Origin of the sequence: Pseudomonas sp. TH32 (assembly GCF_016650855.1) — a bacterium.
Classification (GTDB): Bacteria; Pseudomonadota; Gammaproteobacteria; order Pseudomonadales; family Pseudomonadaceae; genus Aquipseudomonas.
Genome location: NZ_JAEKFA010000002.1, coordinates 2,068,819 through 2,126,489, shown reverse-complemented (window position 1 = coordinate 2,126,489; position 57,671 = coordinate 2,068,819). Strand labels below are relative to the sequence as shown.

The 57,671-nt window shown below is 61.1% G+C and carries 44 protein-coding genes and 2 pseudogenes (1 of these 46 running past the window's edge); 21 read left to right on the top strand and 25 right to left on the bottom strand.

Going from position 1 to position 57,671, the window contains the following annotated elements:
* The 5 genes from JFV30_RS13230 to JFV30_RS13210 all read right to left on the bottom strand — a co-directional run.
* Positions 1-1,969: the 5' portion of a hypothetical protein gene (locus JFV30_RS13230; protein ID WP_201124211.1), read on the bottom strand. Its footprint begins 1,379 nt before the window's first position; 1,969 of the gene's 3,348 nt are visible here — the first part of the coding sequence; its start codon is at positions 1,967-1,969; its stop codon lies off the left edge, out of view.
* 94 nt (positions 1,970-2,063) lie between these two features.
* Positions 2,064-3,212 carry a MalY/PatB family protein gene (locus JFV30_RS13225; RefSeq protein ID WP_201124210.1) on the bottom strand — a complete coding sequence of 383 codons (1,149 nt, stop codon included), beginning with the start codon at positions 3,210-3,212 and terminating at the stop codon, positions 2,064-2,066.
* Between the two features lie 59 nt (positions 3,213-3,271).
* Entirely contained in the window at positions 3,272-3,895 is a 624-nt protein-coding gene (locus JFV30_RS13220) for an FMN-dependent NADH-azoreductase (protein ID WP_201124208.1), read from the bottom strand.
* Complete coding sequence (locus tag JFV30_RS13215) at positions 3,892-4,332, bottom strand: GNAT family N-acetyltransferase (protein WP_010171206.1); 441 nt, start codon at positions 4,330-4,332, stop codon at positions 3,892-3,894. The genes JFV30_RS13220 and JFV30_RS13215 overlap by 4 nt, the downstream gene beginning before the upstream one ends.
* Positions 4,325-4,801, bottom strand: coding sequence for a carboxymuconolactone decarboxylase family protein (locus JFV30_RS13210; RefSeq protein WP_010171203.1), 477 nt, complete (start codon positions 4,799-4,801; stop codon positions 4,325-4,327). The genes JFV30_RS13215 and JFV30_RS13210 overlap by 8 nt, the downstream gene beginning before the upstream one ends.
* Before the next feature lie 135 nt (positions 4,802-4,936).
* Between JFV30_RS13210 and pdxR the strand changes: the two genes are divergently transcribed.
* The 3 genes from pdxR to JFV30_RS13195 all read left to right on the top strand — a co-directional run bounded on the left by pdxR (position 4,937) and on the right by JFV30_RS13195 (position 9,237).
* Positions 4,937-6,310: a MocR-like pyridoxine biosynthesis transcription factor PdxR gene (pdxR, locus tag JFV30_RS13205; RefSeq protein WP_201124206.1), complete on the top strand. Its 1,374-nt coding sequence runs from the start codon at positions 4,937-4,939 to the stop codon at positions 6,308-6,310.
* A gap of 81 nt (positions 6,311-6,391) precedes the next feature.
* Positions 6,392-8,647, top strand: a complete 2,256-nt coding sequence (locus tag JFV30_RS13200; protein ID WP_169388550.1) for an Orn/Lys/Arg family decarboxylase — start codon at positions 6,392-6,394, stop codon at positions 8,645-8,647.
* A gap of 20 nt (positions 8,648-8,667) precedes the next feature.
* Positions 8,668-9,237: a GNAT family N-acetyltransferase gene (locus tag JFV30_RS13195; RefSeq protein WP_201126183.1), complete on the top strand. Its 570-nt coding sequence runs from the start codon at positions 8,668-8,670 to the stop codon at positions 9,235-9,237.
* 121 nt (positions 9,238-9,358) lie between these two features.
* Here JFV30_RS13195 and JFV30_RS13190 read toward each other — a convergent pair whose 3' ends face one another.
* A complete protein-coding gene (locus JFV30_RS13190; protein ID WP_201124204.1) occupies positions 9,359-10,261 on the bottom strand; it encodes a LysR substrate-binding domain-containing protein in 903 nt (300 codons plus the stop codon).
* Positions 10,262-10,435: 174 nt separating this feature from the next.
* Here JFV30_RS13190 and gspG point away from each other — a divergent pair, with 174 nt between their 5' ends.
* Positions 10,436-10,864 (top strand): type II secretion system major pseudopilin GspG, encoded by a 429-nt coding sequence (gspG, locus tag JFV30_RS13185; protein WP_201124202.1) that lies wholly within the window; start codon positions 10,436-10,438, stop codon positions 10,862-10,864.
* 4 nt (positions 10,865-10,868) lie between these two features.
* Here the strand turns inward: gspG and JFV30_RS13180 are convergent, their stop codons facing one another.
* Complete coding sequence (locus tag JFV30_RS13180) at positions 10,869-11,105, bottom strand: hypothetical protein (protein WP_010171188.1); 237 nt, start codon at positions 11,103-11,105, stop codon at positions 10,869-10,871.
* 227 nt (positions 11,106-11,332) lie between these two features.
* On the opposite strand from JFV30_RS13180, the gene JFV30_RS13175 reads away from it, so the two are divergent.
* Positions 11,333-11,890 carry an NADPH-dependent FMN reductase gene (locus JFV30_RS13175; RefSeq protein WP_010171186.1) on the top strand — a complete coding sequence of 186 codons (558 nt, stop codon included), beginning with the start codon at positions 11,333-11,335 and terminating at the stop codon, positions 11,888-11,890.
* Positions 11,891-11,962: 72 nt separating this feature from the next.
* On the opposite strand, the gene poxB is transcribed toward JFV30_RS13175, so the two are convergent.
* Together poxB and JFV30_RS13165 are read right to left on the bottom strand one after the other, a co-directional pair.
* Positions 11,963-13,687: a ubiquinone-dependent pyruvate dehydrogenase gene (gene poxB, locus JFV30_RS13170; RefSeq protein ID WP_201124199.1), complete on the bottom strand. Its 1,725-nt coding sequence runs from the start codon at positions 13,685-13,687 to the stop codon at positions 11,963-11,965.
* Between the two features lie 78 nt (positions 13,688-13,765).
* On the bottom strand, positions 13,766-14,998 hold the full coding sequence (locus JFV30_RS13165) for an NADH:flavin oxidoreductase/NADH oxidase family protein (protein WP_201124196.1): 1,233 nt from the start codon (positions 14,996-14,998) through the stop codon (positions 13,766-13,768).
* A 69-nt stretch (positions 14,999-15,067) separates the two neighbouring features.
* Between JFV30_RS13165 and JFV30_RS13160 the strand changes: the two genes are divergently transcribed.
* Positions 15,068-15,490, top strand: coding sequence for a MerR family transcriptional regulator (locus JFV30_RS13160; RefSeq protein WP_201124194.1), 423 nt, complete (start codon positions 15,068-15,070; stop codon positions 15,488-15,490).
* A gap of 33 nt (positions 15,491-15,523) precedes the next feature.
* Here JFV30_RS13160 and acnB read toward each other — a convergent pair whose 3' ends face one another.
* Positions 15,524-18,124: a bifunctional aconitate hydratase 2/2-methylisocitrate dehydratase gene (gene acnB / locus JFV30_RS13155; RefSeq protein ID WP_201126182.1), complete on the bottom strand. Its 2,601-nt coding sequence runs from the start codon at positions 18,122-18,124 to the stop codon at positions 15,524-15,526.
* Between the two features lie 394 nt (positions 18,125-18,518).
* On the opposite strand from acnB, the gene JFV30_RS13150 reads away from it, so the two are divergent.
* On the top strand, positions 18,519-18,983 hold the full coding sequence (locus JFV30_RS13150; protein ID WP_010171178.1) for a DUF1289 domain-containing protein: 465 nt from the start codon (positions 18,519-18,521) through the stop codon (positions 18,981-18,983).
* 773 nt (positions 18,984-19,756) lie between these two features.
* Here the strand turns inward: JFV30_RS13150 and JFV30_RS13145 are convergent.
* Positions 19,757-20,617, bottom strand: coding sequence for a universal stress protein (locus JFV30_RS13145; protein WP_010171159.1), 861 nt, complete (start codon positions 20,615-20,617; stop codon positions 19,757-19,759).
* Positions 20,618-20,767: 150 nt separating this feature from the next.
* Here JFV30_RS13145 and miaE point away from each other — a divergent pair, with 150 nt between their 5' ends.
* Positions 20,768-21,370 (top strand): tRNA-(ms[2]io[6]A)-hydroxylase, encoded by a 603-nt coding sequence (gene miaE, locus JFV30_RS13140; RefSeq protein WP_201124192.1) that lies wholly within the window; start codon positions 20,768-20,770, stop codon positions 21,368-21,370.
* On the opposite strand, the gene JFV30_RS13135 is transcribed toward miaE, so the two are convergent.
* Positions 21,326-22,525 (bottom strand): MFS transporter, encoded by a 1,200-nt coding sequence (locus JFV30_RS13135; protein ID WP_201124190.1) that lies wholly within the window; start codon positions 22,523-22,525, stop codon positions 21,326-21,328. The two genes, miaE and JFV30_RS13135, sit on opposite strands and share 45 nt — an antisense overlap.
* Before the next feature lie 154 nt (positions 22,526-22,679).
* On the opposite strand from JFV30_RS13135, the gene JFV30_RS13130 reads away from it, so the two are divergent.
* The gene (locus tag JFV30_RS13130) at positions 22,680-23,387 is read left to right on the top strand and encodes a winged helix-turn-helix domain-containing protein (protein ID WP_010171153.1); all 708 of its coding nucleotides are present in this window, start codon (positions 22,680-22,682) and stop codon (positions 23,385-23,387) included.
* Positions 23,388-24,665 (top strand): ATP-binding protein, encoded by a 1,278-nt coding sequence (locus JFV30_RS13125; RefSeq protein WP_010171151.1) that lies wholly within the window; start codon positions 23,388-23,390, stop codon positions 24,663-24,665.
* A gap of 132 nt (positions 24,666-24,797) precedes the next feature.
* Here JFV30_RS13125 and JFV30_RS13120 read toward each other — a convergent pair whose 3' ends face one another.
* Both JFV30_RS13120 and JFV30_RS13115 read right to left on the bottom strand, forming a co-directional pair.
* Positions 24,798-25,601, bottom strand: a complete 804-nt coding sequence (locus tag JFV30_RS13120) for a MipA/OmpV family protein (RefSeq protein WP_010171149.1) — start codon at positions 25,599-25,601, stop codon at positions 24,798-24,800.
* A 6-nt stretch (positions 25,602-25,607) separates the two neighbouring features.
* Positions 25,608-27,431 carry a serine hydrolase domain-containing protein gene (locus JFV30_RS13115; protein WP_201124188.1) on the bottom strand — a complete coding sequence of 608 codons (1,824 nt, stop codon included), beginning with the start codon at positions 27,429-27,431 and terminating at the stop codon, positions 25,608-25,610.
* A gap of 197 nt (positions 27,432-27,628) precedes the next feature.
* Here JFV30_RS13115 and JFV30_RS13110 point away from each other — a divergent pair, with 197 nt between their 5' ends.
* Positions 27,629-28,300, top strand: coding sequence for a DUF3313 domain-containing protein (locus JFV30_RS13110; RefSeq protein ID WP_201124186.1), 672 nt, complete (start codon positions 27,629-27,631; stop codon positions 28,298-28,300).
* A 30-nt stretch (positions 28,301-28,330) separates the two neighbouring features.
* Here the strand turns inward: JFV30_RS13110 and JFV30_RS13105 are convergent, their stop codons facing one another.
* Both JFV30_RS13105 and JFV30_RS13100 read right to left on the bottom strand, forming a co-directional pair.
* Positions 28,331-29,731, bottom strand: coding sequence for a DUF1254 domain-containing protein (locus tag JFV30_RS13105; protein ID WP_201124184.1), 1,401 nt, complete (start codon positions 29,729-29,731; stop codon positions 28,331-28,333).
* Positions 29,732-29,965: 234 nt separating this feature from the next.
* On the bottom strand, positions 29,966-30,325 hold the full coding sequence (locus JFV30_RS13100; protein WP_201124182.1) for a response regulator: 360 nt from the start codon (positions 30,323-30,325) through the stop codon (positions 29,966-29,968).
* Between the two features lie 323 nt (positions 30,326-30,648).
* On the opposite strand from JFV30_RS13100, the gene JFV30_RS13095 reads away from it, so the two are divergent.
* The 5 genes and pseudogenes from JFV30_RS13095 to JFV30_RS13075 all read left to right on the top strand — a co-directional run bounded on the left by JFV30_RS13095 (position 30,649) and on the right by JFV30_RS13075 (position 37,215).
* Entirely contained in the window at positions 30,649-34,146 is a 3,498-nt protein-coding gene (locus tag JFV30_RS13095) for a response regulator (protein ID WP_201124180.1), read from the top strand.
* Between the two features lie 15 nt (positions 34,147-34,161).
* Positions 34,162-34,976 (top strand): annotated as a pseudogene (locus tag JFV30_RS13090) (CheR family methyltransferase).
* Complete coding sequence (locus JFV30_RS13085) at positions 34,973-35,572, top strand: chemotaxis protein CheB (RefSeq protein ID WP_169388527.1); 600 nt, start codon at positions 34,973-34,975, stop codon at positions 35,570-35,572. Before JFV30_RS13090 ends, JFV30_RS13085 begins: the two are co-directional and overlap by 4 nt.
* Entirely contained in the window at positions 35,566-36,759 is a 1,194-nt protein-coding gene (locus JFV30_RS13080; RefSeq protein ID WP_010171104.1) for a hybrid sensor histidine kinase/response regulator, read from the top strand. Before JFV30_RS13085 ends, JFV30_RS13080 begins: the two co-directional genes overlap by 7 nt.
* 78 nt (positions 36,760-36,837) lie before the next feature.
* Positions 36,838-37,215, top strand: a complete 378-nt coding sequence (locus JFV30_RS13075; RefSeq protein ID WP_010171103.1) for a response regulator — start codon at positions 36,838-36,840, stop codon at positions 37,213-37,215.
* A 122-nt stretch (positions 37,216-37,337) separates the two neighbouring features.
* Here the strand turns inward: JFV30_RS13075 and JFV30_RS13070 are convergent, their stop codons facing one another.
* The 5 genes from JFV30_RS13070 to JFV30_RS13050 all read right to left on the bottom strand — a co-directional run bounded on the left by JFV30_RS13070 (position 37,338) and on the right by JFV30_RS13050 (position 47,525).
* Positions 37,338-42,080: a YopT-type cysteine protease domain-containing protein gene (locus tag JFV30_RS13070; protein ID WP_201124178.1), complete on the bottom strand. Its 4,743-nt coding sequence runs from the start codon at positions 42,078-42,080 to the stop codon at positions 37,338-37,340.
* 139 nt (positions 42,081-42,219) lie between these two features.
* Complete coding sequence (locus tag JFV30_RS13065; protein WP_201124176.1) at positions 42,220-43,890, bottom strand: response regulator; 1,671 nt, start codon at positions 43,888-43,890, stop codon at positions 42,220-42,222.
* Entirely contained in the window at positions 43,887-45,389 is a 1,503-nt protein-coding gene (locus JFV30_RS13060; protein WP_201124174.1) for an ATPase domain-containing protein, read from the bottom strand. The genes JFV30_RS13065 and JFV30_RS13060 overlap by 4 nt, the downstream gene beginning before the upstream one ends.
* Positions 45,390-45,500: 111 nt before the next feature.
* Positions 45,501-46,559, bottom strand: coding sequence for a tetratricopeptide repeat protein (locus JFV30_RS13055; RefSeq protein WP_201124172.1), 1,059 nt, complete (start codon positions 46,557-46,559; stop codon positions 45,501-45,503).
* Positions 46,560-46,634: 75 nt separating this feature from the next.
* On the bottom strand, positions 46,635-47,525 hold the full coding sequence (locus JFV30_RS13050; protein WP_201124170.1) for a bestrophin family protein: 891 nt from the start codon (positions 47,523-47,525) through the stop codon (positions 46,635-46,637).
* 1,063 nt (positions 47,526-48,588) lie between these two features.
* Here JFV30_RS13050 and JFV30_RS13045 point away from each other — a divergent pair.
* The 5 genes and pseudogenes from JFV30_RS13045 (at position 48,589) to JFV30_RS13025 (ending at position 54,142) form a co-directional block, all read left to right on the top strand.
* Positions 48,589-50,238: an AMP-binding protein gene (locus tag JFV30_RS13045; protein ID WP_201124168.1), complete on the top strand. Its 1,650-nt coding sequence runs from the start codon at positions 48,589-48,591 to the stop codon at positions 50,236-50,238.
* Between the two features lie 21 nt (positions 50,239-50,259).
* Complete coding sequence (locus JFV30_RS13040) at positions 50,260-51,027, top strand: SDR family NAD(P)-dependent oxidoreductase (protein WP_169388520.1); 768 nt, start codon at positions 50,260-50,262, stop codon at positions 51,025-51,027.
* 11 nt (positions 51,028-51,038) lie between these two features.
* Positions 51,039-52,223 carry an acetyl-CoA C-acyltransferase gene (locus tag JFV30_RS13035; protein WP_169388519.1) on the top strand — a complete coding sequence of 395 codons (1,185 nt, stop codon included), beginning with the start codon at positions 51,039-51,041 and terminating at the stop codon, positions 52,221-52,223.
* 9 nt (positions 52,224-52,232) lie between these two features.
* On the top strand, positions 52,233-53,360 hold the full coding sequence (locus tag JFV30_RS13030) for an acyl-CoA dehydrogenase (RefSeq protein ID WP_201124166.1): 1,128 nt from the start codon (positions 52,233-52,235) through the stop codon (positions 53,358-53,360).
* 9 nt (positions 53,361-53,369) lie between these two features.
* Positions 53,370-54,142, top strand: a pseudogene (locus JFV30_RS13025) (enoyl-CoA hydratase).
* Between the two features lie 51 nt (positions 54,143-54,193).
* Here JFV30_RS13025 and JFV30_RS13020 read toward each other — a convergent pair.
* The 4 genes from JFV30_RS13020 to JFV30_RS13005 all read right to left on the bottom strand — a co-directional run bounded on the left by JFV30_RS13020 (position 54,194) and on the right by JFV30_RS13005 (position 57,648).
* Positions 54,194-55,345 (bottom strand): acyl-CoA dehydrogenase family protein, encoded by a 1,152-nt coding sequence (locus tag JFV30_RS13020; RefSeq protein WP_201124164.1) that lies wholly within the window; start codon positions 55,343-55,345, stop codon positions 54,194-54,196.
* 3 nt (positions 55,346-55,348) lie between these two features.
* Positions 55,349-56,452 (bottom strand): enoyl-CoA hydratase/isomerase family protein, encoded by a 1,104-nt coding sequence (locus JFV30_RS13015; protein WP_201124162.1) that lies wholly within the window; start codon positions 56,450-56,452, stop codon positions 55,349-55,351.
* Between the two features lie 142 nt (positions 56,453-56,594).
* Positions 56,595-57,293, bottom strand: a complete 699-nt coding sequence (locus tag JFV30_RS13010) for an HPP family protein (RefSeq protein WP_201124159.1) — start codon at positions 57,291-57,293, stop codon at positions 56,595-56,597.
* A gap of 175 nt (positions 57,294-57,468) precedes the next feature.
* Positions 57,469-57,648 carry a type VI secretion system contractile sheath small subunit gene (locus JFV30_RS13005; RefSeq protein WP_272903156.1) on the bottom strand — a complete coding sequence of 60 codons (180 nt, stop codon included), beginning with the start codon at positions 57,646-57,648 and terminating at the stop codon, positions 57,469-57,471.
* Between the last annotated feature and the right edge of the window lie 23 nt (positions 57,649-57,671).

Genomic DNA, 57,671 nt, shown 5'->3' with positions numbered 1-57,671 from the left:
CCTTGAGCAGGCCGAACAGGTCCTTGGTGGCCAGTTCCTTGTTCTCGTCGGAGATCTTGCTCGGGTCCGACAGGATCTCATTGAGGTCGGTGGTGAGGCCATCGGCCTGGATATTCTGCGCGGCCTTGGTGGCGGCTTCCGGGTCGAACAGCGACAGCGAGGTGAGGGTGTTGCTCAGGTCCTGTTGGGCTTCGTGGCTCTTGCCCTGTTTTTGCAGGTCCTTGAGGTAGAGCACGTAGTCGGGGTTGTTGGTCAGGTCGAGGAGCTTCTGCTTGATCTCGTCCTTGTTGGGCAGGTGACTGATGGCGTCGTCCATCTTGGTCTTGTAGTCGGCCTGCACGGTCGGGTCTTTGAACAGTTCGCCGATCTGCTCCTGCACCGCCTTGCCGTCGATGATGTCGTGCATGTCGGCGGAAGTGAGTTCGGTCTGCTTGTCATCGAACTCGCGCCAGGTGGTGTTGAACGGGCGCTTGGATTCTTCGTAGCCGGTAATACCGTGGCCGTTCTGGTAGGCCGCCTGGGCTTCCAGGGCCCGGACCAGTTTGGCCCGCGGGTCGTCCTTGGGAATCGAGCCGTCCTTGACCCCGGCACGGTAGGTGTCGATCAGTTCGGTGGTGGCCAGTTCGCTGACGCTTTGGGTCGGCGATTTATCGTCGTCCTTGTCGGCGTGCACGCCGGTGTCGAGGTTGAGCACGTCCAGTTCGTCGTTGCTCGGCAGGTTGTACTTGGCGCGGGTTTCGTCGACGGTGCCGGCGCTCCAGGCTTCCCACTTGGCGACCACTTCGTCGTAAAGCTGCGGGCTGAGTTCCTTGGAAACGATGACCTTGCCTTCACTGGTTTCATAGCGGATCAGGCCGTCCCCCAGTTCATCGGGGGAGCCGAAAGTGATCTCGGTGTTTTTTAGGAAATCATTCGGCCCCGCCAGCTTGTAGCCGGCGTCTTCACTGGAGTGGATCTTGCTCCAGGTGTCCTGGGCGGTGGCCACGCTCTTGAACAGTTCCGGGCTGACGTCGGCCGACACCACGACTTTGGTGCCGTCGTGGGTTTCATAAGTCAGTACATTGCCTTGCTGGCCTTCGATCCAGCCGAAGCCCTTGTAGTCATTCAGTTCCGGCGGTTGGGTGTTGGCGTCCGCCAGGGTGGAACCGTCGTTGAGTGCGGACTCCACGGCGGCCTTTTTGTCCGGGTGGGTGTAGACCTCGTGCAGGCCCGCCAGGTAATCGAACAGCTTGGGGTTGTCGTCCCGGGCCACGACCATTTTCTGGCCGTTGCTTTCGAAGCGGATCAGGCCGGGACCGACTTCATCCTCGGGGCCGACGGTGGTGCCGGCGTAGGGCGGCCACACTTCGTTGTCGCTGGCACGCTTGTAGCCGGCGTCTTCGCTGCTGGCCAGGCCGGTGAAGCTTTCATAGGCTTCCTTGGCTTTCTGGAACGCTTCGGGGTTGTCGCGCTGGCTGATGACGAACTTGTTGCCGTCCTGGGTTTCGTAGCGGATCACACCCGGGCCGGTTTCGTCCGGTGGGCCTAGGGATTTGTAGTCGCCGAGCTTTTCCGGGGCCGTGGCGTCGCCGCCCAGGCGCTGGTAGCCGGCGGCTTCGCTGGCGTTGACGCCGGAGAGCGCCTTGAAGTCGGCGCTGACTTGCTTGAACAGGTCGGGGCTGTCCTTTTCGCTGACGATGACTTTCTTGCCGTCCTGGGTTTCATAACGAATCAGGCCGGGGCCGACTTCGTCCGCCGGGCCGATGGCCTTGTAGTCGCCCAGGGTGGTGGGCGGTGCGGCGTCCTTGGCGGCCAGCTCATAGCCTTGTTCCTTGCTGGCAGCGAGCCCTTGCGCGGTTTTGTCGCCGGCCTCGACCTTCTTGTTGTTGGCGCTGTTCTTGAGCAGCACATGGAACGCCGCGCCGGACTTGGGCGGTGTGAGGGGAAGGGCCTTGGGGTCGGTCGAGCGGTTGAGCGGCTGGGTCGTCATGCCATGGAACTCCTGCTGTTACCGGTGGGACGAATCGGCAAAAACAGTAACAGCAGGGGTTCGGTGGTCGTTGCGAAAAGTTGTGAATTGCGCCTTAACGGTGACGCAGGCTGCGTTCCATACGGGCAATGCCTTCTTCCAGCATCGCCCGTGGGCAGCCGAAGTTCAGGCGCACGAACTGCTGGCTGTCATCGCCGAATTCAATCCCGGCGCTCAAGCCGACCTTGGCCTGTTCCAGAAAGAACTGTTGCGGGTCATCCAGGCCCAGGGCGCTGCAATCCAGCCAGGCCAGATAGGTGCCTTGGGGCGCATGCATCACCACGCCGGGCAGGCGGGTTTGCACGGCGTTCAGCAGGTAGTCGCGGTTGGCTTGCAGGTAGGCCACCAGTGCTTCCAGCCAGTCGCCGCAGTCGCTATAGGCTGCACGGGTGGCTTCCAGGCCCAGGGGGCTGACGCTGTCGACCATGCCGCAACGGGCGTGGTTGAAACGCTCGCGAATCTCCGGGTTCTGGATCACCGCAAAGCAGGTCTTCAGCCCGGCGACGTTATACGCCTTGCTCGCCGACATCAGGGTAATAGTGCGCTGGGCGATCTCGGGGCTGAGGCTGGCGGTGGGAATATGCCGGCGGCCGTCAAAGCACAGCTCGGCGTGGATTTCATCGGAGACGATCAGCGCGCCCTGGTCGAGGCAGGCGGTGGCCACGGCCAGCAGTTCTTCGCGAGGGAAAACCTTGCCCATCGGGTTGTGCGGGTTGCTCAACAGCAGCGCACCGGCGCCGGTGAGGGCTTCACGCATGGCCGGCAACGGCGTGAGGTACTCGCCCTCGGCGCTCAGTTCAAACGGCACTTCGATTTTTGGCAGGTTCCAGTGGCCCGGCGCCAGGCGGATCGGGCGATAGTTGGGGGTTTGCAGCACCACCGGTTGGCCGGGCTGCACGAACGCATGCAGCGCCATGTTGAAACCCGGCTCGACCCCCGGCAGGAACAGCAGCTCATCCGGCTGCACGCGCCAGGCGTACTTGGCCCACAGGTCGGCGACGATCGCCTCGCGCACGCCATCGCAGGCCACGCTGTAGCCGAGGATTTGCTGGCCAAGGCGCTCGTGCAGCGCCTGAAGCACGGCCGGTGGCGCGGCGATGTCCATGTCGGCAATCCACATCGGCAGAACGTCTTGCGGGTAACGACTCCACTTGGTACTGCCGGTGCCGAGGCGGGAGTGGATCGTGTCGAAATTAAAGCTCATGGGTGGCTCAAGTCAGGGAGGCGGGCGAGGAAATGGCGCTGATTCTAGCGCCATTAATTTTACGCGCCAGCGCTGATTGTCGCGTGGCCTCCCGTCTGCCGGTCAAACGCCCCGGACAACTGTTCATGGGCCTGTGCCAAGCTGCGCTGGACGGCCGCTTCGCCCCGGACCATGGCGCCCAGATAGACGAAGCGCACGGTGTGAATACCCACGGTTGCGAGGATCGCCTGCAGGTACGGGCTCAGGAAGTCCGGCTCGCGGCTTTTTCGCGAGTTTCCGGAACTCACCAATACAAAAGTGCGCCGGTCCTTGAGCAGGCCGACTTTTTCAAACTGCGGGCTGACCGTGAAGCTGCGATGGATACGCACCACATGATCGATCCAGCACTTGAGCGCCGCCGGCAGGGTGAAGTTGTGCACCGGGGTGCAGATAATCAACAGGTCGCAGGCCTCCAGCTCGACGATCAGCTGTTCGGAGCGCTCCGTTGCCGGGCCACTGAGGCCGCCGGGCGTGGTCAGGGCGCTGGCGTATTCCCGGGTCAGCGGCGGCAGCGCCTGACCGCCGTAGTCACGCTCGGTCACCTGGGCCTCTGGCGCCTGTTCACGGAGCAGGGCGCGAGCCAGGCGGAAGGTCTGGGCGGCCTTGCCATGGGGGCTGAAGCTCAGCAGCAGGGCGCGGCTCATTGGCTGAGGTCCTGGGAAAAGTGCATCCCCCGCGGCAGCAGGCCCTGACGAAAGTAGAAGCGCTGGGCCAGGGCCATGTGCATGCCCGTGTCCAGCACCAGGTAGCGATAACCCAGGCTGCGGGTTTGCTGGCGTACCTGGTCCAGCAGTTGCTCACCCAGGCGCCGGCGTTGCAGAGAAGCGTCTACCACCAGGTCATCGACGTAGATGAAGCGGCCATACAGCAGGTTTTCGGTCAGGCGATAACCGGCCAGGCCCAGCACCTGGCCGTTTTCCCGGGCGGCCAGCAGGCGGTAGCCGTTGTCCCGCTGGCGCTGGATTTGCCGGGTAAAGGCTTGCGGGTCGCTGAGCATGGGCCGCAGTTGCTGCATGACGGCAAAGCAGGCCTGGCAGTCGGCGTCGGTTTCGATGTGCACGAACTCCACGTGATCATTCATGGTGGCCGTGCTCCAGGTGGGCTTTCACCGCTGCGGGTACTTTTCGAAAGCTGATGGCGACGCGGTTCAGGGCGTTCATCAGGGCGATGGCCAGGGTCAGGTCGGCGATTTCCTTGGCACTGAAGACCGCGGTGGCCTCGGCATAGTCCGCGTCCGGCACCTCGGTTTGCGCGACCCGGGTGACTGACTCGGCCCAGGCCAGGGCTGCGGATTCGCGGGCGGTGAACAGCGGCGAGGCTTCGCGCCAGGCGGCCAGCAGCATCAGTTTTTCCAGGCTCACGCCCTGTTTGAGCAGGTCGCGGGAATGGGAGTCGAGGCAATAGGCGCAGCCGTTGAGTTGCGAGACCCGCAGGTACACCAGGTCAATCAATTCCTTCTCCAGGCCGCAACCGTGGATATAGCTGTGCACCGAGCCAAGGGCTTTGTAGCCGACGGGCGCCGCCTGGGCGTAGTCGAGACGGTGTTGCATGGGGTGGCTCCTGACTGTCGTGAAGTGATGCCGCCAGTCTGGCGGCCGGGTCGCCGGCTCAATAGGGCCAAGAATGGACAAGCGGGTTGGGACAAGATCAGACTTCAGGGCTGATTGACTGTGAGCCGGATAACGATGTCGTCACTGCCCAAATACCAGGAGATTTACCGGCGCTTTCGCCAGGCCATCGACCAGGGCCAACTGCGCCCCGGCGAACGGGTGCCGTCGGTGCGCAGCCTGGCCCAGGAACTGAAGGTGGCCCGGGGCACCGTGGAGACGGCCTATCAGTTGCTGGTCAGCGAAGGCTTCTTCCTCGCGCGCGGCCAAGCGGGCACGGTGGTGGCCGAGGCACTGCCGCAGCGGTCGATCAAGACGCTGCCGGTGGCATCCGAACCCGTGGCACCGGCATCCAACCCGCGCCTGCTGCAACTGGGCTTGCCGGCGCTCGACAGTTTCCCGCGCAAGTTGTGGGCGCGGCTGGTCACCCGCCAGGTGCGGCGTATCGACGTGAACAGCCTGGCCATGGGCGACGTGCGTGGTGCCCGTTCGCTGCGTGTGGCGATTGCGCAATACCTGGCGCTGTATCGGGGCGTGGAGTGTTCGCCGGAGCAAGTGTTTGTGTGCGCCGGTTATTCGGCGTGCCTCGCGCTGGTGTGTGATGCGCTGCAGATGGCCGGCCAGGACTGCTGGTTCGAAGACCCGGGCTACCTGCATGCGCGGCAGTTATTACTCCACTTGGGCGTGAAGTTGGTAGCGGTGCCGGTGGACCGTGACGGGCTTGATGTGGAGGCGGGCGTACGGCGCGCTCCAAAGGCGCGGCTGGCGATTGTCACCCCGGCCCACCAAAGTCCGCTGGGGGTGGCCCTCAGTGCCTCCCGGCGGCTCGGTTTGCTCGATTGGGCGCAAGCCCATGGCGGCTGGGTGGTGGAAGATGACTACGACAGCGAGTTTCGCTACAAGGGCCAACCCCTGGCGGCGCTCAAGAGCCAGGACACCGCCGACCGGGTGATCTACTCGGGCAGCTTCAGCAAGATGCTGTTCCCGGGGTTGCGCCTGGGCTATCTGGTGGTGCCTCAGGCGTTGCGCCCGGCCTTTGAGGCCAGCGCCGGCGTCCTGCAAAACCGCAGCGCTGAATTGCTGCAAGCCACCACGGCCGACTTTCTTGAACAAGGCCATTTCACCCGGCACCTGAAAAAAATGCGCCAGCTCTACACCGTGCGGCGCGGTTTCCTGGTGGAAGCGTTGGCCAGTCATTGCGGGGAGTTTTTGCAGGTGGATGAGCAGTCGGGCGGGATCAACTTGTTGGTGCGGCTGCGGGTGGACGTTCCTGATCAGGCGATCGCGGCGGCCGCCGCTCGTGCGGGGCTGGGAATTCAGGCCGTGTCTGGCTGGAGCATCGAGCCCGGTCGCCAGCAAGGCCTGTTGATGGGCTTCACCAACCTGGCAACTCGCCAGCAGGCCATGGACGCGGCGTTGGTGTTGCGCGAGGTCATCGACGGCGCTTTATGAAGACCGGTTGAACATCTTCATTCGCCACATCGGCCCCAAGCTTCTACCCTGAAGGCATAGCCCTCAGGACGCCAAGCGCTCATGTACAAAGACCTGAAGTTCCCGGTTCTGATCGTACACCGCGACATCAAGGCCGACACCGTTGCCGGCGACCGCGTCCGGGGCATCGCCCGGGAGCTGGAACAGGAGGGCTTCAGTATCTTTTCGGCGGTGGACTACGCCGAGGGCCGCCTGGTGGCTTCCACCCATCACGGCCTGGCCTGCATGCTGATTGCCGCCGAAGGGGCCGGGGAAAATACCCACCTGATGCAAAACATGGTGGAGCTGATCCGCCTGGCGCGGGTACGGGCTCCGAACCTGCCGATCTTCGCCCTCGGTGAGCAAGTCACCCTGGAAAACGCCCCGGCCGACGCCATGAGCGAGCTCAACCAGCTGCGGGGCATTCTTTACCTGTTTGAAGACACCGTGCCGTTTCTCGCCCGGCAAGTGGCCCGGGCGGCGCGGGCTTACCTGGATGGCCTGTTGCCGCCATTCTTCAAGGCGTTGGTGCAGCACACGGCGGACTCCAATTACTCCTGGCACACCCCTGGCCACGGCGGTGGCGTGGCCTATCGCAAGAGCCCGGTGGGGCAGGCGTTTCATCAGTTCTTCGGGGAAAACACCCTGCGTTCGGACTTGTCCGTGTCGGTGCCGGAACTCGGCTCGCTGCTGGACCACACCGGGCCGCTGGCCGAGGCCGAAGCCCGGGCGGCACGTAACTTTGGCGCCGATCACACTTACTTCGTGATCAATGGTACGTCCACCGCCAACAAGATCGTCTGGCACTCCATGGTGGGCCGTGATGACCTGGTGCTGGTGGACCGCAACTGCCACAAGTCGGTGCTGCATTCGATCATCATGACCGGTGCGATCCCGCTGTACCTGTGCCCGGAGCGCAATGAACTGGGGATCATCGGGCCGATTCCCCTGAGCGAGTTCAGCCCGGACTCAATCCGCGCCAAGATCGACGCCAGCCCGCTGACCCGTGGCCGGCCGGCCAAGGTCAAGCTGGCGGTCGTCACCAACTCCACCTACGACGGCCTGTGCTACAACGCCGAGCTGATCAAGCAGCAACTGGGCAACAGCGTCGAGGTGCTGCACTTTGACGAAGCCTGGTACGCCTACGCGGCGTTTCACGAGTTCTTCGCCGGTCGCTACGGCATGGGCACCTCGCGCACGCCCGACAGCCCGCTGGTGTTCACTACCCATTCCACCCACAAGCTGCTGGCGGCATTCAGCCAGGCGTCGATGATCCATGTGCAGGATGGTGGGGTGCGCAAGCTGGACCGTGACCGCTTCAACGAAGCCTTCATGATGCATATTTCCACCTCGCCGCAGTACAGCATCATCGCCTCCCTGGACGTGGCGTCGGCCATGATGGAAGGCCCGGCGGGGCGTTCGTTGCTGCAAGAAATGTTTGATGAAGCCCTGAGCTTTCGTCGCGCCCTGGCCAACCTGCGCCAGCACATTGCCGCCGAAGACTGGTGGTTTTCCATCTGGCAGCCGCCACTGGTGGCGGGCATCGACCGGGTGGTGACGGCGGACTGGCTGCTGCAACCCGAGGCGGAGTGGCATGGCTTTGGCGATATCGCCGAAGACTACGTGTTGCTGGACCCGATAAAAGTCACCCTGGTGATGCCCGGCCTGAACGCCGGAGGGGCGCTGAGCGAGTGCGGAATCCCGGCGGCGGTGGTCAGTAAATTCCTCTGGGAACGTGGGCTGGTGGTGGAAAAGACCGGGCTGTATTCGTTCCTCGTGCTGTTTTCCATGGGTATCACCAAAGGCAAGTGGAGTACCCTGCTCACCGAATTACTGGAATTCAAGCGCAGTTATGACGCCAACGTGAGCCTCGCCAGCTGCTTGCCCTCGGTGTTTGCGCAGGGGCCGGCGCGGTATCAGGGCCTGGGCTTGAAGGATCTGTGCGATCAGTTGCACGGCTGCTACCGCAGTAATGCCACGGCCAAGCACCTGAAGCGGATGTACACCGTATTACCGGAAATCGCCATGAAACCGGCCGATGCCTACGACCTGCTGGTCAAGGGCGAAGTCGAGGCGGTGTCCATCGACGCTTTGCCAGGACGCGTTGCAGCGGTCATGCTGGTGCCTTATCCGCCGGGCATTCCATTGATCATGCCGGGGGAGCGTTTTACCGAATCGACTCGCTCGATCATTGATTACCTGGCATTTGCCAGGACGTTCGATAGCAGTTTCCCCGGCTTTGTCGCGGATGTGCATGGACTGCAACACGAAGACGACGGCACTGGTCGTTGTTACACCGTCGACTGCATCAAGGGTTAAGAATGTTTATGCAAGCTGTGATGAACCCGAAGTACCCGGGCCTCAGTGTCCGGGTGGCTGACGAAGGATTTGACGCGTATGTGTGGGGTAACGACTTCAGCTTTGAGGTCAACGCCTACGGCATGCCGGAGATGGGCAAGCGCGTCGGTCAGTGGGCGGTGGAGCGCATCGTGCCGTACCGCAAATGCTATGGCATCGACCCCGAGGAATTCGCCAGCTTCCGTGACGCGGCCGACAGTGCGGTGTTCATGGCGTACCTGGATGACCGGCCCGTGGGGCATATCGTGGTCAGCACCAACTGGAACGGCTTTGCCCATGTGGACGAACTGGCAGTGGTATTGCCCGCGCGGCGCCACGGGGTGGCCAAGGCGTTGCTCGACGTGGCGCAGTTCTGGAGCCGCAAGAAGAACCTGCCGGGGATGATGCTGGAGACCCAGAACAACAACCTCGGTGCCTGCCGGTTGTACGAGCGCTGTGGGTACGTGATGGGCGGAATCGACCACCTGCGCTATCGCGGGATTGATCCGCAGACGCGCGAGGTGGCGATTTTCTGGTATCGGGTGTTCAAATCGGAATTGGAGGCGGTCTGAAGCCGGGCGCTGATTCAGTGTGGGAGCTGGCTTGCCTGCGATAGCATCACCTCAGTGTTACTGATACACCGCAGTGTCCGCATCGCAGGCAAGCCAGCTCCCACATTTTTATCTCTGTTGGTCAGGAGAGTGTGTTTGTCAGCAGGCTTTCGGCCTTCTCGGTGACAATCTCCAGCAGCGCATTCAAGGCGGGCGACGCCTCACGGCCTTCCAGCGTCAACGCATACAAGGTCACCCCGATCGGGGGTGACAACGGGCAAGCATCCAGCCCGGCTTCCCGTGCACCGGTGGCGGTGAACGGGTCGACAATCGCCAGACCTTCCCCGGCTTCAACCATGCTGCGCATCATCTGGTAGGTCTGCACCCGTGTCTGCACCACTGGCAGCGGGCGCAGGGCTTGCAGCTTGCTGTCCAGCAGGCGGCTCAGCGGGTCCTGGCCTTCCAGCCCGATCATCGACTGCCCGGCCAACTCCTGCAGTGCAATGTACTTCTGCCGCGGTTTCAGCCAGCCATGGGGCGCGAGCAATTGCAGCTTGCCGTGGGCCAGTGGCGTGCTGTGGATTTGCGGGTGTTCTGGGTCGTGCAGGCTCAGGCCGACGTCCGCTTCGTGCAGCAGCAGGCTCTTGACGATATCCCGGGTGGAGTGGCTGGACAGGTTGCACGGCGTGTCTTGAAAGCGTCGGCGCAGCACGGCGATCGCCTGGGGCAACAATTGATTGGCCAGGGGCGGGGTGCACAGCGCGCGCAAGGGCGGGGCATGATGGTGCTTCAGGCTGCTGGCCAGGCGCTGCACCGGCTCAAGGGCGGCGTAGAGGTGGGCGATCTGGCCCTGCAGTTCGAGGGTTTCCCGGGTGGCCTGCAAGCGTCCGCGCACGCTGGCGAACAGCATGAAGCCCAGTTGCAGCTCGGCATCCTTGAGCGTCGCCTCCACATCGGCCACGGGGAGTTGCAACCATTCGGCGGCGGTGCCGAGGTGTCCGGTCTGCAAAATCGCTTGAATGACTTCGATATGACGTAAACGCATGGCCGGAGTCTATGTTCAGTGCGACGTGGATTCAATGGCTTGGGCCCGGGCGTGGAAAAAGACCCGGCGCGGGAACGACCCAACTAGACTTGCACGATCAAGCCCCTGGCGCCTGCAACCAACAGGTCATACAAAGGGCGTATCAACCCAAGGACTCAAGGGGGAGCCTTATCGATGCTCGGTAAAACAGACACGCGCGGGTTTTCGTTGTGGGACCTGCTGGTGGTGGTGCTGGTGGTCGGCGTGCTGGCGATTGCGGTGGGGCCGCGGCTCTTTGGCGACGTGACCCAGGCGGAAATCGCCACGGCCAAGGTCCAGCTGAATGCGCTGGGCAAGGCGGTGGAGCAGTTTCACCAGGATGTGGGGCGGTATCCAACGGATGACGAGGGCCTGGCTGTGTTGATGGTCAAGCCGGAGGGTGAAGCGAAGTGGAAGGGGCCCTATGTGCAGAGCGAGGACACGTTGAGTGACCCTTGGGGCGTTGCCTATCAGTACCACTATCCTCCCAGCCAGACCAACACCCACTTTGATCTGTTCTCGTTCGGCAAGGACCGAACACTGGGAGGCGTCGGCGATAATGTGGATATCGCCTATGGGGAATAAGGTCTTATGAAGCGTGGGTCGTTGCGGATTCGCGGGTGATGATGGTGCCCGACTGAATCAATCTGAATTCATCGCCGTCCAGTTTTTCTACACGATCGCCAATGGCCAGCTTGTAGGTAATGGTGGGCGCCGAGCCAGTCAGGTCGCCTTGGGGCGGGTTGGATTCCTGGAACTCATGCACCGAATAAACGCGACCTTCCGCGTCTCTGGCATGGAACTGTCCGACAAGTACTGCTGCCATCTGTTTAGAACCTCTGGAGATAAACACTCGATTTGCGGTTCTGTAGACCGTAGGAGAGCGGGGTAGTTTACCTATTGAAAAAAATACTATTCGTTGACTTTTTCAGACATTACTTACAAATCCATCTGCGGTGCGAACGTCCCTGGAGATTGCAAGAACACGCTGGTGATAGCGCCGCGCAGGCTCTATAACTACAAGCTCCTTAAGTCAGAAACCGGGAAACCCCAATGAGCAAGGTCTACACGATTGCCGTACTGGTCGGCAGCTTGAGAAAAGAGTCGATCAACCGCAAGGTCGCCCTGGCATTGGCCGAGTTGGCGCCCGCCAATCTCACGTTGAACATTGTCGAAATTGGCGATTTGCCGCTCTACAACGAGGACATCGACGGTGCTGCACCGCCGGCAGCCTACAGTACTTTCCGCCAGCACGTGCGGTCATCCGACGCGGTGCTGTTTGTGACCCCCGAATACAACCGCTCCGTACCGGGTGTATTGAAGAATGCGATTGACGTCGGTTCGCGCCCTTACGGCCAAAGTGTTTTCAGTGGCAAGCCGGGTGCGGTGATCAGTGTGTCCCCCGGTGCCATCGGCGGTTTTGGGGCCAATCACCATTTGCGCCAGTCGCTGGTGTTCCTCGATGTGCCATGCATGCAGCAGCCGGAAGCCTACCTGGGCGGTGCGGGCAGCGTGTTCGACGAGTCGGGCAAGGTCTCGGAAAAGACCAAGCCGTTTTTGCAGGCGTTTATCGACGCCTATGGCAAGTGGGTGGAAAAACAGCACGGCTGACAGGTCGCACGAAAAAAGACCCCGCTTTTTAGGCGGGGTCTTTTTTGTCAGCGGTCAGCCGCTATGGCGCTATCAACGCAACCAGTTGGTCCGCGCCAACTCGATCACTTCATCACCGCGCCCGCTCATCACCGCCTTGAGCATGTACAGGCTGAAGCCCTTGGCCTGTTCCAGCTTGATGCTCGGTGGCATCACCAGTTCCTGGGTGGCGGTGACCACGTCCACCAGCACCGGGCCGTCGTGGGCCAGGGCGCGGCGCAGGGCAGGTTCGAGGTCTTCGGACTGCTCGACCCGAATACCGAGGATGCCCATGGCGTTGGACATGGCGGCAAAGTCCGGATTCTTCAGCTCGGTGCCGGTATCCAGGTAGCCGGCAGCCTTCATCTCCATGGCGACAAATCCCAGGGACGAGTTGTTGAACACCACGAGTTTCACCGGCAGGTTCAACTGCGCCAGGCTGATGAAGTCGCCCATCAACATGGTGAAGCCACCGTCGCCGGACATGGAAATCACCTGGCGCCCGGGAAATGCCGCTTGCGCGCCGATGGCCTGGGGCATGGCGTTGGCCATCGAGCCGTGGTTGAACGAGCCGATCAGCCGGCGCTTGCCATTCATTTTCAGGTAGCGCGCCGCCCATACCGTAGGCGAGCCAACGTCAGCGGTGAAGATTGCGTCGTCGTCCGCCAGTTCGCTGAGCAGGCGCGCAACGTATTGCGGGTGGATCGGACGGCCGGCCTTTGACGGTTCAGCCAGGTCATCCAGGCCCTGGCGCGCTTTCTCGTAATGCTTGAGCGAGGTTTCGAGGAAGCTGCGATCGGTCTTGCGGTTCAGGCGCGGCAGCAGCGCCTGGATGGTCTCGCTGACGTCAGCTGCAATGCCCAGGTCCAGGGTGGCACGCCGGCCCAGTGCCTGCGGGTTGCGGTCGACCTGGATGATCTTCGCGTCGGTGGGGTAGAACTGGCGGTACGGAAAGTCGGTGCCGAGCATGATCAGCGTGTCGCAGTTGAGCATGGCGTGGTAGCCGGAGCTGAAGCCGATCAGGCCGGTCATGCCGACGTCGAACGGGTTGTCCCACTCCACGTGCTCCTTGCCGCGCAGGGCATGCACCACAGGCGCACCGAGGGCGTCGGCCAGGGCCACCACCTCATCGTGGGCGCCGGCACAGCCACTGCCGCACAGCAGGGTGACTTTGCCGCTGTGTTCCAGGATGTCGGTGAGGCGTTGCAGGTCCTGTTCCGCCGGCAGCGTACGTGGCGCGAGCAGGGCCGGCCACGGCTTGAAGGTGTCTTCCACTTCCAGCAGCGACACATCACCCGGAATCACTACCACTGCCACGCCACGATTGAGGATCGCCGAGCGCATGGCGCGGTGCAGCACGTGGGGCATCTGTTCGGGGTTGGTCACCAGCTCGATAAAGTGGCTGCATTCCTTGAACAGCTCCTGGGGATGGGTTTCCTGAAAGTAGTTCAGGCCGATCTCGGAGGAGGGGATCTGCGCCGCGATGGCCAGCACCGGCACATGGTTGCGATGGCAGTCGAACAGGCCGTTGATCAAATGCAGGTTGCCGGGGCCGCAACTGCCGGCACACACCGTCAGCTCGCCGGTGGCCGCGGCTTCGGCACCGGCGGCAAACGCGGCCACTTCTTCGTGGCGCACGTGCATCCACTCGATGCTGTCCATGGTGCGCAGGGAGTCGGTCAGGCCGTTGAGGCTGTCGCCGGTCAGGCCCCAGATGCGCTTGATGCCCGCCTGTTCAAGGGTGGTCGCCAATTGCTGGGCCAGGGTGATTTTCGCCATGAAGAACTCCAATCGTCAGTGAGGGTAAAAAGCTGCTGATCAGTAGAGGACAGTTCCATGGCGCTGAATGCTCCCCGGTTAATGTGAAGAATTGGTCATCGCGGCGCGATATTGGCGGGTGCGCCGGGCGATAAACAGTTGGTCCTTGATCAACGCCAGCAGTGGCGCCACGCCGGGTTTGGGCTGGCGGCCACGGCTCAGGCGGCGTAGCTGATAGCGCACCACCGCCATGCTCGCCAGGCTGGCCAGGGGTTTGCGTTTCCAGCGGATCGGCGGCAGTTGCGGGTTGAGGTCACGGCCTGCGCGCCATTGCTTGATCAGGTGCGGTTCCAGGGTCAGGGCGGTGGCGATCCCGGCCATGGCGATGCCGCTGTCGAGTACTTGCTGGACGATGGGCAAGCGCCGGATCCCGCCGGTGACCATCACTGGCATGCGGGCGACTTGCGCCAGGTCGCTGGCCATCTCGATGAAATACGCTTCGCGGGCCAGGGTGCGCCCATCGCGGGCTTCGCCTTGCATGGCCGGGGCTTCGTAGCTGCCGCCGGACAGCTCCAGCAGGTCGATGGCCAGCGGGTTGAGCAGTTCGACCACGGCGCGGGCGTCGGCGGCGTCAAAGCCACCGCGCTGGAAGTCGGCGGAGTTGAGTTTCACGGCCACGCAGAAATCAGCGCTCACGGCGGCGCGCACGGCCTTGATCACCTCCAGCAGGAGTCGTGCACGGTTTTCCACGCAGCCGCCCCAGCGGTCTGTGCGCTGGTTGCTCAAGGGTGAGAGAAACTGGCTGAGCAGGTAGCCGTGGGCCGCATGAACCTGGGCACCGCTGAAGCCGGCTTTTTCCGCCAGGCGTGCACTGGTAGCGAAGCGCGTGACGACGTCCTGGATATCCTCCTCGGTCATCGCCTTGGGCTGGGCGAACATCTTCGAGAAGCCACCCAGGTCCAGAGGCACCGCCGAAGGCGCGAGTGCCTGCTGGCCGAGGTTGGCCATGGTCTGGCGGCCCGGGTGGTTGAGCTGCACCCAGAACTGCGCGCCCTTGGCCCGGCCAATGGTGGCCCACCGGCGGAACGCGTCCAGGTGGCGTTCGTCTTCCAGCACCACACCACCGGGGCCGGTCATGGCTCGGCGGTCGATCATCACGTTGCCGGTCAGGATCAGGCCGGGTTCGCCCTCGGCCCAGGCTTGATACAGGCGCATCAGGGCCTCGGAAGGCGCCTGGTCGGCATCGGCCATGTTCTCTTCCATCGCCGCCTTGGCGATGCGGTTACTGACGACTTGGCCGTTGGGCAATTGCAATGCTTCAAAGGGCGACATGCTTGACTCCTCACAATGGGAGCGCTCAGGCTAAGCTTAAAGGTAACTTTAAGGTCAATGGGGTGGGCGATGAATATCGGTGAACTGGCGGACCGCAGTGGCTTGGCAGCCTCGAAGATTCGTTTTTACGAAGCCCAGGGGCTGATCCAGGTCGAGCGGCAAGGCAATGGCTATCGCCGTTATCCCACGCAGACGTTGCAGACGCTGCAATTGATCCAGGGCGCTCAGCGGGCGGGTTTCAGCTTGCAGGAGTTGAAGGCGCTGATGCCGGACGATTCGCCGAGCGAGGCCAAGCGCGCCGATATCGTGTTGAGGCTGGAACGCAGGATTGCGCAGATAGAAGAGCTGCAGGCCCGTATGGACCAGAGCAAGGCCGAGTTGCGGGCGGTGATCGCCACGATCCAGTCGCACCCGGAAGGCACGCCGTGCACCCAGGCGCAGGACAAGGTCTGGGCCTCAATCGAGGCGCATAAAAAAACGCCGCGCATCTGACGATACGCGGCGTTCGTTTACAGCAACAAAACCTTAGGCTTGAACCACAGGGATGTTGGCGCTTGCAGCAATTTCACGGAACTCGGCGATCTGGTCAAAACTCAGGTAGCGATACACGTCGCTGGCCATGGTGTTGATCTTCGCGGCGTATTCCATGTACTCCTCGACGGTCGGCAGGCGACCCAGGATGGAAGCCACCGACGCCAGCTCGGCCGAAGCCAGGTAGACGTTCGCGCCGTCACCCAGGCGGTTCGGGAAGTTACGGGTCGACGTCGACACAACCGTCGAGTTCGGCTCTACACGTGCCTGGTTACCCATGCACAGCGAGCAGCCCGGCATTTCCATGCGCGCGCCAGCCTTGCCGTAGATGCCGTAGTAGCCTTCTTCGGTAAGTTGGTGAGCGTCCATCTTGGTCGGTGGCGACAGCCACAGACGGGTAGGCAGCTGACCCTTGACCTGATCCAGCAGTTTACCGGCAGCGCGGAAGTGACCGATGTTGGTCATGCACGAACCGATGAACACTTCGTCGATCTTCTCGCCTTGTACCGACGACAGCAGACGGGCGTCATCCGGATCGTTTGGCGCGCAGAGCACAGGCTCTTTGATGTCTGCCAGGTCGATTTCGATGATTTCAGCGTATTCGGCGTCAGCATCGGCAACCATCAGCTCAGGGTTGGCAACCCAGGCTTCCATCGCTTGGGCACGACGTTCCAGGGTACGCGCATCGCCGTAGCCTTCACCGATCATCCAGCGCAGCAGGGTGATGTTGGAGTTCAGGTACTCGGTGATGGACTCTTTCGACAGCTTGATGGTGCAACCGGCAGCCGAACGTTCAGCCGAGGCGTCGGACAGCTCGAAGGCTTGTTCGATGCTCAGGTTGTCCAGGCCTTCGATTTCCAGGATGCGGCCGGAGAAGGCGTTCTTCTTGCCTTTCTTCTCTACGGTCAGCAGGCCAGCCTGGATCGCGTAGTAAGGAATGGCGTGAACCAGGTCACGCAGGGTGATACCAGGCTGCATTTCGCCTTTGAAGCGCACCAGGATCGATTCCGGCATGTCCAGTGGCATCACGCCAGTGGCTGCGGCAAACGCTACCAGGCCGGAACCGGCCGGGAACGAAATGCCCATTGGGAAACGGGTGTGGGAGTCACCACCGGTACCGACGGTGTCCGGCAGCAGCATGCGGTTCAGCCAGCTGTGGATGATGCCGTCGCCTGGACGCAGCGATACACCGCCACGGGTCATGATGAAGTCAGGCAGGGTGTGGTGGGTGGTCACGTCGATCGGCTTTGGATAGGCCGCGGTGTGGCAGAACGACTGCATTACCAGATCGGTCGAGAAGCCCAGGCACGCCAGGTCTTTCAGTTCGTCACGGGTCATAGGACCGGTGGTGTCCTGGGAACCCACGGTGGTCATCTTCGGTTCGCAGTAGGTGCCTGGACGAACGCCAGCCACGCCGCACGCCTTGCCGACCATTTTCTGCGCCAGGGTGTAGCCCTTGTCGCTTTCAGCCGGAGCTTCCGGCAGTTTGAACAGGGTCGAAGGTGGCAGACCCAGCTCAACGCGAGCCTTTTCGGTCAGGCCACGGCCGATGATCAGCGGAATACGACCGCCGGCACGGACTTCGTCCAACAGGACCGGGGTCTTCATTTCGAAGGTGGTCAGGACTTCATCGCTGTTGTGCTTGGTGACTTTGCCAGCATGCGGGTACAGGTCGATCACGTCGCCCATGTTCATGTTGGTGACGTCGAACTCGATTGGCAGTGCGCCGGCATCTTCCATGGTGTTGTAGAAGATCGGAGCGATCTTGCTGCCGAAGCAGAAACCGCCAGCGCGCTTGTTCGGCACGTAAGGAACGTCGTCGCCGAAGAACCACAGCACCGAGTTGGTGGCCGATTTACGCGACGAACCGGTACCGACCACGTCACCGACGTAGGCGATCGGGAAGCCTTGGCCGCGCATTTCTTCGATCTGCTTCATCGGGCCGGTCTTGCCTTGCTCATCCGGCACGATGCCTTCACGGGCCATTTTCAGCATGGCCAGGGCGTGCAGCGGGATGTCAGGACGGGACCAGGCGTCCGGGGCAGGGGACAGGTCGTCGGTGTTGGTTTCGCCGGTGACCTTGAACACGCGCAGGCTGATCTTGTCGGCCAGGGTCGGGCGGTTCTTGAACCACTCGCCGTCGGCCCAGGACTGGATCACGGCTTTGGCGTGTTCGTTGCCGTTCTTGGCTTTTTCCGCGACGTCGTGGAACGCATCGAACATCAACAGGGTGTGCTTGAGTTGGGCGGCAGCGACGGGCGCGAGTTCGGCGTCGTCCAGCAGCTCGACCAGGGTCACGATGTTGTAGCCGCCTTGCATGGTGCCGAGCAGTTCAACAGCGCGTTTCTTGTCGATCAGGGGAGAAGTGGCTTCGCCCTTGGCCAGGGCAGACAGGAAACCGGCCTTGACGTAGGCAGCTTCGTCAACGCCTGGTGGAATGCGGTTGGTGATCAGGTCAACGAGGAATTCTTCTTCGCCAGCCGGGGGATTTTTCAGCAGCTCGACCAGGCCTGCGGTTTGTTCGGCATTAAGCGGCTGGGGAACGATACCCAGGGCTGCACGCTCTTCGATATGTTTGCGGTAGGCTTCAAGCACAGTTATTACCCTCATCAGTGGTCCCACGGGACGCTCATCCAGAAATGCACGGCACGCATGCGCTCGGGGGCTTTTTGGGCCGTAGAGCCAGCGCTGCCGGCAATCCTCACAGAAGCTGCTTTCAAAGTTTTACGCCTGCAGAACGGAGCTGATGAGGGTTGGCGCTGGCTATTTACCGGGTAAATAACCATCGCCAACACCGTTCTTTAGGAACGACTGTGCTCGTGACGCTTTGAAAACAGCTTCCAACGGATTATTGGCGCCTTACAAGGCCGGGTGATTCTACGGCAAAAAATTTCTAAACGTAAGTTGCCGCGCCAAGTTTGCAGGGTGATGAACCTTAGACAAAGGGCTAACATGTGCAACTGTTTCGCTGATTTGTGCGTTGTCGACCATGTCCAACCAAACCATCAAGACCCCCTGCGTAGGCCTGTGCTCCACGGTTTACGGCGATCTTGTGTGCCGGGGGTGTAAGCGGTTTCACCATGAGGTGATTCAGTGGAACGGGTATAACGAGGAAGAAAAACGTGCGGTTTGGCTGAGGCTGGAGCAGTTGTTGGTGCAGGTGATGGCGGGGAAGGTTGAGGTGTTTGACCCCAAAATGCTTCGGGGGCAGCTTGAACAGCGCAAGATTCGGTTTGTGCCGCATCAGTCGGAGTACTGCTGGGCCTATCAGTTGATTGCCCGGGGGGCGCGGGTGATCAGCAATCTTGAGGCTTACGGGATGGTGTTGATGCCGGAATTTCGGGAGTGGGGGTTGCCTGAGTTGCGGGATGCCATTGATCGGGAGTTTTTTATTTTGTCTGAGGCGCATTATCAGCGGTATATCGCGCCGGGGTTTCTCAGGGATGCCTTGTGATTGAGTACATATCCGTTATTCGGGTAACGGCCACCTATGGTTTCGCTCTTACAGCGACTCACTTTGGAAAAGCCGGAATGCCGGCCCAGCCCAAAGTAAGCAAAGGGCTCTGCCCCGCCTGTCGGCACCTCGCCTAGGCTCGGTGTTCCCTCACTCCGGCATTGCTCCGCGGGCCGCCGCGACGGGGCGTCCCTGCCCCGTCGCGGCTAAACCGGCGTCCTGCCGGTTTACCCGCTCCTCAATCCCTGCGTTCGGCCTCGGGCTTATTGGGGCAGTCAGAGCCAGATCAAGATCAAAAGCAAGAGCACAGCGGCCTACAGGCCGGCTTGAGTGGTAGAAGCCAGATCAAAAGCCAAAGCGAAAGCCAAATCTGAAACTGCTGCAGGTCTGCTTTTCTGTGGGAGCTGGCTTGCCTGCGATGCAGACACCTCGGTTTTTCAGGTGCTCCGAGGCGAGGCCATCGCAGGCAAGCCAGCTCCCACATTTGACCGTGCCCGCTCTGGCTTTAGATTTTGATTTTGCCTTTGCTTCACACCACTCAAGCCGGCCTGTAGGCCGCTGTGCTGTTGATCTGCTTTTGATCTTGATCTTAGGCGCCCCGTTAAACCACGCTCCAAAGCCGGAGTGAGGGCACACCGAGCCTAGGCGAGGTGCCGAGTGGTGGGGCAAGAGCCTTTTGGTTACTTTTGGGCTCCTTTCAAAAGTGACCCGCTGTAAGAGCGGAACCCATCGAAGCCATCACCCAAAAAACGGATATGCCCCCCCAAAAAGCCTCACCCATTAGCCAGCTCTTCCAGATGATCCATCAACTCCTGCGGCTTAAGCACCAACACATCACTGTCCACCGCATCCAGCACCACCTCCGCCGTATTCCCGATCAACGCCCCGGAAATCCCGGTCCGCGCCACCGTACCAATAATGGTTACCGCCGCCTGCCACTTGTGCGCCGCATGAGGAATCAACACATCCGCCGGCCCTTCCTCGATATGCAGGTGGGTGTCATCAATATCAAACTCCGCCTGAAACGCCTTGCACTGCTCACGATACCGCGCCTCGATCGTCTCCTTGAGCTGAAACACCGGATCCGCCGCCGACAGCATCGGCGAAGGATGCGCACTGATCACATGCAACTGCGCCTTGGCCAGGCTGGCGATATCAAACCCGTGATCAATGATCGAATTATGCAGAGCCTGGTGCTCGGCATCGGAATTCCCCACGTCGATGGCCGCCAAAATCACCCCGCCTGCCCACGGCCTGGAGGTTTTCACCAGCAGAACGGGCGTAGGGCAGTAACGCATCAGCTTCCAGTCCGCCGGCGTCAACAGTGCTTTTTTCAGCGGGCTGTCAGCAAAGTGCTGCTTGACCACCAACCCACAACCCTCGGCCTGCTGCACGTCGATGATGGTTTCATGCAAGCTGTCATTCCACGCCTGTTCGGTGGTGACGCTGTAGCCATCCTCCTGCAAACCCGCCTTGAGCAGGCTCAACATCGCCGAATGCTCGTGCTTTTTGTCGCACACCAGCAAATGCAGGTGCGCCCCCGTTACCCCGGCAATCAGCTTGGCGCGCTTGAGGGCCAGGCTCTCCGAATGCTCGGGCTCGATGACCACCAGGATGCTGCGGATGGCTTGCATGATCGGGTTCTCCAAAAAGGTGGGCGTGGAACAACTATAGTTGCTGCCCGGCACACGTCATGTTGATGCACATCAAGCCCGGTGGCTGGCGGTCTGCGGCGTGGTCGGTATAATCGCGGCCCTTTTTGTGATTCTTTGCCCGTGAGCCCGATGAACCTGCCAGAAATCCACGAATTCCTCGGTTGCCGCACCCCCGACGGCTGGGTCCAGGCCGCGTTGGCCGACCAGGAAACCTTGCTGATCGACCACAAGAACTGTGAATTCAAGGCCGCCAGCACCGCCTTGAGCCTGATCGCCAAGTACCATTCCCATGTCGACCTGATCAACCTGATGTCGCGCCTGGCCCGTGAAGAACTGGTGCACCATGAGCAAGTCATGCGCCTGATGAAGAAACGCAAGATCGAGCTGCGCCAGTTGTCTGCCGGCCGCTACGCGTCGGGTTTGCGCAAAGTGGTGCGCAGCCATGAACCGGTCAAACTGGTGGACACCCTGGTGGTCGGTGCGTTTATCGAAGCCCGCAGCTGCGAGCGTTTCGAAGCACTGGTGCCGTATTTGGACGAAGAACTCGGCAAGTTTTACTTCGGCCTGCTGAAAAGCGAGGCCCGGCATTTCCAGGGTTACCTGAAACTGGCTTACCAGTACGGCGATGCCAAGGACATTGCCCAGGTCATCGACCGGGTGCGCGCCGCCGAGCAGGAGCTGATCGAGTCACCGGACGTCGAGTTCCGCTTTCACAGTGGCGTGCCAGCCTGACGCAACCGCTGCACCGATCAACGCGGTGATCCCGGCCAGCAGCAGGATCACCGTCTGCGTCCCCAGCGGCGCCGCCAGCAGCGCAATCAACAACCCGGCCACTGGCTGCGAGAGGTTGTTGAGCAAGGTCAATACACCCACCGTCTTGCCAAAGTCCCGGACCGGGATCACCCGTTGGCGGGTGCTGCGGATGTATACGTTGAACATCTTGTCGAAACCGGTCACCAGCAGGAAGCCCAGGCTGTACGCCCATATATTCGGGCTGATGGCGGTGATCAGCGCCCCCACGGCAATCATCGAATACGACAAGCCGCCCAGTACCTTCAGCGGCAGCGACGCACGCGCCAGGTAGAACAGAATGACAATGGTCACCACCGCGCCCGCCGCCTGCAATCCGGCGTAGGTGTCTTTGCCGGCGGCGTATTGGCCGATGACCATCGCGGCTGAGGTCGCCAGGGTCACGCCGATGATCAGGTTGACGCCCACCGCCAGGGCAATGATCTTTTTCAGCTCCGGCAGGTCGCGGATATGCCCGAAGGCGATACGCAGCGGTTGCAGCCAGATGTCATTGTGTTGCTCGAAAGTCTCCAGATTGACGGTGGTGTTGCGTTGCCAGATGCGCATGGCCAGGTCTGCCAGCAGGAACAATCCGGCGATGCCCATGACCAGCCAGTGCCACGCCCACACCTCCAGCATCAGCGCCGCCACCAGGGGGCCCAGCACCAGCCCGGTCTGGTCGGCAATCTGCGAATAGGACAAGGTCTTGGCATAGCTGTAATGCTTGAAGATATGCGGCAGCAACACTTCCCGGGCCATGATGCCCTGGGTGGTCAACACGCCGCACAGGGCCGAAAGGATGACGATCCAGTAAATCCCGTCGAACATTCCGTACAGCAGCACCGCCGCCACACAGGCCAGTGCCCGGTAAACCTGGCTGATATGCAGGATGCGCACGGCGGGATATTTGTCGCACAACGCCCCGCACACCGGGAACGACAGGTAACGCGGCAAAGATTCAACGAAAAACGCGAGGCCGGCCCAGGACACACTGTTGGTGGTCTGGAACACGATCAACGGCACGATGAACAACAGAATCTGGTCAGCGAGGCGGGACAGGAACAACGACATGAAGAACGCCAGGTAATCCTTGCGCATACAACTCCCGGTGATGGCGTTAAAGATTGCAGGCTATTTGTTAAAAACTCTTAAAAGCATGAAGCTTCGTCGGCCAGTGATGGCCAGCTGCTTTAGTTGACCAGCTTGCCACCTATAATGCGCACACTTCAATCCGCGCGTGCACTGGAAATTTATGGATAACTTGGGTCTCGGCAAGGTCTTGCTCGTGGAGGACGATCAGAAGCTGGCAGGGCTGATCGCCCATTTCCTGTCCCAGCATGGCTTCGAGGTGTTGGCGGTGCACCGGGGCGACCTCGCCCTGGCGGCTTTCCTGGAGTTCAAGCCCAAGATCGTCGTGCTCGACCTGATGCTGCCGGGCCAGAGCGGCCTGCATGTGTGCCGCGAAATTCGTAACGTGTCCGACACGCCTATCGTGATCCTTACCGCCAAGGAAGACGACCTGGACCATATCCTCGGCCTGGAGTCCGGCGCCGACGACTACGTGATCAAACCGATCAAGCCGCCGGTGCTGCTGGCCCGCCTGCGTGCCCTGCAACGCCGCCAGACCCCGGAACCCACCGTGCGCGGCTCCCTTGAGTTCGGCCGGTTGGCCATCGACCGCAGTTGCCGGGTAGTCAGCCTGGGCGGCGAGAAGATCGACCTCACCACCATGGAGTTCGAACTGTTGTGGTTGCTGGCAAGCTCTGCCGGGAAAATCCTCTCCCGCGATGACATTCTCAACCGCATGCGCGGGATCGCCTTCGACGGGCTCAACCGCAGCGTCGACGTGTACATCAGCAAGCTGCGCGGCAAGCTCAATGACAACCCCCGGGAACCGGTGTGCATCAAGACCATCTGGGGCAAGGGCTACCTGTTCAATCCGTTTGCGTGGGAGGTCTAGATGTTACGGCTGTTTCTGCGTCTGTATATCATCCTGGCCATCGGCCTGGCCGGGGCAATCTGGCTGGTGAACTACACCTTCGACGAGCTGCTGCCGGAGGCCAACGAAACCTACAACCGCGAAGCCCTGCGCGGCCCGGCGTATGGGCTGGTGGAGCAATTGCGCCCGGTGAAAGGGGACGCCAGGGCCGCACGCCTGGCCGAACTGCAACCGCACTATGGGCTGCGCCTGGCGCTGGTACAGCGTGACCAACTGGCGATGACCGAGCGTGAGAAACAGCTGCTGGCCGCCGGGCAGTTGTTGGTGCGGGGGGACTTCATGGAGTTCCTGGTCGACATCGATGGCGGCCCGCAAATGCTCGAAATCAAACTGCCGGAAGAACCCAAGTGGCTGTACATGTGGGCGTATGGCTTCCTGGGCCTGTGCCTGGCGATCGTCCTGTATTTCTGGGTTCGGCCCCATTGGCGCGACCTGGAGCACATCCGCCTGGCGGCGCAACGTTTCGGCGACAACGACCTCGGCTCACGGATCCTGCTGCCGCGCCGCTCCACGGTGCGCGAGCTGGCGGGGCACTTCAACCAGATGGCTGAGCGCATCGAAAGCCTGATCGCCAATCAGCGCGAGTTGACCAACGCGGTCTCCCACGAGCTGCGCACGCCGATCGCGCGGTTGTCGTTTGAACTGGACCAGCTCAAGCAACAGGCCGACCCACGGCAAAGCCGCGCGCTGATCGAGGACATGTACGCCGACCTCGGCGAGCTGGAAGAAATGGTCTCGGAGCTGTTGACCTACGCCAGCCTGGAGCGTGGCGCCACGCAGATCACCCGGGAAAGCATCGAGGCCCACAGCTGGCTCGACAGCGTGATTGGCAGCGTCGCTCTGGAGGCCGAGGCGGAAGGGGTGCAGTTGCTGCTGCGCACCTGCGAAGTCGACTACATCCGCATCGAGCCGCGCTTTATGGCGCGGGCGGTGATCAACCTGTTGCGCAATGCGATTCGCTACGCCGACCGGCGCGTGGAAGTGTCACTGGTAAAGTTTGGTGCCGGCTATGAAGTGCGGGTGAATGACGACGGCCCGGGCGTGCCGGTGGAAGGGCGGGCGAAGATTTTCGAACCGTTCCTGCGCCTCGATGCCAGCCGCGACCGCCGCACCGGCGGCTTCGGCCTGGGCCTGGCACTGGTGCAGCGCGTGTGCCAGTGGCATGGCGGGCAGGTTGAAGTGCTGGACTCGGAGTGGGGCGGGGCGTCGTTCCGGATGACGTGGGCGTATGTCGAGTAACGAGCGAGGAACGATGGAGATCAGATGTGGGAGCTGGCTTGCCTGCGATAGCATCACCTGTGTCTCACTGAAAGACCGAGGTGCCTGCATCGCAGGCAAGCCAGCTCCCACATTTTTGATTGGGTTACCCAATTAGAAGGTGTACTCGACCATCCCCATCACCGACGTCTGCAAGCGTCTCTCCACAATCGGGCTTTGGCCGGCCTTGTCGGCCAGGTACTGCACATCCAGCAACGTCGAGAACTTGGTGTGCTCGCTGATCGGCAAGCTCCACACCACATTCATGCCGTTGCTGATATTGCCACCGCTGGCCTTGTAGGCCTTGAAGCGACTCTGCGCGGCCTGGCCGGTGGTGACGCCGTACCAGGTCTGCATGTAGTTGCTGTCGCCAAAATGGCTGCTGAGGCTGGCGTCCAGCGAACCGTAGTCGCCGTCATACAGGTTGGTGCCCAGGCTCAGTTCCAGATGGGTGAAGGCCTTGCCGGAATCCTTGTGATCGTCCTCCTTCAGCGCATGTTCCAGGGTCGCGCCGATAATCACCCCGCCCAGGTTATAGCTGCCACTGACACCCACCTGGGCGCGGGTCTTGATCTCGCCCATGCCCTTGAGTTTCTTCGAGCCCGGCCGGCCGCTTTTGCTCTCGTCCTTGCGTGAGCTGCTGGCGCCGACGTAGGCGCTGAAGCTCGCGCCGCCGCCGTCATACCCCCAGCCCAGGCCCTTGTCGGTGTCGAGGAAAATCCCCCACGGGCTGACGATGGCCGCCCCCAGCACCGGCGCGGTCACCCGCTCGTCGCTGCCGCTGTAGCGGGGCAGGTTGGCGACGCCGGCCTTGAGGGTGTATTCCCAATCTTCGGCCCGCAGGGTGTCGGCGCTGGCCAGCAGGCACAGCGACGTCAGGGACAGGCACAGGGGTTTTGAACGCAGGAGGGTCTTCATGTGAGGTCAGAGACTCAAGGGGTTGTGGGGAGAATCGGTACGTTTGAAGTGGTAGCCGGAGGCGCTCAGGCCGTTGACCTGGCGGCTCACGGTGTCGCCCAGGCCATAGCCGTTGCCGGCCAGCACCGCGTGGGCGTTATCCACGGGCAGCAGGATGTAGTCGGTCAGCGGCTCGTCATGCAGTTGGCCGCGGATCACCAGGAAGCCGTTTTCCAGGCGCACGCTGATGCCGCTCAAGGGCGCGTCGGGCTCATGGGTGTTGAGCACCTGATAGGTGCCGATGGTGTCGGCCCAGGCGTTGCTCAGTGGCGTCGGTTCGATACGTTCGCCCACCGGCACCCGCTGGCCGTGGCTGCGGGCGGTGAGCATCTGGCGGCCTTGCACCGTCACCACATCCAGCTGTACGCGGCCCAGCTCGCCCAGGTCCTTGAGCCAGAACCCCAGGAACTTCTGCTGTGCCCGCAGCCAGCCCTGGCCATCGCGCAGCAGTTCGAAACGGGTGTCGGCCAACTCGCCATACAGCTTGCCGTTTTCGTCCTTGATGCGGAACACGCCCCAGGCCGTGGCATAGAAACCGGCCAGGCGCGTGCGGTCAATGGCAGCGGGCACTTGGCGAATTTTCAGTCCGTGGGTGGGTTCCTGGCAGGTGTCGGCACACACCGGGTTGCCGGTCTGGGCCTGAAGCATCAGGCGCAGGGTGTCGGTGGTCAGGGACACCACCAGCTCTTCGGCGTTGCTGTCGTTGGCCATCACGATCACGGCCAGTTGCTGGTCCGGCAGCATTGTCAGTTGCGCGGCGAAATCGTCGCCGCCACCGCTGTGCTGAAAGGTGCGGATGCCCGGGGCCACCGGCTCGTCACCGCAGGGCGCGAGAAACCATCCCAGGCCCATCTGGCAGTCGAAATCCAGGGCGTTGCCGGTGTTTTGTCGGGTGAACATTTCATCAATCGACGGGCTGCCCAGTACCTGTTTGTCTTTGTAGAGGCCCCGGGCAAAAAGCATGCGCACGTAGTGGCTGAGGTCTTTGGGGCTGGTCCACAACCCACCGGCGGCGAGGTCGCGTACCTGGGCGTCGGCGCTGGCAATGCCGTCTTCATAACCCCGTGCGCGGAAGCCCGGTTGCGTGCCGGTACCAACGAAGCTCGACTGGTTCATCTCCAGCGGCTTGAGCAGGCTGCTTTGCAACCGGGTTTCGAAGTCTTGCCCGCTGCTGCGCTCGATGGCAGCGCCGGCCAGGGCGTAGCCGAGGTTGGAGTAGGCCACCTGGGTGCCCGGTGGCGTGCTCAGCCACACCCCGGAAATGCGCATCGGCATCTGGCCCATGGCGAAGGTGTTGCGCACGTCCCGCAAGTGTTCACTGGGCAGCCCGGACTGGTGGCTGAGCAGGCGGCGCAGGGTGATGTCGCGGTCGGCGGCGGCCTGGTCGGAGTGAAAGCGCGAGCGTACGTAGAATTCCCGCAGGGTGTCCTGGATCGGCGCGTCGAGGTCCAGGCGCTGTTGCTCCACCAGTTGCAGGGCAGCGGTGGCGGTGAGCAGTTTGGAGAGGGCGCCGGCGCGGAAGGCGGTGTTAGGGGTGACCGGCTTGCCGAGGGTTTTGTCGGCAACGCCAAACCCTTGGGCCCAGATCAGTTCCTGGCCGTTGACCAGGGCGATGGACAGGCCGGCGGTGCCTTGCCTGGCCATTTCAACGGGGATGCGTTTTTGCAGGTAGCGGATGATTGCGCTGTAGTCGCCCTTGGGGATAGGCGGCGGGGCCGGTGGCTGGCCATGGCAGCCGATGCTGCCGAGCAGGCAACCCAGCAGCGGGATACTGCGCAAAGTGCGAAACATGATGAGCACCCGAGGGGTGGTTTGGATGCTCGAATGCTAGGGGCGGCCCGTCCATGCGTCTTTGTGAGCTTTGTCGGGAAAGTGTCAAAGACTGTTAATGCAGGCCGCCCCGAGCGGGTTTGCTTAATTGCCGAAGCTCCAGCATCAGCTATACCTAATGCTCAGCGCTTCCTCAACGTCAGCCAAGGAGTATCGCGATGAAACTGGGAATAATGATCAGCACCGTGTGTATTGCCACGATCGGGGTGATGGGGTGTTCCAGCAAGGTGACGCAGCCGGACGAATACTCCGGGTTTCTCTCCGACTACAGCAACCTCAAGGAAGCTAAGTCGCCATCGGGCGCGCCGGTGATGCGTTGGGTGGACCCCAACCTGAGTCTGAGCCGCTATAACGCGGTGTACATCGAGCCCACCCAGTTCTACCCCAAGCCGCAAGCCAGCACCAAGATCCCTGAAAGCACCCTGCAGGGCATCAGCACCTACTACAGCCAGGCGCTCAAGCGCGAACTGGAAAAGTCCTTGCCTCTGGCCGATGGACCAGGCCCGGGCGTGATAGTGGTGCGTGCGGCGATCACCGCCGTCAGCAGCAAGACCGAAAGTCTCAAGCCATATGAGTACATTCCTGTCGCCCTGGTGGTCGCCACGGTCAGCACGGGCGCCGGAATTCGTGACCAGGAAACCACCTTGGGCACCGAAGCCCAATTCCTCGATGGTGCCAGTGGCAAGGTGGTCGCCCAAGTCGTGCGCAAAGGCACCGGTAAACCGTTGGCAAACGACTCCCAGGTGATGAAAGCCGATGACGTGAAAAGCGTCATCGACGGCTGGGCGTCGGACCTGCATCAATCGTTTTTGAAGCTTAAAAAGGGCTAAGCCTCAAACGGTGCGCGACTTGAGCGGGTGCTATTTGATCGGTGTGAGCGGTGGCTGCTTCCATTGCCCGTTACCCACTTCAGGCTTGGGCAGGTAAATGCGCAATAGGGCATAGAACGGGCCGGGTGGTGCTGGCAGCCAGTTGCTTTGTTCCGCCTTCGGTGGCTCGTGGTGCGCGACCAACAGCGTCAGGCCGCCATCGGCGTCGAGCTTGAAGTTGGGCAACATCCCCGACGTGAGTAGGTAGCGCTTTTTCAGGTTGGGGGTCAGCAGGTTGGTCTTGGCGTTGTACATGGTCAGTGACCAGAATGCGTCGGCGGGCGGCAACTGGTCCTTTGCAAAGTGCAGGGTGTAGCTGTGGCGTGCGCCGTTGGCGGGTTTGCCTTCGCTGTCCACGGAGTAGCGCAGGTAGGCCGTTTCATCGCCGGAGTTGCCAAACAGGTGCAGGTTGGCGCCGGCGTAGCGGTACAGGTAATTGTTCTGGAGGTGGTCGCGGTTACCAAACAGGTCAGCACTGGATGCTTGATGGGTATCGATCTTGTCTTTTTTGAAGGCGGCATACTCGGCTTTGCCGTCGGCGATGCCGTCATCCAGCGCTTTGCGTTGCTCAACCGTCAGAGCCTTGAGGTCGAACGGTTTGCCCGCCGCAACGCCGATCCTGGCAAAACGCGCGAGCACGTCTTTCTCACTGTCCTGCGGTGCTGCGTACGCCAGCATGAAGTTCAGATAGCGGAACAGATGCACGCTGTCGCTCATGTTCGGCGTAGGCTTGGGCCAGGCAATTTTCGGCGGCTTGATGGGTTTAGGCTGGTTTACGTAGCTGCTCAGGGTCTGGACTTTATAGCCGCTCTGGATCTGTCTTACCTTACCCAGGTCCTTTTCATCGAACAATTGCGTGCGGTACAGGGCGTAGGCGATGTTGCTTTCGCTGTACACGACGCGGTCGATATCGGTTGGCTGCTGGCCTTTCCAGCCCGGGCCGACGACCATGTAGTGGCCACCGTTGTTGCCGGTGCTGCGTGTGCCCAGGTAGCCGAAGTTCTGCGTGTAGAGGTCGATCAACTGCACGGCGTAGTAGCGGTTGTCTTCGATCCTGGGCAGGGTCAGTACCACTGGCTCGGCCCGCAGGTCGAGCCAGACAAAGGAGTTGGGCGTGTCCGGGTTGGGGGTGGGGATGGCGGTATCTTTAGGGGTTATCGCTTGCGCAGTGTTGCCGATATGGTTGAACGGCGCCTTGAAGTTCGGCCCGGCTTTGTCGACGGCCTGGGTGTAGAGAGTCTTGTACATCTCCACCACCGGGAAGCCATAAAGGTAGGCTTCTTTGGCAATGGCCCGTGCTTCACTCGGCGTGGCGGTGAAATCGGCCCAGGCGCCGGTACTCATGAGAATCGAGAGGCTCGCCAACAGCAGGCGCGTCGGTGTTCGAATCATGTTGTTGCGTCCTTACTGAATCAGTCGGATGTCGTCGAGGTTTCAGCGGTTATCAACGCAGGCTTCGGTCGGCGCGTACAGTCGCAACCGGCTGAACCTTTGCGTGCAGGCAGAGTTTGCACTCAGTTGCTCAGGAAGTCTTTTGGCACGTGAGGTTCAACGCAAAGATCTATCGATCAGTCGACATCAACGAGATTAAAGTGCCGCCTGTGAAAGGCGGCAACGGGGATGGGGTCAAGGCAGCATGGATTTGACTTTGTCACGCAACTGATCAATCGAGAACGGTTTGGCAATCACCTGGGTGCCAACCGGCACATTGATATTCTCGGCGTAACCACTGGCAAACAGAATCGGCAGGGCGGGTCTCAGTTCACGGGCCTTGGCGGCCAGTTCCACGCCACTCATGCCCGGCAGGCCGTGGTCGGTCATCATCAAGTCGATGGTCAGCGCGGAATTGTTGACGATACCCAGGGCGCTTTCGGCGTCTGCCGCTTCAAGCACCTGGAACTCCAGCTCTTCGAGGACATCGACGATCAGCATGCGCACGATGGCGTCGTCTTCGACTACAAGGATGGTGGAGGCTGCGGCGGACATAGTGAGAGTTCCCGAGAAGTGGAGGGTACAGGTCTTGATCAGTTGAAAGACCATCCTCTAATGAGTTGCGTCAATCTCGGCAAGTTCCCGAAACAAGGTAGGCATTGTGCCGGTAATGCGTAGGAATGTCCTCCGGTGTTACTCAATCGTGGTGTGCCGAAGCCGCGTTTCAGCGCGTATTGCAACCTGTAGAAAAACACGGGCGCTCGTATATTTTTCAATGAGTTAGGCAGTAAATGTGGCCAATGCTGGCAGAAAAATAGCGCTCAGGCGCGACTTTGGGGCAAACTCCTCGTTTTTCCGCATTTGGCCAAGGCATCCCCATGACTCCCGCGTCGTCAGTCGATGAGAAAAGCTTCCGTAAACTGTTGAGCCGCAACGTGGCGTTGCCCCTGGGTGTCGGCGTGCTCAGCGCGGTGTTTTTCGTGTGCCTGATCACCTACCTGTTGTCGGTGATCCAGTGGGTCGAACACACCGATCGGGTGATCAATAACCTCAACGAAACCTCAAAGCTGACGGTTGACCTGGAAACCGGCATGCGTGGCTTCCTGATCACTGGCGACGAGCATTTCCTCGACCCTTACGAAGTGGCCAAGCCGCGGATCATCTCCGACCTGCGCAACTTGCAGGTGCTGGTGGCGGATAACCCGGAGCAGGTTGACCGACTCAAGCGCCTGGAGTCGCTGCAAATGGCGTGGAACACCTACGCCCAGTCGATGATTGATATGCAGCGCCAGAACGGCGACTACCGCTCGGCCGTGAAAGCCGGGCGCGGCAAGAGCCTGACAGACGAGATCCGCAAGGAGTACGACCGGGCGGTGGCGATGGAGCAACAGTTCCGCATCACCCGCAATGAAGACGTCACTCGCACCACCATTATCAGCGTCAGCCTGTACCTGGTGTTTGTGCTCGGGTTGAGCGGCATCCTGGCGTATATCGGAAGAAAAAATCTATTAGAACTATCAGCAAGTTACAGCGAAAACCTCGAGTCGCAACAGAGGATTGCCAAGCGCCTTGAACAGCAAGCGTGGCTGCGCAACGGCCAGACCGAACTGGCCGAACAGGTGCTGGGCCAGCTGACCTTGAACATGCTGGGCCGCAATGTGTTGCAGTTCTTCGCCCAATACATGGGCTCGGCGGTGGCCGCGCTGTATGTGCGTGAAGAGCACGGCGGCCTCACTCGGGTGGCCACCTATGGCTTCTCCCGTGAGCAAGAGCAGCAGGAACAGTCGATCTACAACGATGAGGGCATCGTCGGCCAGTCGGCCCGCCAGGACCGCCTGATTCGCCTCGACGATGTGCCGGTGGACTACTTCAAGGTCAGTTCCGGCCTGGGCGAGGGCCCTACCCGCAGTGTGCTGGTGGTGCCGACCAGCGATGATGGCCGGGTCAACGGTGTGATCGAACTGGGCTTCCTGCGCGAGCTGGATGAACGTGACGTGGAATTGCTGGAGTTGATTGCCGACAACATCGGCACCTCCATCGAAGCCGCCCGTTATCGCCAGCGTTTGCAGGAAGTACTGGCCGAAACCCAACAACTCAATGAAGAGCTGCAGGTTCAGCAGGAAGAACTCAAGACCGCCAACGAGGAGCTGGAAGAGCAGTCACGCATTCTCAAGGAGTCCCAGGCGCACCTGGAAACCCAGCAGGCGGAACTGGAACAGACCAACGAACAGTTGGCCGAGCAGACCCAGACCCTGGCCGAACAGCGCGATGCCATGGACCAGAAGAACGTCCAGCTCAATCGCGTACAGATCGAGCTGGAAGAGCGTGCCGACGAGTTGCAGCGCTCCAGCAAGTACAAGTCCGAATTCCTCGCCAACATGTCCCACGAGCTGCGCACGCCGCTCAACAGTTCGCTGATCCTGGCCAAGCTGCTGGCAGAGAACCCCCAGGAAAACCTCAGCGCCGAACAGGTCAAGTTTGCCGAGTCGATCTATTCGGCCGGCAACGACTTGCTCAACCTGATCAACGACATCCTCGACATCTCAAAGGTGGAGGCCGGCAAGCTGGAAATGCGCCCCGAGAACACCAGCGTCGCGCGGCTGGTGGATGGTTTGCGCGGGATGTTCGAGCCCCTGGCGGCCGACCGCAAACTCGGGTTCCAGATGCAGGTGCAGGAAGGTTCACCGCACATGCTGTACACCGACCGCCAGCGCCTGGAGCAGATTCTGAAGAACCTGCTGTCCAACGCGGTCAAGTTCACCGAGAAGGGCCAGGTCAGCCTGACGGTCTCCCGCCAGCCGGACGAGGGCATTGCCTTCACCGTGCGCGACTCAGGGATCGGAATTGCGCCGGACCAGCAGGAAAGCATCTTCGAAGCCTTCCGCCAGGCCGATGGCACCACCAACCGCCGTTACGGCGGTACCGGCCTGGGACTGTCGATCTCCCGTGACCTGGCCAGCCTGCTGGGCGGGTACATCAGTGTGACCAGTGAGCCGGGCCAGGGCAGCGTCTTCACCCTGGTGCTGCCGGAACACTACGTTGAGCGTGACGCAGACGCACCGGCCATCGAGGCGCCGCGTGTGGTGGTCCCGGCCCCCGCACCGGCCCCGGTCAAGGTTTCGCCGCTGCCCGTCGCCGACGCGGCGCAGATCCCGCGCTTCATCGATGACCGTGACAAGGCACCGTTTACCACCCGCTGCATCCTGGTGGTGGAAGACGAGCCGAACTTTGCGCGCATTCTGTTCGACCTTGCCCATGAACTCGGTTACCACTGCCTGGTGGCCCATGGCGCGGACGAAGGCTACAGCCTGGCGGAACAGTACATTCCCGACGCCATCCTGCTGGACATGCGCCTGCCGGACCACTCCGGCCTGACCGTGCTGCAACGCCTCAAGGAACATGCCGGGACCCGGCACATCCCGGTGCACGTGATTTCCGTCGAAGACCGCGTCGAGGCGGCCATGCACATGGGCGCCGTGGGGTATGCGGTCAAGCCGACCACCCGTGAAGAGCTCAAGGATGTCTTTGCACGCCTGGAGGCCAAGCTGACGCAAAAGGTCAAGCGCGTTCTGCTGGTGGAAGACGACGACTTGCAGCGCGACAGCATTGCCCGCCTGATCGGCGACGATGACATCGAGATCACTGCCGTTGGCTTCGCCCAGGAAGCCCTGGACCTGCTGCGCAACAATATCTACGACTGCATGATCATCGACCTCAAGCTGCCGGACATGCTCGGTAACGAGTTGCTCAAGCGCATGTCCACCGAAGACATCTGTTCGTTCCCGCCGGTAATCGTCTACACCGGGCGCAACCTGACCCGGGACGAAGAGGCCGAACTGCGCAAGTATTCGCGCTCGATCATCATCAAGGGCGCACGCTCTCCCGAGCGCCTGCTGGACGAAGTGACACTCTTTCTGCACAAAGTCGAATCCAAGTTGTCCCATGAACGCCAGACAATGCTCAGGACCGCCCGCAGTCGCGACAAGGTCTTCGAGGGGCGCAAGGTGCTGCTGGTGGATGACGATGTGCGCAATATCTTCGCCCTCACCAGCGCCCTGGAACACAAGGGCGCGATTGTCGTCATTGGCCGTAACGGCCGCGAGGCGATCGAGAAGCTCAATGAGGTCGATGACATCGACCTGGTGTTGATGGACGTGATGATGCCGGAGATGGACGGTTACGAGGCCACGGCCTTGATCCGCCAGGACCCGCGCTGGCGCAAACTGCCGATCATCGCGGTAACGGCCAAGGCCATGAAGGACGATCAGGAGCGCTGCCTGGCAGCGGGCTCCAACGATTACCTGGCCAAGCCCATCGACCTTGACCGATTGTTTTCGTTGATTCGGGTATGGCTCCCGAAGATGGAACGCATTTAAGTGGAAAGACGCTAATTGGAACGAAGCACCGATATTGAACTGCGCTTGCTGATCGAGGCTATTTACCTCAAGTACAGCTATGACTTTCGCGATTACTCCGGCGCGTCGGTAAAGCGCCGCGTGGCCCATGCCCTGCGCCAGTTCGACTGCAATACCATCTCGGCCTTGCAGGAGCGGGTGCTGCACGACCCGACGGCGTTCATGCAGTTACTGCAGTTCCTGACCATTCCCGTCAGCGAGATGTTTCGCGACCCTTCGCACTTCCTCGCGATTCGCCAGGAAGTGGTGCCGCTGCTCAAGACCTACCCGTCGATCAAGATCTGGATCGCGGGCTGCAGCACCGGGGAAGAGGTTTACTCCATGGCCATCCTGCTGCGGGAGGAGGGGTTGCTGGAGCGCACCATCATCTATGCCACCGACATCAATCCCCGCTCCCTGGAAAAAGCCAAGCAGGGGATTTTTCCCTGGAGAACATCCGCGCGTATACCCACAACTACCAGCAGGCCGGTGGGCGATGTTCATTTGCCGATTACTACACCGCGGCTTACGATCACGCGATCTTTGACAAGACCCTGCGCGAGAACGTGACCTTCGCCGATCACAGCCTGGCGACGGACAGCGTATTCTCAGAAACTCAATTAATTTCCTGTCGTAACGTACTGATTTATTTCAATAAAAAGTTGCAGGATCGGGCGTTTGGATTGTTTCATGAGTCGCTGTGTCATCGCGGCTTCCTGGTGCTGGGCAGCAAGGAAACCCTGGATTTCTCGGCCTACAGCAAACGGTTCGAACCCCTGGTCAAGCAAGAACGGATCTACCGAAAATTATGAACCAAGCTGCTGCCAGCCCGGTATCCGGGATCGAGGCTATTGTGATCGGCGCTTCCGCAGGCGGGGTCGAGGCGTTGCTGAGTATCTTCAGCGCCTTGCCCGCCAGCTTCAGCCTGCCGATCATCACCGTGTTGCACCTGCCAGACGAGCGTCGCAGCCAGTTGGCGGAAGTGTTCGACCGGCGCGTGTCGATGAGCGTGGTCGAGGCCCGCGACAAGGAACTGATCCAGCCAGGCACCCTGTATTTTGCCGGCCCCGGCTATCACCTGTCGGTGGAGCACGACCGCAGCCTGTCACTGAGCCAGGAGGACCGTGTGCACCATTCCCGGCCCGCCATTGACTACCTGTTCGAATCGGCGGCCGACGTCTATGGCGAGGGCTTGCTGGCGGTCCTGCTGACGGGGGCCAACCAGGACGGCGCCCGGGGCCTGGCCCACGTCAAGCAGTGCGCAGGCATCACCGTGGTCCAGGACCCCTTGGAGGCGCGGGTCGCCGTGATGCCCCGGGCTGCCCTGGCGCTGCATGAACCTGACTATATCCTCACCTTGAGCCGCATCGGCGAGTTGCTGGCCTCCCTGGAATCGTCCCCATGTTAAGTACTGTCCAGGCCAAACTGCTGATCGTTGACGATCTGCCGGAAAACCTGCTGGCCCTTGAAGCGCTGATCAAGCGCGAGGACCGTCAGGTCTACAAGGCACTGAGCGCCGACGAGGCCTTGTCGCTGCTGTTGGAACACGAGTTCGCCATGGCCATTCTCGACGTGCAGATGCCGGGCATGAACGGCTTCGAACTGGCCGAGTTGATGCGTGGCACCGAAAAGACCAAGAACATCCCCATCGTGTTTGTCAGCGCCGCCGGCCGTGAACTCAACTATGCGTTCAAGGGCTACGAAAGCGGTGCCGTGGACTTCCTGCACAAGCCGCTGGATATCCATGCGGTCAAGAGCAAGGTCAATGTGTTCGTCGACCTCTACCGCCAGAGCAAGGCGATGAAGCTGCAGGTGGAAGCCCTTGAGCAGAGCCGTCGCGAGCAGGAAGCCTTGTTGACGCGCTTGCAGGCGACCCAGGCCGAGCTTGAGCAGGCGGTGCGCATGCGTGACGACTTCATGTCGATCGTTGCCCACGAAGTGCGCACACCCCTGAACGGGCTGATCCTGGAAACCCAATTGCGCAAGATGCACCTGGCCCGGGACAACGCCGCCGCGTTCACCCTGGACAAGATGCACGCCATGGTCGACCGCGATGAGCGGCAGATCCAGAGCCTGATCCGCTTGATCGAAGACATGCTCGATGTGTCGCGCATCCGCACCGGCAAGCTGTCCATTCGCCCAGGGCGCTTTGACCTGACGCAACTGGTGCGCAACCTGCTGGAGAACTTTGCCCCGCAAGTCGCCGCGGCCGAGTCCTCGGTGAAATGGATCGAAGAAGGCCCGGTCGTGGGCAACTGGGACGAGTTCCGTATCGAGCAAGTGGTGTCCAACCTGCTGACCAATGCCCTGCGTTACGGGGCCAAGAGCCCGGTGGAAGTGCGGGTGTATGCCGAGCACGGCGAGGCGCGCGTCGAGGTGCGGGACCACGGGATCGGCATCAGCGAAGACAACCAGAAGCGGATTTTCCAGCAGTTCGAGCGGGTGTCGGCCAGCCATGCGGTGGCGGGCCTGGGCCTAGGCCTGTTTATCTCCGAACAGATTATCGCGGCCCACGGCGGTACTATCGAAGTTGAAAGCCGGATAGGCGAGGGCGCCCTGTTTCGCGTCTGTTTGCCCCTGGAGGCCGGGGCGTGAAATCAATCGTGAATCCGACGCAACCTCTGCGTGACCCTATGGTCGTATCAGCAGCAATTGACCGGACAAAGGCTTCCCATGAGTGAAGATGCGCAAGATGTGGTTCTGATCGTCGAAGATGACGAGTCGATTATGTTTGTGTTGGGTGAGTACCTGTCGGGCCTCGGGTACCGGGTATTGAAGGCGATTGACGGTGAGCAGGCGTTTGAAATCCTGGCCACCAAGCCACACCTGGACCTGATGGTGACCGACTATCGCCTGCCGGGCGGCATCTCCGGCGTGCAGATCGCCGAGCCCGCGATCAAGCTGCGACCGGAATTGAAGGTGATCTTTATCAGCGGCTACCCGCAGGAAATTCTCGACTGCAACAGCCCGATCACCCGCAACGCACCGATCCTGGCCAAGCCGTTTGATCTGGATACGTTGCAGGAGCACATTCAGCGGTTGTTGGCTTAAACGGGAACCAGCGTTGCGAATCGGAAGTAACGCGGGAAGCCGCAATGGTCATGGCTTCCGTAAGTGGCTTGGTGACCACCGACTCAGGCGTCTGAGTCGAGTGGGTTACGGAGTGTTTAAAACTAACCCGCGATAAATGCCGCGGGTACATCTCCTTTGATATAAAACACCTCAGCTTCCTGCAGATGCAATTTCTCAATGGCTTGCAAAAGTGTTGCTTTCGTAATTTTCTTCTGGGCTATCAGGCGTTCGCCATCCTTCAGAATGATGTCGGCAACTGTACGAAAGGCTCCAGGGTCTTGCGTGGTGTCGACAGTAAAGACAGGCACTTTAGTATCTTCGGTCGAGTACATCGTGGCGAAGCTCTCGGCCTTTGCCTTTTTTGCGCTGAAAGACATGACTTCGCCACTACTGCCTCCTGTCCGGGCAGTGTGTTGGATAATGGCAGCGAGGTAATCATCTCCGGAAGCTATGGCACCCGCCGCACGCCTGAGGCCGGTTGCGGCGGTGTCGTTAGCCGCCGTATGAGCCCGATATATTTGGGGTGGGATATCAAAGTCCGCACTTTTGAGCTCGCCCAGGGTTTTAATCGAAGGCGGGGTTCCGGGCTGAGCGAGACGCTGCTTAAGTAGATTGTCTATGAACCGTTCAGCACTTCTCACGCTGGGTGGCTGGACAAGTATTGGCGCGTCATACAGTGCTTTAACATCCTTACCCAAAACACTGTTTTTCTGCTGCCAATCGTCTGCATGGTTAAAAACTTGGAACTCCAACTTATTAGGGTCGGTACTGTGGGTTTTATATTGCGGAACCAATTTTTTATCGCGAGTCAGTTTTTCCAGTCCTTTTTCCATCGCCTCCGCGCTTGAGAAGTTCGCAATGCCAAAATTGGGATCATAAAAGTAATAGGTTTTGCGGGTGCCATCGATTTTTACCCCAGCCGCCATTGCATGGCCTGGAGAGTCGATCATGACTGACTTTGAAACAGTGGAGTCGGCCAGTTCCGTGACCATGCTTTTAACTGAAAGCTGTCGTACGGGTTGGCCTGCATGGAAGGCACTTCGCGCACCCACTTGGGTTTGGAGCTTACTAAGCTTCGTGATAAATGCCCTGGAAGCCGGGCCTGCCGGAAATGCCGCTGCGAGGACCATGTTTTTGATTAATATCTGTTCCTTACCTTCTGCAGCGGCGTTTGCCATGACGCGCGAAAGTGCAGCACATTGCCCATCAGACAATTGCATTGTTTGGGAGAAGTACAGGACTTGTGGGATAGGTATGACGTCTCCGAAACGCAGCTCGATATTGTCGATAAATCTCGCTGATCCGGTCCGGCCCAGTTCGTAGGAGAGATCGTCGTATTTCCTGACCAGCATACCGACTTGCTCAGCCGTGATGTTCTTGTCTGCGGCCAGTTTCATGATACCTGCCGCTTTTATATTATTGGAGAAGCCCTTTATCGTCTCAGGGTTTCCAGTGGAGTAACCGCGATCAAACGCTGCTTTTCCAGGCCCGTCTCGATGCGTGTTAACGGTTTTTTTCCAATGATTGACAACGGCTTCATCCACCTTCTTGACGATACCGTCCGCCGTGGCCCATTTTGCGAGCATCTCCGTATCTGACGTCGCGGAGGGAACAAAGTCCTGCAGGGCAGTACCGTAGGGTTGACGGGTGGCGGGGTTATAGTGGAACCATTTCCCGTCCTGAAGAACCGCCGGGCCTTGCACAATGTTATTGCCTTGCTTGAAGGTACCGAATGAGGATGAATCGAATCGCTTGCTGGCGCTCACGAGGTCATAGGTATCGGCAGCGTGCGTGACCTTCCTGAAGGCGTTTCTGGTTCCCTTGAGTCCTGCCTTTCCCAGCCTGAACGTACCGATGCCCAGATCGACAATTCCGTCCAGTGGATTGATGGCACCCATGGCGCCGCGCCCGATGATTTTTGCCCCATGGGCAATTTTTCTGGCGAGGGATGCACCTGACCGGGTTGCAGCGCCTATATTTCTGCCAAGGGATACACCTGCTTGTACTGCCTTTGCGGCCTTGGCCGCAGCCCCGACCCCCAAGACAAAGCCGAAGGCATCGAACGCCAAGTGAACGATGCCGTCGCCAATGTTGCCTTCTTGAAAGTTCTGGATGGCCGAACGCAGCGGGATAAGATTCAGCATGAATTCCTGGACTTTTTTGTAGAAGGGGACCTCGGTGTCGAAGGTTGTCATGCCCTTGGCCGCATGCTCCAGCTCGCGGATTCCGACATTTTCGATCATCGCGCCGGCGATGTATCGGGTCTTCTCGCTTGTAAAGCTGTTGGGCGTAGCGGTCGAATGTTTTTTGTCGGTGACGTTTGGCGAGTAGCTGCCGGCAGGCTCAACTGCTTTCAGCATGGTCCTGCGGCGGCTATGCCCATCGGCATAAAATTGCGGCCCCAGTGGATGGCCCTTCAGCTCATCACGTTTGCGCGTAGTGTTTGTACGCAGGTTGATTTCATAAACATGTTCGGCACCACCGTCGAGTTCCGCTTTTACCAGGAGGGTATTGGGTACTTTTGTTTCAACGATTTGGCCAAAGGGCGATTGAGTGATGTTGTATTCCGAGAGCGGGGTGATTTTCGCCTGATCAATATTTATTCTGCCCTCAATAGGCATCGTGTTAATCAGGTGGGCGACTTGAGCGCCAATCGCTTTTTCGATCGCGGGAAAGTAGGCTGACATTGCAGTTTTAAATTGCTCATTGATATCAGGCAGTTGGTCGGCGTTGGCCTGGATATCGCGAATATGGAACTTTGTGCCTGACGACTCCCAATCGTGGATTTCAGCTGGGCGAGAATGGAGGTAACCCTTGAGGTAAAGATCCAGCACTGAATAGGGCCCTGGGTAGTCACGACGCTCCGGGAACGTTGTGATGCACTTTTCCTCGAACGGAATCCGATTACCATACACACGCCTGAGCTGCGCGAGCGCCATCTCCTCGCGTTCGGGCATGGGGGTCGATAGGGTTTTTGAGGCCTCACTCAACGTGTCGACCTGATGATTGAATGCGCTGGAAACGCGGCGCATCTGATCATCGGTGTATTGATCCTGGGGGTTCAACGGGGTTATCCCGTTGGCAACACCCCAGTCTTTAAGTGCCTCCCATTGAGCCCTTTGCGCGACGTGCCGGTCCTGGTCGGTGACGGGCGCGATGTCGTTTCGCATCATGACTTGTGCAAAGGTCATGCGCGCGGTTGAGCCAGGTGCTTGGGCTTCGATACGCGCCACGGCGGTACTGAAGCTCACCCAGGTATGTGAGCCGTAGGTCACAGTATCGGGGATCTCCTTGACCACATACGCAGGCGCCCTATGTGCCAGCAACAGGTGGGCCGCAATAGGCGCCATCTGCGCGCTGGCCCGCCCCGTGTCGACGAGGTGTTCAGCCAACTCGGTGACAGTGGCTGAAGGGGGCTTGCCCCAATGCTCAGAACGCGCCAGATCAAAACCGGCCACGGTCGTCCTGGCGGGACTCGACGTGGATCTATCGTCGGATTCTTCATCCAGGGTGGCGCTGAGGGCCGCCAGCGTCCAGTCGTTGATGCTATTGGGGGTCGATACGCCTTCAAACTTTTCCTGCAGCGCCAGGCCAAGCGCCTGAGCCTTGGGCGTAGCCAGGAGGGTTTGAATAAACTGCTCCCGGTTTCGCAATTGGTAGGGCGCGTAATCTTGTTGGTGGGTCAGATAGCCCAGCACCCCTTTAGGCTCGTCATAGTTGTCCAGGCCACTGATACCCAGAGTGTTTTGTCTCAGGGCGTTTTTCACGTTCCGCCGATCGTCATCGCTCCACGGGGTCGGCCAGGACAACGCTCCACCGAGGTTCCCCAGGGGGCTGGGAAAGGGGGCGGTGGTCAGAAACTGGCCGAGGCTGTAAAGATCATCGCGGCTCTTGGGCATGTCCCAAGCGTTGTCCCCGATGTATTTTTCGAGGCTGACGGTGGCATCTTCCTCCCACTGCCGGTGGGGCGAGTCGGCATGCAGGGTTATGGTGGTGTTGCTCAATTGATTGCGAATGAAGTGCTCCAATCGAGCGTTAACCAACGTCGGCGTTAGATACAAATGATGATAGGGCGGTAGCTTCGTGCGACGCATCAGCTTTTCGGACTCATCTTCCGCCCGGAGCATGACGTCAACCAGTTTGAGAGTGATCTGCCACTGGTCGTGGATGTCGGCCAGCCTGGTCTTTTCGTGCTGCAGGTTGTCTTCGGATCGCCTGGCCGCAGGTTCTGCGAGGTCAAAGGTCTTGGTTTGTTCCAGTTCCGCTGCGCGAGCGCCGGCGCCCTCCCTGTTAAAGCCGCCGCGGCCTTCGCCATAAAAGTCGGCCACTGCCCGGTAACTCGCTGATGTAGGGGTTGCGGGGGAGTAAATAATATAAGGAGAGGCGGACGTCAGTGCTTTTGCTGCTTGCATGATCGGCTCCATCATCGACGCCCACCCATAGCCTTCAGTGCTGCCCGAAAACACTCTGCGCTTACCGCCAACGAGAGCCGTGATGGAATTTTCTTTGTGATTGATCTCTATGGATTTTGTACGATCTATTCGCTTTTCTGTTGCCCAGCCGACAAAGAGCGGGTTCTTCATCACATTGTGCAGGTGTGACCACCATTGACCGAAGGCAGAGGCGGGGGGAATGTTCTGAATGTCGTTAAACGTCCCGGTGCTTTGCGCCGTGCGTAGCACCTGCGCAAAAAGCTCCGCCAACTCACTGTTGCCTTTGGCTTGTGCACCTGCTTCGGTGGGGCCAGTCTCCGCAGCCCGTGGCCGGCGGCTCGAGGGCTGCTGGGCCTCGGCATTGATGGTCTGTTGAAAAAAGGGATTAACGCGGGAGGCGGCAATGGTCATGGCTTTCGCTCATCAAGTATGTATAGGACACACCTCGGAAAAATTTCGCTCTCCGAGGTGTAAACCTTCGTACCCAAATTCGCGGTGACGATTCCAATCCGCTGGCAAGCAATGATTGCCGGGTTTTGCTGTGCCTACTTCACTCCCTGATCATCTCCCGCACCTTGGCCGTCAACAAATCAAAGGTGAACGGCTTGGTGATCATCTGCATGCCGGGGTCCAGAAAACCCCCACGCACGGCCGCATGCTCCGCATAGCCGGTGATAAACAGCACCTTCAAGTCCGGGCGCACCTGGCGGCCGATTTCCGCGAGTTGCCGGCCATTCATGCCGGGCAGGCCAACGTCACTGATCAACAGGTCAATCCGCTGGCTGGACTCGATGATCGGCATGGCGCTGTCGGCGTCACCGGCTTCCACAAACGCATAGCCCAACTCACTCAACACGGCGCTGACCAGCACCCGAACGGCCGGGTCGTCTTCGACGATCAGCACGGTTTCGCCCGCATTGGCGAAGGGCAGCAAGGCGGGATTGGGCGTTTCATCAGCGATTATTTCGCCCACGAAACGCGGCAGGAACAGGCTGACGGTGGTGCCTTCGCCGACCACGCTGTGAATCGTCACGTGGCCATGGGACTGGCGGGCAAAGCCATAAATCATCGACAGCCCCAGGCCCGTGCCCTGGCCAATCGGCTTGGTGGTGAAGAACGGGTCAAAGGCGCGGCTGATCACGCTTTCGGGCATGCCGCAGCCGGTGTCGCTGACGCTCAGCTCCACGTAGTCACCGGGAGTGAGGGTGCCGTAGGCCGCCGTAAACACGTTGTCGAGGTGACGATTGGTGGTTTCCACTACCAGTTGGCCGCCACTGGGCATGGCGTCCCGGGCATTGATCGCGAGGTTGAGCAGGGCGCTTTCGAGTTGATTGGGGTCGACCTCGGCGGTCCACAGCTGCTCGCTCAGCCTTATGTCCAGCGCAATGCTCTCGTTGAGGCTGCGTTGCAGCAGCTCGCCCATGGAGGCCACCAGTTGGTTGATCTGCACCGGTTTTGAATCCAGTGACTGGCGCCGGGAGAACGCGAGCAGGCGGTGGGTGAGGGCGGCGGCGCGGTTGGCCGAGGTCACGCCCAAGTCGATCAGGCTGTCGAGGTCGTCGATGCGCCCTCGGGCCACCCGTCGTCGCAGCAACTCAAGGCTGCCGATGATGCCGGTGAGCATGTTGTTGAAGTCATGGGCAATACCGCCGGTCAATTGGCCCACAGCTTCCATTTTCTGTGACTGGCGCAGCGCTTCTTCGTTATTGCGTAGCTGTGCGGTGCGTTCTTCCACCTGCTGTTCGAGGGTTTCCAGCGTACTTTGCAGACGTTGTTCGCTCTGGCTCAGGTCGATCAGACGGTCTCGGGCTTCGTATTGCCGCCGGCGACCACGCAGCGCCGTGGTCACGAGGCTGATCAGGGTCACCGGATGGAACGGCCGTTCCAGGAAGGTGACGTTGCCCAGCAGCGTACTCAAGCGCGATGAGCCGTTCTGTTCGCTGCCGCCATGATGGGTCATCAGCACGATGGGCAAGTCCGACCATGCCGGCTGATGCTGCAAATGAGTCAGCAGCGGTTCCAGGTCGATGCCGTGCATGGCCTCGGCCGCGACGATCAGCAACCCGGCGCCCTGTTCCAGTTCGTCGCAGAGCATCTGCAGGTGGCCGGCGACGATGCCGCTGAAGCCCGCCTCGTTGAGCATCATCAGCGCCAGAGTGCTGTCGCGGCCCAGTGGCGCCAGGATGATTGCCCGCTCGGAGATGGCGGGTGCGCCACTCACGAACCTTCTTCCTTGAGCAGCGGGTTATCGGTGCCCATGTAGGTGGGGACGCCACGCAACACACCCTGGAACGCGTCGAGGGGTTCGCCGATGGTCATGCCTCGGCCGCCGATGCGGTATTCGCGAATCGTCGATTCGTGGCTGCCCGTACGTTTCTTGATGATCGAGATGGCCCGGCGGACTTTGCCGAGGGCTTCGAAGTAACGCAGCAGGATCACGGTGTCGGCCAGGTAGGTGATGTCCACCGGCGCCTGCATGTCGCCCACCAGCCCGTGCTGGGCCACGGTCATGAAGGTCGCGGCGCCACGACGGTTGAGGTACAGCAGCAGTTCGTGCATGTGCAGGATCAGCGCGTTTTCTTCCGGCATCGCCGCCTGGTAGCCGTTGACGCTGTCGATCACCACCGTCTTGATCCCGCGTTCATCCACGCAGCGGCGCACCCGGTGGGAGAATTCGCCGGGGGACAGTTCGGCGGCATCGACTTGCTCGATCAGCAGGTTGCCGGTGCCTTGCAGGGCTTCCAGGTCGATGCCCATGTTCTTCATGCGCTCGAACAGCAGCCCCAACTCTTCATCAAAAATGAACAGCGCGGCTTTCTCGCCCCGGGCGACGGCAGCGGCGGCGAAGATCATCGAGATCAGCGATTTGCCGGTACCGGCCGGGCCCAGGATCAAGGTGCTGGAACCGGTTTCGATCCCGCCGCCCAACAAGGCATCCATCTCGCCGATGCCGCTGGTCAAGGTTTGACGGTTATAGCCGCCACGGTGCTCGGCTGCCACCAGGCGCGGGAATACATGCACGCCGTCTTCCATGATGGTGAAGTCGTGAAAGCCGCCGCGGTACTTCTGGCCACGGTATTTCACTATCCGCACGCGCCGGCGTTCGGCGCCGTAGTTGGGGGTCAGTTCTTCCAGGCGAATCACGCCGTGGGCCACGCTGTGTACGGTTTTGTCGAGGGACTCGGTGGTCAGGTCGTCCAGCAGCAACACCGTGGCGTCGTAGCGCACGAAGTAATGCTTGATCGCGAGGATTTGCCGGCGATAGCGCAGGGAGCTTTGGGCCAGCAAGCGGATTTCCGAAAGGCTGTCGATGACCACGCGGGTGGGTTTGACCCGTTCCACCACTTCGAAAATCTGCCGGGTGGCTTCACCCAGCTCAAGGTCCGAGGAGTACAGCAGGCTCTGCTGGTGCTCGGCATTCAGCAGGCTTTCCGGCGGCGTGAGCTCGAAGATATGAATGTGTTCGTCCAGGTCCCACCCGTGGGACTTGGCACCCTGGCGCAACTCGCGTTCGGTTTCCGACAGGGTGATGTAGAGCGAACGTTCGCCATTGCGGGCGCCTGCCTGGAGGAAGTGCAGGGCTACCGTCGTTTTACCGGTGCCTGGTTCACCTTCGAGCAGGAACAGGTGGCTGCGTGAAAGCCCCCCGGCAAGAATGTCGTCCAGACCTTCAATACCGGTGGCCGCCTTTGCTGTGAACAGCTCTTTGGATGTAGACAAGAAGTGCCCTCGGGTCACGTATCAGTAGGGGGCAGCACCCGCTGGGGCGCGCCATATTTACTTGACCGTGGCGCCGTGTAGCGGTTCAACGTTTTGTATCAATTACAGCGTTTACAGGCCTTGTTGCAGCGCCGGGTCGTCCGGGTTCTGCTGTTCAAGCTGCGCCAGCAAGACCTGGACGTTCTGCAACTGGCCGGTTTCTTTCCAGTAGTTGACCAGCAATACCCGCGCCTTGCGATTGGCCGGGTTGCGCTGGACGATTTCTTCCAGTTGGCGCTGGGCGGCTTCCACTTCCTGCTGGGCGTGCAGGGTGGTGGCCAGGTCGTAGCGGTAGTCCTGATTGTTCGGTTCCAGCTCCACCGCCCGGGACAGGCTGAGCAGGGCAAAAGGGCGCTCCCCGTGGTGCAGCAGCCACATGCCCAAGGCATGTTGCAGGTAAGCCGAATCGGGATGGGCCTGCAGCTGCCTGGCCAGGAGCTGGCGGGACTCGTCGACCTTGCCCTGTTTATCCAGCAATTCGATTTGTGCGACCACCGCCTGCAGATTGTCCGGTTGCAGGCGCATCGCCTGTTCCAGGGCGTTTTGTGCATCGGGCAGCAGCGCGCTGTGAATGTACAGGCGCGCCAGTTGAATCCAGCCTTCGGGGCTTTCGGGCTGGCCCTTGAGCAACTTCACGTATTCGTCGAGCACTTGCTGCAATGGGCCGAAGTACAGCCCCAGGGTGTCGGGGGACAGCCCCAACAGGGCATTGGCCGCAGCAAACCGAACGCTTTGTTCCGGGTCATCCAGCAGCGGGCCGAGCAACAGCGTGCGCTGGCCGCTGGGCACCAGGCCGACGATGCTGTGGATCGCCGCCTCGCGCACCATTGGCGCGTCGTTGGCCAGGTCCTTGTCCGCCAGCTTCAGGGCCTGGGGGCTGGGGTAATTGGGCAATTCGGCATGCAAGGCGGCGCGGCGCACGTCGGACAGGTCCGGGCGACCCAGCTGCTGATACAGCACGCGGGCGGCGCCGGGTTCGCCGTTATGTGCCTGTTTCAAGGCCTTGGCGTAACCGTGGGCGATGGCCGGGGGCACGACCACCGGGGGTGTACGGGTGAAATACCAGGTGATTGCGGCGATAAACAACAGGGCGCACAGGCCGATGATGGAGTAACGGCGTGACTTTGACATGCAGGCGTCCGAAAGCTGGGGAGCTAGTGCAAAGCCATCAGCTTCGGTCAGGTCATCGCGACTGTCAAACCCGCATCACGTCAGCACGAATTCAATCGGTTCAAGGGCCGGCGGCAACTCGGTTTCGCCGAGGGCGGCGAGAATCTCGCGTTCCAGGGTGCGGACGATGGCGTTACAGGGCAAGTCGTTTTCGTCGAAGCCGAACGGGTCTTCGAGGTCGTCGCCGATTTCGTCCAGGCCGAAGAAGGTGTAGCTGACGATCGCGGTAAAGACCGGCGTCAGCCAGCCCAGCGGCTCGGCCATGGCGAAGGGCAGCAGAATGCAGAACAGGTAGATGGTGCGGTGCAGCAGCAAGGTGTAAGGGAAGGGCAGCGGCGTGTGCTTGATCCGCTCGCAGGAGGCCTGGACCTGGCTGAGGCCGTACAGCCGGGTTTCCAGTTGGGTGTAGCGCCATTCGGTGATGTGGCCTTGTTCGGCCAGTTTTGAGCAGCGTGCGCCGAGGTCTTGCAGGATGCGGTCGGGCAGGTTCGGGTGGCTGGCCTCGACGCTGACCCACGGCTGGATCGCCCGGGCTTCGTCTTCCAGGCGCAGGCGGGCGACCAGGCCATGGGCAAAGCCGCACAGGCTGCGGAGCATGCTTTCGCGTTCGGCGGTGGTGAAAATTTGGGTTTCGCGGATCAGCGAGCGTACTTCAATGATCATCTGGCCCAGTTGTTTGCGGCCTTCCCACCAGCGGTCGTAGCAGGCGTTGTTGCGAAAGCTCATGAAGATTGACAGCGACAGGCCCAGCAAAGTGAAGGGGGTGGCGTTGACCTTCGAGAAGTAGGCCGGGTGCAGGGTTTCTACCAGCACGATGACTGAGGCCAGCAAGGTGACCAGCAGGCTGCGCAGGGCGATGCGCTTGGCGATTGAGCCCTTGAGGGAGAACAGGATGCCGAGCAGGTTGGGTTTGGGGCGGACGATCATGGGTGGGCTTCTTGGGTGGCGCAGGCCTCAAGCTTAGAAGCTTGGGGGTAGAGCGTCCAATCGCTTGGGCTGACTGGGTGATTGGTGGGGTCTATCGCCCGGGGGCTTTTGGTGTACATATCCGTTATTTGGGTAACGGCTACTTATGGTTTCGCTCTTACAGCGACTCACTTTGGAAAAGCCCCAAAGTAAGCAAAGGGCTCTGCCCCGCCTGTCGGCACCTCGCCTAGGCTCGGTGTTCCCTCACTCCGGCGCTGCTCCGCGGGCCGCCGCGATGGGCCATCCTTGGCCCAGCGCGGCTAAACCGGCGTCCTGCCGGTTTACCCGCTCCGCACCACCTGCGTTCGGCCTCGGGCTTATTGGGGCAGTCAGAGCCAGATCAAAATCAAAAGCAAGAGCACAGCGGCCTACAGGCCGGCTTGAGTGGTAGAAGCCAGAGCAAAAGCCAAAGCGAAAGCAAAGCTGCTTTTCTGTAGGGGCCGGCTTGCCGGCGAAAAACCTGAGGTCGCCGCGTTGAATCAGGACGCCAACGTCATCGTTAACGACCATCGCCGGCAAGCCAGCTCCTACAGGGATCGTGCTCGCTTTAGATTTTGATTTGCTTCTACCACTCAAGCCGGCCTGTAGGCCGCTGTGCTGTTGATCTGCTTTTGATCTTGATCTTGGGCGCCCCGTTAAACCACGCTGGCCGAACGCAGGTAGTACGGAGCGGGTAAACCGGCAGGACGCCGGTTTAGCCGCGACGGGGCAGGGACGCCCCGTCGCGGCGGCCCGCGGAGTAGTACCGGAGAGAGGGCACACCGAGCCTGAGCGAGGTGCCGAGTGGTGGGGCAAGAGCGTTTTGCTTACTTTTGCGCTGTTCAAAAGTGAGCCGCTGTAAGAGCGGAACCATAAGCGGCCGTTACCGCAGCAACGGATATACCCCCAAAAAGCGCAGCCCCCTTGGCCAAACCAGTCAACCAAGTTGAAAGCTTTGACCATTGCCCGCCCACCGCTCTAGAGCGACTATTTCACCGGTCTACGTACCCATCCTGAAAATAAAAACACACAGGGATTTGAAGCGATGCGTGATTACTCGGCTGCCACCACCCAGTTCAACTACCAACACACCGTCGACGCCGCCCTGTCGGGCAACTTGCAGGCGCTCAACGCCTGCGTCGAATGCTGCGACCGCCACGCATTGCCCGGCCGCATCGCACTGTTCTGGGAGGGCAAGGACGGCCGCAGCGCCACGTCCACCTTCACCCAACTGCAAGACCAGGCCGCACGCTTCGCCAACTTCCTCCTGGCCCAGGGCGTCAAACGCGGTGACAAGGTAGCGGGCCTCCTGCCACGCACCGCCGAGTTGCTGGTGGTGGTACTCGCCACCTGGCGCATCGGCGCGGTCTATCAGCCCCTGTTCACCGCCTTCGGCCCCAAAGCCATCGAACACCGCCTGAACAGCTCCGGCGCAGCGTTGGTGGTGACTGACGCCGTCAACCGTCCCAAGCTCAATGAAGTGGCCGACTGCCCAACCATCGTCACCGTCTCCGGCCCCAACGGCGAAGGCATCGTGCGTGGCGATTTCAGCTTCTGGGCCGAGTTGCCCAACTATTCCAATGCCTGCGAGCCGGTACTGCTGGGCGCCGAAGACCCATTCCTGCTGATGTTCACCTCCGGCACCACCGGCCCGTCGAAAGCCCTGGCCGTCCCGCTCAAGGCGATCGTCGCGTTCCAGAGCTACACCCGCGATGCCGTGGACCTGCGCCCCGAGGACGCGTTCTGGAACGTCGCCGATCCGGGCTGGGCCTACGGCATCTATTTCGGCGTCACCGGCCCGTTGTCCATGGGCCACCCGATCACCTTCTACGACGGCCCGTTCACCCTCGAAAGCACCTGCCGCGTCATCAACAAATACGGGATCACCAACCTCACCGGATCGCCGACGGCCTACCGCCTGCTGATTGCTGGCGGCGAGCAGTTCGCCCAGTCGATCAAGGGCAAGCTGCGCATTGTCAGCAGCGCCGGCGAGCCGTTGAACCCGGAGGTGATTCGCTGGTTCGCCGACAACCTCGGCGTGACCATCCACGACCACTACGGCCAGACCGAACTGGGCATGGTGCTGTGCAATCACCACGGCCTGGAGCACCCGGTGCATGTCGGTTCTGCCGGTTTTGCCTCGCCGGGGCATCGCATCGTGGTGCTGGACGACGACCATCAGGAACTGCCCGCCGGCCAGCCGGGCATTCTCGCCATCGACCGCGAGCAATCGCCAATGTGCTGGTTCGCCGGCTACGACGGGGTCAAGACGAAGGCTTTCGTCGGCAAGTACTACCTCAGCGGCGACACGGTGGAGCTGAACCCCGACGGCAGTATCAGCTTCGTGGGGCGCAGTGACGATGTGATCACCACCTCCGGCTACCGGGTCGGTCCGTTCGATGTGGAAAGTGCCCTGATCGAGCACCCGGCGGTGGTGGAAGCGGCGGTGGTGGGCAAGCCCTGCCCGGAACGCACCGAGATCGTCAAAGCCTTTGTAGTGCTCAGCGAGCAGTACCGCGCCGAGCCGGCCCTGGCCGAAGAGCTGCGCCAGCACGTGCGCAAGCGCCTGGCGGCCCACTCGTACCCACGGGAAATCGAATTTGTCAGCGAGCTGCCCAAGACCCCGAGCGGCAAGCTGCAACGCTTCATTTTGCGTAATCAGGAAATCGCCAAGGCCCAGGCGGCTACGGCGTAATCCCTCTTCAAGGAAACAATGATGCAGATTGAGAACAAGGTTTTTCTGGTCAGCGGCGGCGCTTCAGGCCTCGGCGCGGCAACCGCCGAGATGTTGGTAGCGGCCGGTGCCAAGGTGATGCTGGTGGACCTGAACGCCGACGCCGTCGCCGCCCAGGCGCAAAAACTCGGTGAGCAGGCGCGCAGCGTGGTCGCGGATATCAGCCAGGAAGCCGCTGCCGAGGCTGCGGTGCAGGCCACCGTTGCTGCGTTTGGTGGGTTGCACGGGCTGGTCAACTGCGCCGGGGTGGTGCGTGGCGAGAAAATCCTCGGCAAAAATGGCCCACACGCGTTGGCCAACTTTGCCCAGGTGATCAACGTCAACCTGATCGGCAGTTTCAACCTGTTGCGCCTGGCCGCAGCCGCCATCGCTGAAACCGAGGCGAATGCCGATGGCGAGCGCGGCGTGATCATCAACACCGCCTCGGTGGCGGCCTTTGACGGCCAGATTGGCCAGGCGGCGTATGCCGCCTCCAAGGGCGCGATTGCCAGCCTGACCCTGCCGGCGGCCCGCGAACTGGCGCGCTACGGGATTCGGGTGATGACCATCGCCCCCGGCATTTTCGAAACCCCGATGATGGCTGGCATGACCCCGCAAGTGCGCGAGTCCCTGGCCGCCGGTGTGCCGTTCCCGCCACGCCTGGGCAAGCCAGGCGAGTACGCCGCGCTGGTGCGGCATATCATTGAAAACAGCATGCTCAACGGCGAGGTGATCCGTCTCGACGGTGCCTTGCGCATGGCGGCCAAATAAGGAGATTTTTCATGACTGATCCAATCGTTATTGTCAGCGCGGTACGTACCCCGATGGGCGGGTTCCAGGGCGACCTCAAAGGCCTGACTGCCCCGCAATTGGGCGCTGCGGCGATTCGCTCGGCGGTCGAACGGGCCGGTATTGCCAGCGACGCCGTGGATGAGGTGTTGTTCGGCTGTGTGCTGCCCGCCGGCCTCGGCCAGGCCCCTGCGCGCCAGGCGGCCCTCGGCGCCGGCCTGGACAAATCCACCCGCTGCACCACCCTCAACAAGATGTGCGGCTCAGGCATGGAAGCCACCATCCTGGCCCATGACTCATTGCTGGCGGGCAGTGTGGACGTGGTCATCGCCGGTGGCATGGAGAGCATGTCCAACGCGCCGTACCTGCTGGACCGCGCCCGCAGCGGTTACCGCATGGGCCACGGCCGGGTGCTCGACCACATGTTCCTCGACGGCCTCGAAGACGCCTATGACAAAGGCCGCCTGATGGGCACCTTTGCCGAGGACTGCGCCGAGCACAACGGCTTTTCCCGCGAGGCCCAGGACGCGTTTGCCATAGCGTCCCTGACCCGTGCGCAACAGGCGATCACCGACGGCAACTTCATCGCCGAAATCGTTCCGGTACAGGTCACCGTGGGCAAGGAGCAGAAAACCATCACCCACGATGAACAGCCGCCCAAAGCCAAACTGGACAAGATCGCCACCTTGAAACCAGCCTTCCGCGAAGGCGGCACGGTGACGGCCGCCAACTCCAGCTCGATCTCCGACGGTGCAGCGGCGCTGCTGCTGATGCGTGAGTCTGAAGCGCAAAAACGTGGGCTCAAGCCGTTGGCGGTGATCCATGGCCACGCAGCCTTTGCCGACGAGCCAGGCCTGTTCCCGGTCGCGCCGGTGGGGGCGATCCGCAAGCTGATGACCAAGACCGGCTGGAACCTCGACGAGGTCGACCTGTTTGAAATCAACGAAGCCTTCGCTGTGGTCAGCCTGGTGACCATGAGCAAGCTGGAAATCCCCCACAGCAAGGTCAACATCCACGGCGGCGCCTGTGCCCTGGGGCATCCGATCGGTGCGTCCGGCGCACGGATCCTGGTGACCCTGCTCTCGGCCCTGCGCCAGAAAGGCCTCAAGCGCGGCGTCGCAGCCATCTGCATCGGCGGCGGTGAAGCCACGGCCATGGCCGTTGAATGCCTGTACTAAGGAACACCTATGCTCCCGAATGACGAACAACTGCAAATCAGCGAGGCTGCCCGGCAATTTGCCCAGGAACGGCTCAAACCGTTCGCCGCCGAGTGGGACCGCGAGCATCGCTTTCCCACAGAGGCCGTCGGCGAAATGGCCGAACTGGGCTTTTTCGGCATGCTGGTCCCGGAAGAATGGGGCGGTTGCGACACCGGCTACCTGGCCTATGCGATGGCCCTGGAAGAAATCGCCGCCGGCGACGGCGCCTGCTCGACCATCATGAGCGTGCACAATTCGGTGGGCTGTGTGCCGATCCTCAAGTTCGGCAATGATCAACAGCGAGAGCAGTTCCTCAAGCCCCTGGCCAGCGGCGCGATGCTCGGCGCGTTTGCCTTGACCGAACCCCAGGCCGGCTCCGACGCCAGCGGCCTGAAAACCCGGGCCCGGCTGGAAGGCGATCACTACGTGTTGAATGGCTGCAAGCAGTTCATCACCTCCGGCCAAAACGCCGGGATCGTGATCGTGTTTGCGGTCACCGATCCGGCCGCCGGCAAGCGGGGCATCAGCGCGTTTATCGTGCCCACCGACTCGCCGGGCTACAGCGTGGCGCGGGTCGAGGACAAGCTCGGCCAGCACGCTTCCGACACCTGCCAGATCCTGTTTGAGGACGTGAAAGTGCCGGTCGGCAATCGTTTGGGCGAGGAGGGTGAAGGCTACCGAATCGCCCTGGCCAACCTTGAAGGCGGGCGCGTCGGCATTGCCTCGCAAGCGGTGGGCATGGCGCGAGCGGCGTTTGAAGCGGCCCGGGATTACGCCCGTGAGCGGGAAAGCTTTGGCAAGCCGATCATCGAGCACCAGGCCGTGGCGTTCCGCCTGGCGGACATGGCCACGCAAATCGCCGTCGCCCGGCAGATGGTGCATTACGCCGCCGCGCTGCGTGACAGCGGCAAGCCGGCGCTGGTGGAAGCCTCAATGGCCAAGCTGTTTGCGTCGGAAATGGCCGAAAAGGTCTGTTCGGCGGCCTTGCAAACCCTTGGCGGTTACGGTTACCTGAGCGACTTTCCACTGGAACGGATCTACCGCGATGTGCGGGTCTGCCAGATTTACGAAGGCACCAGCGATATTCAACGCATGGTCATTTCACGCAATCTCTGAGGAGCATCTATGAGTTACGAAACCATTTTGCTGGACGTCCAGGGCCGTGTCGGGCTGATCACCCTCAATCGCCCGCAAGCGCTGAACGCCTTGAATGCTCAACTGGTCAGCGAGTTGAACCAGGCGCTGGACAGCCTGGAAGCCAATCCGGAAATCGGCTGCATCGTGCTCACCGGCTCGAAAAAGCCTTTGCCGCCGGCGCCGACATCAAGGAAATGGCCGAGCTGACTTACCCGCAGATCTACCTGGACGACCTGTTCAGCGACAGCGACCGCGTGGCCAACCGCCGCAAGCCGATCATTGCGGCGGTCAACGGTTTTGCCCTGGGCGGCGGGTGTGAGCTGGCTTTGATGTGCGACTTCATCCTGGCCGGTGACAACGCCAAGTTCGGCCAGCCGGAAATCAATCTCGGCGTACTGCCGGGCATGGGCGGCACCCAGCGCCTGACCCGCGCCGTGGGCAAGGCCAAGGCCATGGAAATGTGCCTGACCGGCCGGTTTATCGATGCGGTGGAAGCGGAGCGTTGCGGGATTGTCGCGCGGATCGTGCCGGCGGATGAGTTGCTGGATGAGGCGCTGAAGGTTGCGACCCTGATTGCCAGCAAGTCGGTGCCCATCAGCATGATGGTCAAGGAAAGCGTCAACCGTGCGTTTGAAGTGAGCCTGTCTGAAGGTGTGCGCTTTGAGCGCCGGGTGTTCCATGCAGCATTTGCCACACTGGATCAGAAGGAAGGCATGGCGGCGTTTGTGGCCAAGCGTGCGCCGGAGTTCAAGGATAAGTAAGGCCAAGGTGGGAGCCTGATGGCTCCCACTGTTTCAATTTAAATCAACTGGTTACAGCTGATAGTTCTTAAGCTCTCGAGCAATCACCATCCGCTGAATCTCGCTGGTGCCCTCGTAAATCTGGGTAATTCGCGCATCCCGGTAGTAACGCTCCACCGGGTAATCCTCCAGATAGCCATACCCCCCATGAATCTGCATCGCTGAGGAGCACACCTTCTCGGCCATTTCCGAGGCAAACAACTTGGCCTGGGAAGCTTCCGACAGGCACGGCTTGCCCGCACTGCGCAGTCTGGCGGCATGCAGGATCAGCAAGCGCGCGGCGTTCAGGCGGGTCTGCATGTCGGCCAGCAGGTTGGCCACGCTCTGGTGTTCAATGATCGCCTTGTCGAACTGCACCCGGTCACGGGCATAGGCCAGCGCCGCTTCAAAGGCGGCCCGGGCGATGCCCAGCGCCTGGGCGGCAATCCCGATGCGGCCACCCTCGAGGTTGGACAGGGCGATGGCCAGGCCTTTGCCGCGTTCGCCCAGCAGGTTGGCTTCGGGCACGCTGCATTGGTTGAGGGTGACGGCGCAGGTGTCCGAGGCACGAATGCCCATCTTGTGTTCGGTACGGTCCACCACGAAGCCCGGGGTGTTGGTGGGCACCAAAAAGGCCGAGATGCCTTTCTTGCCGAGGTCCGGGTCGGTCACCGCAAACACGATCGCCAGCTTGGCGCGCTTGCCGTTGCTGACGAACTGCTTGGCGCCGTTGATCACCCACTGGCCGTCCCGCAGTTCGGCACGGGTGCGCAGGTTGTGGGCTTCGGAACCGGCCTGGGGCTCTGTCAGGCAGAAGCAGCCGATGGCCTGGCCGCTGGCCAGTTCCGCCAGCCAGGTTTCCTTTTGTGCTTGTGAGCCGTAGTTGAGGATTGGCCCGCAACCGACTGAATTATGGATACTCATCAGTGCGCCGGTCGCGCCATCGCCGGCGGAGATCTCTTCCACCGCCAGGGCGTAGGCCACGTAGTCGACGTAGGTGCCGCCCCATTCCTCGGGGACCACCATGCCCAGCAACCCCAGTTCGCCCATCTTGGCGACCAGGGCATCGTCGATCCAGCCGGCTTTTTCCCAGGCCTGGGCGTGAGGCGCGATTTCGCCTCGGGCAAAGTCCCGGGCCATGTCGCGGATCATTATCTGTTCTTCAGTAAATTCAATATCTTGCATGACTTAGTTCCCGTTCTTGTCGAAGTCGCGGAAGAAGCTCTCGACATGATCAGCCTCCAACGCCTGGAGGGTCGGAGGGTTCCAGCGAGGGGTTTTGTCTTTGTCGATCAGCAGGGCGCGTACACCTTCGATCAGGTCGCCACGGGCGAACCATTGGCGGTCCAGGTGCAATTCCAGGGCGAAGCACTGCTCCAGGGGCAGGTGGCGACCCCGGCGCAGCATCTGCAGGGTGACGGCCATGGCCAGGGGCGAGCGGGTCTGCATCAGGCTGACGGTGGTCAACGCCCAGTCGTGACTGTCGGCAACGGTGACTTGCTGCAACTGCTCAACGATGCTCGGCACGTCCGGCAAGGCAAAAAAGTGGTCGATGGCCGGGCGCAGTGCCGCCAGCGGTGCGTCGGGCAATTGCTGTACGGCCAGGCCGGCCAGCAGGCCTTGCAGGTCCTTGAGCGGCGAGTCGTGCCAGTGCAGTCGGTCGAGCCGCTGATCGAGCTCGCTGAGTTTGGCGCTGTCGAGGTACCAGTCGGCAAGCCCGCAATACAGGGCGTCGGCCGCGCGAATCTGCACCCCGGTCACACCGAGGTAGATCCCCAGTTCGCCGGGAATACGCGGCAGGAAATAGCTGCCGCCCACGTCAGGGAAATAACCGATGGCCACTTCTGGCATCGCCAGGCGGCTGCGTTCGGTGACCACTCGCAGGTCGGCGCCTTGCACCAGCCCCATGCCGCCGCCGAGGACAAAGCCGTCCATCAGCGCCAGCACCGGTTTGCGGTAGTGGTGGATGGCGAGGTCGAGGGCGTATTCCTCGACGAAGAAGTCTTCGTGAAGGGTGTCGCCGTTCTTGAAGCTGTCGTACAGCGAGCGAATGTCGCCGCCGGCGCAGAAGGCTTTTTCCCCGGCACCGCGCAGCACCACGGCGTGCACCCGGGGGTCGTCCGCCCAGGCCTGCAAATGCCGGCTGAGGCTGCGGACCATGTCCAGGGTAATGGCATTCAGGCCGGCGGGGCGATTGAGCGTCAGGTGGCCTATGTGGTTGCGTACTTCAGCCAGGACCTGGTCTTGCAGAATCCCGGCGCTGCTTGCCTCGGATGAAACCTGAGCAGTCATCTCTAACTCCCTGCTTTTATTGTTCTTTATCAAGATGTTCGGGGGCGAACGCTCTCGCGATCGTACCAGTGCAAATTTGCCCAGTACAAGTCGGAATCCTGCAGGTCGTTTTTGCATTTTTGCACGATGGGCTGCATCGGCCCTAGCGTTGGAAAACCGCCCCGATAGCGCGTCGCCGGGCGTACCGTTCGCTGGCCTGGATCAGCTCTTCCAGTTCCTGTGGGGTCACGTCCAGGAACTGCTCGCGCTCGGCCAGTGCCTGCTTGAGGTCTTCGGCACTGATACCGGGGTTTTCGATGGCGGTCGGCATAAAGCTCGGCGCCGCCGGTTCGCTGGCGCCCTTGGGGTAACGTGTGCGCGTCGCATTATTGTAGGCCAGGGCGCACGCCACCATGACGGCGGCACCCAGCATGACTGCGCCCATTTCCTGCCAACCCAGGGCGATGGAGGCGGGGTCTGCCAGCACCAGGCTCATGGCCAGCCCACCCGCCGGTGGGTGCAGGCAACGCAGCCAGCAGATCAGGATCACCGTCATCCCGGCGGCCAGGCAGGCGCTGCCCAGGGTGCGCCCCAGTACCCGGGCCACCAGCAAGGCAACGACCCCGGCGCACAGGTAGCTGCCGATGATCGACCAGGGTTGGGCCAGTGCGCCGGATGACACGGCAAACAGCAGCACCGCCGAGGCCCCGAGCGGGCCGATGAGGTGCAGGGCCACCTCCATGCCGAACACCTGGGCACACACCCAGACACTGAAGAGCGTGCCCAGGGCCATGCCGATCGCGGCACGGCTCCATTCGGCGGGGCGGGTATTGATGGCAGCGGGTAACCAGCGAGCGAGCATTGACAGACGGTCCATAAAAAGCGGGCGAAAAAAAGGCCTGTCTGGTTTCCCGGAAAAGCCCTTCAAAAAAGTTCCTGCATTTGGGGGAGGAACCTGCGCAGTGTGCCCATCGGGCAAAGTTGCCGCCAATGCATATTAATGCAGGTCAAGTGCAGTATTTTTGCAGTTAACCGCCTCAGCCGAAGGGTATCAGCCGCGTCGGGGGTGGCAGGGGGCTGCTGACCTTGCCCAGCACCCGGTCATTGGTTTCTTCGTTGATCAGCAGGTTCTGCACGTTTTCCCGCAGTGACGGGTTGTTGGCCAGCGGCCCCTTGAGCACCACCAGCGCATCGCGCAGCTCCATCAGTCGATCCAGCTTGGGAACCGGAACATAGCCAA

Excerpts from the sequence above, each read along its gene's own strand:
- JFV30_RS13120 (WP_010171149.1), bottom strand. The coding sequence starts at position 25,601 with ATGAAGACCCTCCTGCGTTCAAAACCCCTGTGCCTGTCCCTGACGTCG.
- JFV30_RS13125 (WP_010171151.1), top strand. The coding sequence starts at position 23,388 with ATGTTACGGCTGTTTCTGCGTCTGTATATCATCCTGGCCATCGGCCTG.
- JFV30_RS13100 (WP_201124182.1), bottom strand. The coding sequence starts at position 30,325 with ATGTCCGCCGCAGCCTCCACCATCCTTGTAGTCGAAGACGACGCCATC.
- miaE (WP_201124192.1), top strand. The coding sequence starts at position 20,768 with ATGAACCTGCCAGAAATCCACGAATTCCTCGGTTGCCGCACCCCCGAC.
- JFV30_RS13135 (WP_201124190.1), bottom strand. The coding sequence starts at position 22,525 with ATGCGCAAGGATTACCTGGCGTTCTTCATGTCGTTGTTCCTGTCCCGC.
- JFV30_RS13040 (WP_169388520.1), top strand. The coding sequence starts at position 50,260 with ATGCAGATTGAGAACAAGGTTTTTCTGGTCAGCGGCGGCGCTTCAGGC.
- JFV30_RS13145 (WP_010171159.1), bottom strand. The coding sequence starts at position 20,617 with ATGCAAGCCATCCGCAGCATCCTGGTGGTCATCGAGCCCGAGCATTCG.
- JFV30_RS13035 (WP_169388519.1), top strand. The coding sequence starts at position 51,039 with ATGACTGATCCAATCGTTATTGTCAGCGCGGTACGTACCCCGATGGGC.
- JFV30_RS13105 (WP_201124184.1), bottom strand. The coding sequence starts at position 29,731 with ATGATTCGAACACCGACGCGCCTGCTGTTGGCGAGCCTCTCGATTCTC.
- JFV30_RS13015 (WP_201124162.1), bottom strand. The coding sequence starts at position 56,452 with ATGACTGCTCAGGTTTCATCCGAGGCAAGCAGCGCCGGGATTCTGCAA.
- JFV30_RS13200 (WP_169388550.1), top strand. The coding sequence starts at position 6,392 with ATGTACAAAGACCTGAAGTTCCCGGTTCTGATCGTACACCGCGACATC.
- JFV30_RS13180 (WP_010171188.1), bottom strand. The coding sequence starts at position 11,105 with ATGGCAGCAGTACTTGTCGGACAGTTCCATGCCAGAGACGCGGAAGGT.
- JFV30_RS13210 (WP_010171203.1), bottom strand. The coding sequence starts at position 4,801 with ATGCAACACCGTCTCGACTACGCCCAGGCGGCGCCCGTCGGCTACAAA.
- JFV30_RS13050 (WP_201124170.1), bottom strand. The coding sequence starts at position 47,525 with ATGATCGTCCGCCCCAAACCCAACCTGCTCGGCATCCTGTTCTCCCTC.
- JFV30_RS13215 (WP_010171206.1), bottom strand. The coding sequence starts at position 4,332 with ATGAATGATCACGTGGAGTTCGTGCACATCGAAACCGACGCCGACTGC.
- poxB (WP_201124199.1), bottom strand. The coding sequence starts at position 13,687 with ATGGCGAAAATCACCCTGGCCCAGCAATTGGCGACCACCCTTGAACAG.
- JFV30_RS13150 (WP_010171178.1), top strand. The coding sequence starts at position 18,519 with ATGTCCAACCAAACCATCAAGACCCCCTGCGTAGGCCTGTGCTCCACG.
- JFV30_RS13165 (WP_201124196.1), bottom strand. The coding sequence starts at position 14,998 with ATGTCGCCCTTTGAAGCATTGCAATTGCCCAACGGCCAAGTCGTCAGT.
- JFV30_RS13195 (WP_201126183.1), top strand. The coding sequence starts at position 8,668 with ATGAACCCGAAGTACCCGGGCCTCAGTGTCCGGGTGGCTGACGAAGGA.
- gspG (WP_201124202.1), top strand. The coding sequence starts at position 10,436 with ATGCTCGGTAAAACAGACACGCGCGGGTTTTCGTTGTGGGACCTGCTG.
- JFV30_RS13115 (WP_201124188.1), bottom strand. The coding sequence starts at position 27,431 with ATGTTTCGCACTTTGCGCAGTATCCCGCTGCTGGGTTGCCTGCTCGGC.
- JFV30_RS13220 (WP_201124208.1), bottom strand. The coding sequence starts at position 3,895 with ATGAGCCGCGCCCTGCTGCTGAGCTTCAGCCCCCATGGCAAGGCCGCC.
- JFV30_RS13010 (WP_201124159.1), bottom strand. The coding sequence starts at position 57,293 with ATGCTCGCTCGCTGGTTACCCGCTGCCATCAATACCCGCCCCGCCGAA.
- JFV30_RS13055 (WP_201124172.1), bottom strand. The coding sequence starts at position 46,559 with ATGTCAAAGTCACGCCGTTACTCCATCATCGGCCTGTGCGCCCTGTTG.
- JFV30_RS13030 (WP_201124166.1), top strand. The coding sequence starts at position 52,233 with ATGCTCCCGAATGACGAACAACTGCAAATCAGCGAGGCTGCCCGGCAA.
- JFV30_RS13070 (WP_201124178.1), bottom strand. The coding sequence starts at position 42,080 with ATGACCATTGCCGCCTCCCGCGTTAATCCCTTTTTTCAACAGACCATC.
- JFV30_RS13190 (WP_201124204.1), bottom strand. The coding sequence starts at position 10,261 with ATGCGTTTACGTCATATCGAAGTCATTCAAGCGATTTTGCAGACCGGA.
- JFV30_RS13095 (WP_201124180.1), top strand. The coding sequence starts at position 30,649 with ATGACTCCCGCGTCGTCAGTCGATGAGAAAAGCTTCCGTAAACTGTTG.
- JFV30_RS13225 (WP_201124210.1), bottom strand. The coding sequence starts at position 3,212 with ATGAGCTTTAATTTCGACACGATCCACTCCCGCCTCGGCACCGGCAGT.
- JFV30_RS13175 (WP_010171186.1), top strand. The coding sequence starts at position 11,333 with ATGAGCAAGGTCTACACGATTGCCGTACTGGTCGGCAGCTTGAGAAAA.
- JFV30_RS13045 (WP_201124168.1), top strand. The coding sequence starts at position 48,589 with ATGCGTGATTACTCGGCTGCCACCACCCAGTTCAACTACCAACACACC.
- JFV30_RS13110 (WP_201124186.1), top strand. The coding sequence starts at position 27,629 with ATGAAACTGGGAATAATGATCAGCACCGTGTGTATTGCCACGATCGGG.
- JFV30_RS13085 (WP_169388527.1), top strand. The coding sequence starts at position 34,973 with ATGAACCAAGCTGCTGCCAGCCCGGTATCCGGGATCGAGGCTATTGTG.
- JFV30_RS13130 (WP_010171153.1), top strand. The coding sequence starts at position 22,680 with ATGGATAACTTGGGTCTCGGCAAGGTCTTGCTCGTGGAGGACGATCAG.
- JFV30_RS13080 (WP_010171104.1), top strand. The coding sequence starts at position 35,566 with ATGTTAAGTACTGTCCAGGCCAAACTGCTGATCGTTGACGATCTGCCG.
- JFV30_RS13160 (WP_201124194.1), top strand. The coding sequence starts at position 15,068 with ATGAATATCGGTGAACTGGCGGACCGCAGTGGCTTGGCAGCCTCGAAG.
- JFV30_RS13075 (WP_010171103.1), top strand. The coding sequence starts at position 36,838 with ATGAGTGAAGATGCGCAAGATGTGGTTCTGATCGTCGAAGATGACGAG.
- pdxR (WP_201124206.1), top strand. The coding sequence starts at position 4,937 with ATGTCGTCACTGCCCAAATACCAGGAGATTTACCGGCGCTTTCGCCAG.
- JFV30_RS13020 (WP_201124164.1), bottom strand. The coding sequence starts at position 55,345 with ATGCAAGATATTGAATTTACTGAAGAACAGATAATGATCCGCGACATG.